Source organism: Burkholderia anthina, from assembly GCF_902498995.1.
Lineage (GTDB): Bacteria > Pseudomonadota > Gammaproteobacteria > Burkholderiales > Burkholderiaceae > Burkholderia > Burkholderia anthina.
Genome location: NZ_CABVLY010000007.1, coordinates 227,849 through 274,204 on the forward strand (window position 1 = coordinate 227,849; position 46,356 = coordinate 274,204).

The following is a 46,356-nucleotide window of genomic DNA, read 5'->3' on the forward strand; positions in this document are numbered from 1 at the left end:
AACCAGTCGCCCATCCCGCATCCGTGATAGCGGGTCAGCTGCAGCGGCAACGCTTCGACGAGCGGCGGCGGCACCTCGACCACGCACGCGTCGCCATAGCCTGTCGTGACACCGTACAGGGTGCCGCCGTTCGCGAGATAGTCACGCAACCAGGTTGCGCCGCGCTCGATCCGCGCACGCCATGCGGGCCCCGCATTCAGCGCGACCGGTGCACCGTCGCGGGCAATCGCGACGACGTCCTCGATCGTCAGATGCCGGTCGCCGATCACGATGGCAGGCCGGTCCGTATCCACCGCGGCGGTTGCCGCGACGTTCTTCATGTCATGTTCGGCCACGCGGACCTCCGTTGGGCCGCGCCCAAAAATCGAAGAAGTTGAACCATTGATAGGGAGCCTTGCGGCAATAGTGCTCGAGCCGCGCGGCATAGCGCTGCGCCCACGCGGCGACATGGCTGGCGCGCTCTCGGCGCGGCAGCTCGATGCGGTCAGCGAACGGCTCGAAATAGAGCCGGTAGCCGTGCTGCTCCTTCAGGCAGAAGAACAGGTAGACCGGGCAACCGAGCGCGTGGGCGAGGATGTACGGGCCCTGCGCGAACGAGGCCGTCGCGTCGAAAAAGCGCGCGTCGACGGTTTTACCGGAATCGTGCGGCGGCACGCGGTCGCCGACGATCACGAGCAACTCGCCCGCATCGATCCGCGACTGCATCATCATCGCCGTATCCGGGCCGAAGTCGGACACCTCGACGAGCTGCTTGCCGAATTCCCGGTTCGCGCCGGCAAGCACGCCGGTAAAGCGTTTCGCATGCTCGGTATAGACGATCGCCGTCACCTTCGCATGCGCATCGCGCAACGCGAGCGCCCGCGTCATCTCCAGGTTGCCCAGATGCGCGCCGATCACGAGCGCGCCGCGTCCGCTCGCGGCAAGCGCATCGAATGCGGACGAATCGTCGAAACTCACGTCGAGTTCGTCGAGACGGCCGGACCAGGCGACGAATTTGTCGAATCCCGCCTGCGCGAAGGCAAGCATGTGCCGATACGCGCTGCGCCAGCCCGGCTTCGGCACGGCCACCGCTTGCGCTTCGCGCAGGCGCGCGAAATACGCATGCGATGCGGTGCGCGCCGCGCGGTTCGTCAGCAAGAAATAGCCGACGACCGGATGCAGCCAGAACGACGTGAAGCCCTTGCCGAACCAGCGGCAGCTCAGCGCCAGCAACGCCATCCCGATACGGCTGCCGCGTTCCGGCATGCGCCACCATGCGCGCGTGCGGTTCGCCGGCAACGCGTCGCGTCGTTCGACGAGCCGGCGCGTCAGTAACATCGGCGCGCGCACGAGCATCCCCGCGACGAGCCGCGCATGACTCATGCTGATGCGCACGTTGTCGCGCCAGACGTCGAAATGCGATACGCCGTCGGCCGGGTAGACCACGCGCGTCGGGATCGTCCTGAACGCCAGGCCACGCCAGTGAAGCCGGACCAGGATTTCGCTGTCGAAAGCCATTCGCGTCGGCATCGACACCGCGTCGATCAGCTCGCAGACGGCATCGACCGGATAAAGACGAAACCCGCACATCGCATCGGGGATATCCAGCGACAGCGTTTCGATCCACACCCATGCGTGCGTCAGGTAGCGGCCGTAAAGACGCGCCTTCGGCACGCTATCGTCGAAACGCGGCCGCCCCAGAATCACGGCATCCGGCTCGATCTGAGCAGCCGCCACGAACTTCGGCACATCAGCGGCGTCGTGCTGGCCGTCGGCGTCGATCTGGATCGCGTGCCGATAGCCGCGTGCGTGCGCGGCGCGCAATCCGGCCATGACCGCCGCGCCCTTTCCACCATTGGCGGGCAATTGCAGCAGCGTCATGGACGCGGCGTACTGCTCGGCCAGCGCGGCCAGCACTCGACGGGTCGACTCGTCGCTGCCATCATCCACCACCAGGATCGGCAGACCGTGCACGGCGAGGCGCGCCAGCGTTCCGCCGATCGCGTCACGATGGTTGTAGATCGGAATAACGATGCAGGTACCGCTCATCTCGCCGCCGCGCCATAGACCAACACGCCCGACGTGCATTCCCGGCCGCCGCACCGGAACGCGAAGCGCGCGCATCCGCGCGCCGGATCGTGCGCGATACGCAGCGCCAGCACCGCGCCGGGCGGCACCGGTGCCTTGAATTTCAGGTGTTCGACCGAGCGGATTTCCCGCACGGCCGGTATTTCGCGACCGGCAAGCCGCGCGGCCCAGTCGATCTGCACGACGCCGGGCAGGATCGGCAGCCCTGGAAAATGCCCTTCGAAATGCGCCAGTGCGGGCGGCACGCGCAGTTCATAATGCAGCGCGTCATCGTCGCTGCGCCACGACGCGAGCAGCTCGAAACCCTCCGGCGCGACCTTGAAGGCCGCCGCCAGCACGGCCGCCGGCAATTTCCCGCGCGTATCGAACGGCATCGCGTGCAGGAATCGCCAGTAGCGCGGCAACGCGGCCGCATCGACATAGGCGCCGAGCGCATGCCGCAAAGTCGTGGCGACCGCGATCCGGCCGTCCGTGACCAGCGCGTCTCGCCCCGCCGCGCTCAATACCGCGACGACGCCGACATGGGCGCGCGTCGTGCCGTCGACCACCACCGCGGCCGCCTGTTCGACGTATGCATGTGCGAGTATCCGCGCCTCGAGTTCCGGCAGCGACACGCGCTTGCCGTCGAGTTTGACGACGCGGTCGCGTCGTCCCACGAGCGCGAAGCGCCCCTGTGCGTCGAATCGCGCGGTGTCGTCGGTGCTATGCCAGCCATCGTGACCGAGATGGCCAGAGCGAACGCACAGCACACTGTCGTCGTCACAGCGCACGTCGACGCCGGTCAGCGGCTGCCACGCGGGCGAGACGTCCTGACGCCGCCATGCGATGCCGCCGGTTTCGGTACTGCCAAAGATCTCGAGCGGCGCGGCGCCGAACGCGTTCGAATACGCCGCTGCCGCATCGGCCGGCAGCGGGCCGCCCGACGAGAAGAACGCGCACGGCGCGGGCTCCTGCATCGGAAAACCGGACAATGCCGGCCAGCGCATCAGTTGCGACGGCGTCGAGACCACGACGACGACGCCATACGCGGCGAGCCGCTGCTGCAGTTGCAGCGGCTCGAGCACCGGCGTCCGGTCAAACGCGCGCCCCGCCGCCAGCGGCCACAGGATTCTGAAGAGCAGCCCGTAGATGTGGTGATGCGGCACGCTCGACAGCGTCACGGCCGCACCGATCCGGTCGCCCCATTCGCGTTGCAGCGTACGCACTTCGGCATCGAACTGCGCAAGCGACTTCCGCACCGGCTTCGCGGTGCCGCTGCTGCCGGAGGTGTAAAGCGTCACCGCGACGGCCGCGTCGATCGGGCAACCGGCGACGGCAGGTTCGCGTTCCGGGTCGTGCTCGCACGCGGCCAGTGCCGGCGCATCGAGCACCAGATCGTACGCATGGGCGAGATCGCGGAGATAGCCTGGCGCGTTGCTCGCCGGAATCACGACTTCCCCATGCGCCGCCACCGCAAAGAAAGCGCACGCGAAATCGTACGGATCGTCCGTGCAGATCGCGACCCGTCGCGCGCCGCTCGCCTGCATCATCCGCGCGATGGCCCCCGCGCGAGCGCGCAGATCGCCGAGCGTCAGCACCTCCGCGCCATTGCGACACACCGCCGTTGCATCATCTGCCGCGGCACATAGCATCTCGTGCAGAGCGATCATGCGACACCCGTTCGTTTCCGTCTGGCCGCGACGACGACGCTGCGCCACAGCCACTCACCCGCGAGCAACGCGCCGATCAGCACGTACGCGACCAGCCCGTTGTAAAGCGCCCACGACGCCCGGCTCCAGCAGAGCGCCGTGTAGACCGAAAAACCGCCGTTCACGATGAAGAATACGCACCACACCTGGGTGACGCGGCGCGTGTACCGGACGATTTCCAGGCTCGGCTCGGGATGGGTCAATCGTGCGAATTTCTCTATCATTGTCGGGCCGCGCCGGAGCGTCACGCCGAACGCGACCAGCAAACCGGCACTCACGCATGCAGGATAAAGATGAAGAAGACGTTCGCTGTCGGTCACGGCAATCGCGGCGGACAACACGGTCAATGCGCCGGCCACGCACCAGTCAAGCGTTGTGATCCGTTTGAGCGTTTTCGCGAGCGTGCCCTTGCCGATCATACGTTGGAGCCACAGCAACGCGACCAGCAGGCAGCCGACATAACGCGGCGACATGTGTTGCCACGCAAACAGGATGACGAGCGGATAGGCTGCCACCAGCGCCGCCCTCGCCGCGACGCCTGCGCAGCGCAGCAAGCCGGTGCAGGTAGTCGCTCGCATGCCCGTCGCCGTCACGCGCGCGCGAGCAACGCGTGAACCGCGGCAATGACGTCACCGACAGTCCGCACGGACTTGAATTCTTCGGGCTTGATGCGCTTGCCCGTCATTTCCTGCAGCTTGATGGCCAGATCGACCGCGTCGATGCTGTCCAGATCGAGCTCGTCGAACAGGTGCGTATCGGGTGTCACGCGCTCCGGCTCGATCGCGAAATTCTCATGAAAAATGGCGCGAATGCGCTCCAAGATTTCTGCATCGGTCACGAATGACTCCCTTTTTCCAGCATGGCTTCTTGCGATGCCTGACGCGATTGCTGGTCGGCAATGAAAGCCACCAGCGTGTTGATCGAACGGAAATGGGCTTTCGTGCGCTCGTCGTTCGCTGCGATCGTCAGGTGAAACTTCTTGCGCAGCATGATGCCGACTTCGAGCGCATCGACCGAATCGAGGCCGATCCCGTCGGTCGAGAACAGCGGTGCATCGTCGTCGATATCGTCGACCGTCATGTCGCTGAGGTCGAGCATCTCGATCAGAAGCTGCTTAATTTGCAGTTTTAAAGTATCCATGCTGAAACAGGCTTTGAGTAATGTGCACTTCCACCTCGCGGGCGATGCTGCGAGCAGCGATCGACGGCGACGTCGCGCCCGGTGCCAGCCGGCTCGGATCCATCGGTTCGAGCACGTCGATGCGCATGCGAAACGCACGAGACGGCACGTGATACCAGCGCAGCGTCTTGGTGAAGACCGGAGGATCGCAGTCGATCAGCACCGGTTGAATCCGGCTGCGCGACTGCAGTGCCATATGCGCGAAACCGCGCGAGAACGCATGCAGACGATTGTCGCCCGGGCTGCGCGTCCCTTCCGGGAAGACGATCATCGTGTAGCCCGCCGCCAGTTGCCGTGCCCCGGCCTCGACGAGATCGACGGCATCGGCATTGCTCACGTATTCGGCCGCGCGGACGATACCCCAGAAACAGGGGTTGCCCCAGTGCGCACGCTTGACGACGCAGCAGGCCTTCGGCGTCAGCGACAGCAGCACCATCACGTCGAGCCACGTCGGATGATTAGCGACAACGATTACCGGGCCGTCTTGTGCAAGGCCCTCGACACCGCTCGACTCGAGCTTCATCACGCCGACGCGCTGCAGCAGCGCGACCAGCGCGCGGAAGAAATAATGGATGACGAGCGTCACGCCACGCTGGCGTGAGCGTCGGTGCGGCCACAGCATGCCGACGACGATCGCCAGCAACGAGAACACTGATCCGCACAGTGCGAAAAACGCGAGGCTCGTGCCGGTCGCGAACAGGCGCCAGCCGTAGTCAAGCCGCGCGATCATGCCAGCTCCATCGCCACATTGCTTGCTGGCTGCGGCATGACGCTGTCGTGCGCGCCGACAGGCAGCGCAGCACCGCCGTGCAGTGCGTGCCGGCCGCATCGTCGGGCTCTTGCGCGTCGTGCGCCGCTATCTCGCAGGTCAGATAGCCGGCCGGCTCGTCTGCACCGATCAGCATCGCAAGTCCGACGCTCTCCGGGTCGTCATCGACGGCGCCATATACCGGATCGGCCGGCTCGTGCGCATAGACGAGCAACACCGGCGACGCCGGCGACGTTTCATATTGGGAAAATGCTTCGAGCAACGCGTAGCCGAGGGTTTCGTGGCCGGCTGCGACCGCGGTCGCAGCCGATCGATCGCGCCTGGCAATTCCGAATATGCCCGTGACCGCGTTGAGGACCGAGAGACTGAAGGCCGTTGGGGAGACCGGTTCTGCGGCGCCGATGTCGGCGAGAATGCCGGTGGTGCGTGTCAACTCGCCATGGCGCGACGCGAATACCATCCGCAACGGATGCTCCGCTCCGGCACAGTCATAGGCTGCCTGAAGCGCGAGACGCGACAGCCGGCTCAAGCGGCGTCGCACCATCGGATCGAGGGCTTCGACGCCCGGCACCCCCGCGGTCGAAATCGACGTCCATCTGGCGATTGGCATGGTCCAATGCAAATCGGCCATTGTTGTTCTCGTTGAGGTGACTTTTCTTGAATGCTTTTATGTAGCGCGGCCCTGAATCAAGGCAGCTGCGCTCCGCTTTTCCGTGAAACCCGCTACCGCACGCATTGGCGCCCGGACGCCCGCAATCGACTCGCCATCTTGCGGCAATACCTCAAAAAAATGGAAGTCGCCATGCCTGCGAAGCTGGCAGCCGGATTATCAACCACTGCGATTGAATGATCGGCATCTCGGTGCGGCGAAACTGTAACAGGGCTGTTACAAAAGATCAACGCCACGGCGAGTGACGTCTTCGATATTTAACGATTTATCAATTTCTCGAAAAAGTCATGCATCGTCGGTTATCCAGACGATCACGATTCAGCGTACCTTGCGCCGGTCCGGCACTGAAATGGCTCATAATGCGCTCGATGCCGAATTCCCTGCTTCCCGTTCAATGACTTACTCGCTCGCCACCACCTACACCCGGGAACTCGAAATCCGCAAGAGCCGCTTCATCGCGCACGCGATTCCCGTCGAGGACCGCGACGCCGCGATGCACGCGCTGCAGCGCCTGCGCGACGAGCATCCGACGGCCACCCACGTGTGCTGGGCGCTGCTCGCGGGCGGCCAGTCGGGCATGTCGGACGACGGCGAACCGTCGGGCACCGCCGGCCGGCCGATCCTCGAAGTGCTGCGCCATCACGATCTGGACGGCGTGCTCGGCGCGGTCGTCCGCTACTACGGCGGCGTGAAGCTCGGCGCCGGCGGCCTGGTGCGCGCCTATACCGACGCGATCGCATCGGCGCTGCTCGATGCCGAACGCGTCGAGCGCATTCGCTACACGCGGTTCGCGATCGAAATCGGCTACCCCGACGAAGCGCGGGTGCGCCGCTGGATGGAACAGGCGGGCTACGAACTGGTGGACAGTGCTTACGGGATGACGGTGAAACTGGTGATCAAGCTGCCCGAAACGGCCGAGGCGGCCGCGAAAGCCGAGCTGTTCGACCTGACGCAAGGGCGCTCGGGCTTCCCCGATCTGTAATCGGGCGCGACCGGGAGGCGACCCGCGTCGCCGGCCGCCTCCGTACCGCGCGCCCGATCCGCGGCCGGCGCGCGCCGCGTTGCACGGCGCGCGTCTCCGGCCTCGTCCGCTCAATCGCTCAATAAAAATCCGGCACGATCATGTCGTCCGGCACCGGACGACGGATGTAGTCCTCGTGGTGCTCGCGCTGCGGCAAGTCGATGGTCGAACGCGGCACCTCGTGATACGGCACCTGGTCCAGCAGATGGCGAATGCAGTTCAGCCGCGCGCGCTTCTTGTCGACGGCCTGCACGACCCACCACGGCGCCTCGGGGATATGCGTGCGCTGCAGCATTTCCTCCTTCGCAGCCGTATAGGCCTCCCAGCGGCGGCGGCTCTCGAGGTCCATCGGGCTCAGTTTCCACTGCTTCAGCGGATCCTCGATCCGGCTCTGGAAACGCAGCTCCTGCTCGTGATCGGTGATCGAGAACCAGTACTTGACGATCTGGATCCCGCTACGCGCGAGCATTTTCTCGAACTCGGGCACCGAGCGGAAAAACTCCTCGTATTCGTCGTCGGTGCAGAAATTCATCACGCGCTCGACGCCCGCGCGGTTGTACCAGCTGCGGTCGAACAGCACGATCTCGCCGCCGGCCGGCAGATGCGTGACGTAGCGCTGGAAATACCATTGCGTGCGCTCGCGGTTGCTCGGCGCGGGCAGCGCCGCCACGCGGCACACGCGCGGGTTCAGCCGCTGCGTGATGCGCTTGATCGCCCCGCCCTTGCCTGCCGCGTCGCGCCCCTCGAAAATGACGATGAGCCGGTGCCCCGTGGCCACGACCCAGTCCTGCAGCTTCACGAGTTCGCCCTGCAACCGGAACAACTCGCGGAAATACTGTTTGCGCGCTTCGCGGCGCTCCTGAGAGAACAGCAGGTCGTCGCCGTCGTCGAAGCGGCGGTCGTCGAGCTCCATCTCGAGCTCTTCGTCATAAGCGTCGACGAGGTCCTCCTCGAAACGGCGCTGTCGCGTTTCGAGCGATGCCATATCGGTGAGGTTGTCGGTCTCGGTGCGGGTAGTGTTGTCGCCCATGGGGCCTCCTTCCTTCAGTTGACGCAGCCAAACTCCGCCATTATCCCAGCGTCGCGCGTCAAATTGATGAAACGGCCCGCGGGGCCCCGTCGGGAGTGCAACCGCCGCCGGTTGCACGGCTGGCACGGCTGGGCGGGCGGACTGGGCCACTCGGGCGCGACGCCCGCACGGTCGCGACATCGTCCCGGCCCGCCACCGCTGTCGACGATCGCCCTTCGGCCGGCGACATACCGCCGGCGGCGAACCGAACCCGGGCCTTGAAGCGGGTCGGCGGCCTTCAGAAGCCGCGCCGCCCGTCCCGCGGGTTCAGGTCGTCAGCCGGGAATGCGGCGGCCGGAACCGGCAGCCTCTTGCCGCGATGCGTGCCGACCTCCCGACCGGCCGGCTCGAATACGCCGCGTCGACAGCCGCGCATCCGCACGCTGACTACGACACGACGCCCGACATGCCGGATCAGCAGCGCGACACCTCGTGCATGCGTAAAAATCCGTTCGTCGCGTCATGGCGATACGTGCAAACTGCGGTTGAAAACACAGTCCATCCAGCCCGCCGAGAAACCCCTGAGCGAGACAGAAAATTTTCACCGAAAACAACCCTTGAACCGGCTGCAATCGCAACGTCACACGCCACTCGCCAACACCTCGCAATCTAGTTGCGCACACAACCTTTTCCCTAAATGCCGTTTTGCGCACAGTACGCCTCACCGCTTCGAAGCCCCCCACACGTCACCGCATCACATCCTGCAAACTCATCCCGACCCTGCGGCATCGCACCGTGCAATTCGCATACCCGGCGGCCCACCACCCGCTCTCACGGCCTTCACGCCGTGCAGGGGTATACGTGGTGTTGCATCCAGAAAAAACTTTGCATAGAGTGCATCCCATCGATTCCGGCGGACAAAGACGTCCCACGATCGTGCGCAGCCCGGGTCCGCTAGCCCGCGCCGCGCCGGCCGCCCCGCAAGCGGCCACCCTATCCGCATTCCCGTTATCCGACAGCGTTGTCGGGTGAACGGACCGGCAAAGAAGCCCTTGCCTCGCTCGTCGAGGCAAGGGCTTTTTTTTGTCCTTCGAAAACGTACTTCCTCAACCGAATCAGGAGCACACCATGCGTCATGGCGATATTTCCAGCAGCAACGACGCCGTCGGCGTCGCCGTCGTCCAGTACAAGATGCCGCGCCTGCACACGCGCGCCGAGGTCATCGCAAACGCACGCGAGATCGCCGAGCGCGTGGTCGGCATCAAGCGCGGCCTGCCCGGCATGGACCTCATCGTGTTCCCCGAGTATTCGACGCACGGGATCATGTACGACGCGAAGGAGATGTACGACACGGCGTCGACCGTGCCCGGCGAGGAAACCGACATCTTCGCGGCCGCGTGCCGCAAGGCGAACGTGTGGGGCGTGTTCTCGCTGACCGGCGAGCGTCACGAGGAGCATCCGGACAAGGCCCCGTACAACACGCTCGTGCTGATCAACAACCAGGGCGAGATCGTGCAGAAGTACCGCAAGATCATGCCGTGGGTGCCGGTCGAAGGCTGGTATCCGGGCAACTGCACGTACGTCGCCGACGGCCCGAAGGGGCTCAAGATCAGCCTGATCATCTGCGACGACGGCAACTACCCGGAAATCTGGCGCGACTGCGCAATGCGTGGCGCCGAGCTGGTCGTGCGCTGCCAGGGCTACATGTACCCGGCGAAGGATCAGCAGGTGCTGGTGTCGAAAGCGATGGCGTTCATGAACAACTGCTACGTCGCGGTCGCGAACGCGTCGGGCTTCGACGGCGTGTATTCGTATTTCGGCCACTCGGCGATCGTCGGCTTCGACGGCCGCACGCTCGGCGAATGCGGCGAAGAGGAAAACGGCGTGCAGTACGCGGAGCTGTCGGTGAGCCTGATCCGCGACGCGCGCCGCAACATGCAGTCGCAGAACCACCTGTACAAGCTGCTGCATCGCGGCTACACCGGCAAGATCGGTTCCGGCGAATCGCCGAACGGCGTCGCGCAATGCCCGTTCGAGTTTTACGCGAACTGGGTGAACGACCCGGACGGCACGCGCCAGGCCGTCGAACGCCTCACGCGCGCGACGCCCGGCACGCCGGAATGCCCGATCGAGGGCATCCCGGCCGAAGCGCCCGCGCACCGCTGAGCACGCAGCCCCTGCCCGGCCGTTCGCGTCATGCGCGCGAACGGCTCCGCCTCATTCTGGAGCCCTCATCATGCTCGGTGTCGCTCTCTTTTTCATCGGCGCGGTGCTGGTCGTCAACGGCGTCGCGCTCACCGGCCGCATCGAACCGCGCGATGCGGCCGGCCTGAACCTGCTCGTCGGGCTGCTCGCGCTGCTGATCAACCTCGCCGGCCTCGTGCAGGCATCCGCGCCGCCGCAGTATTTCTCGAGCGCGGGCGGCCTGCTGTTCGCGTTCACGTACCTGTATCTCGCCGCCGTCCAGTGGCGCGGGCTGCAAGGCGCGGGCCTCGGCTGGTATTGCCTGTTCGTCGCGATCAGCGCGCTCGTCTATGCAGGCACGTCGCACGACCTGCGTTTCGGTGCGATGTGGCTGCTGTGGTCGAGCCTGTGGTTCCTGTTCTTCGTCGCGCTGGGGCTGAAGCGCCGCGTGCGTTTCCTGCCCGGCTACACGATCGCGATCGGCGTCGGCACGTGCTGGCTGCCCGGGATGCTGATGATGACGGGGAGGTGGTGATGAGCGCACGCGATACACCGCTCGCCGCCGATCCGCTCGCCGGTCACCGCATCGCCGATGCACCGTTCTACCAGCCGGCCGGCGTCGAAGCCGACTGGTTCGAGACGGCCTGCCGCCATCATCTGCCGGTGCTGCTGAAAGGGCCGACCGGCTGCGGCAAGACGCGCTTCGTCGAATACATGGCGTGGCGCATGGGCCTGCCGCTGATCCAGGTCGCGTGCAACGACGACACGTCGGCGGCCGACCTGACCGGCCGGCACCTGCTCGACGCCGACGGCACCTACTGGGCCGACGGGCCGCTCACGCTCGCGGCGCGCCACGGCGCGATCTGCTATCTCGACGAGATCGTCGAGGCGCGCCCGGACGCGACCGTCGTGATCCATCCGCTGACCGACTCGCGGCGCGTGCTGCCGCTCGACCGGCTCGGCGAGGTCGTGCACGCGCATCCGGATTTCCATCTGGTGATCTCGTACAACCCCGGCTATCACGGCGACCACCGGCGGCTGAAGCCGTCGACGCGGCAGCGCTTCGTCGCGATCGACTTCGGCTATCCGGATGCCGAACACGAAGCCGACGTCGTCGTGCGCGAAAGCGGCGCCGACCGGGACACCGCGCGCCGGCTCGTCGATCTCGCGCAGCGCACGCGCGCGCTCGCCGGCGACGGGCTCGACGAAGGCGCGTCGACGCGGTTGCTCGTGCATGCGGCCCGGTTGATCGTCGCGGGGCTCGCGCCGCTCGACGCGTGCCGGATCGCGATCAGCGACGCGGCAACCGACGATGCCGACACGCGCGCCGCGTTGCAGACGATGGCCGCCGCGCACTTCGCGACATGAGCGCCGACATGAACGCGCTGCAGCTCGCCCGCTTCCTGCACGGCATGACCGCGCGCGAAACCGGCGTGCAGCTCGACGATGCCGCGCCGCGCGCGACGCTCGGCCACGCGACGCTGCGCGTGCCGCGCACGTTGCCGCCCGATGCGCGTGTCGCCGCGGCGGCACACGCCCTCGCGCACTGGCGGCACTCTCCGTCCGGCGAACCGGCCGGCACGCTCACGCCGATCGGCATCGCGATCGCCGGCCTGATCGAGGATGCACGCGTCGAAACGCTGCTCGCCCGCGAATGGCCGGGGCTCGCGACCTTCTGGGCGCCGGCGTTCGCGCCGATCGACCGCGAAGGGCTCACGTTCGGCCGCCTGTGCGCGCGACTCGCGAAGGCGTTGTTCGATCGTTCGTATCGCGACGGCAATCCGTGGGTCGACACCGGCGTGCAACTGTTCGACGCGCTGCGCGACCGGCTCGACGACTACCGCGCATGTCGCACGATCGCGTCGCGGCTCGCGAACGATCTCGGCCAGATGCGCGTGCGCTTCGAACCGGACGACGGCACATGGCTGCGCTATCGCGACGACAACGCGTGGCTGTGGACGCAGCCGGCCGCCGCGTCCGAGCGTGCGGGCAGCGAAGGCGTCGACACGTCGGCCGCCACCGGCGGCCACGCCGACGCGCCGGACGACACACCGGCACCGCCCGCCGATGCACCGCGCTATCCCGAGTGGAATTGCCACACGCGGCGCGAACGGCGCGACTGGGCGACGATCGTCGAACGCGCGCCGCCCACGTCCGCGCCATCGCCGTCGCTCGCCGCGCGGGTGGACGCGGACCGGCGCACCGCCCGGCACATGCGCCCGGCACGCGCGGCGGAATTGCTGCGACGCGTCGGGCGCCAGCTCGACGGCGACGCGCTCGACGTCGATGCGGCGATCGCCGCCCGCATCGCGCGACACGCGGGGCATGCGCCCGATCCGCGCATATTCCGTCGCCGCGTCCCGCACGACGCGTGCGGGCCCGTCCTGATCCTGCTCGACCTGTCCGCGTCGACCGCCGCGCACGTGGCCGCGCTCGAGAAGCGCGCGGCCTTCGTGCTCGGCGACCTGTTCGATCGGCAGCGGCGGCGCTGGGCCGTGCACGGCTACACGTCGGACGGCCGGCACCGCGTGTACTACGCGCGCTTCAAGGATTTCGACGACGCGTTCGACGCGCCCCGCCGCACGGCGCTGCTCGCGGCCGACGCCGGGATGAGCACGCGCACCGGCGCCGCGCTGCGCCACGCGCTTGCGCTGCTGCGTCGCGAGACCGGGTCCGTGCGCGCCGCCGTGCTGATGATCGGCGACGGCGAGGCCGCCGACATCGACGTGTTCGATCCGCGCTATCTCGTCGAGGATGCACGCCATGCGGCGCGCCACGGCCGGCAGCATGGCGTCGCGATCGCGGGTTTGTCGTTCGGCGCGCCGCCCGGCTTGTCTACAATACTTGGCGTCGGCCCGAGCTGCGTTCACGCGGCGAACGGCGACGCCCTGCCGGCCGTCGTCGCACAGGCGGCCGGGCGGCTGACCGCCTGACGGCCCTACCCGGAAGAGACAGGAAAGACCGAATGAACAGTGTGAAGGTTGGCGTTTTGTTCTCGCAGAGCGGATTCACGTCGCGCCTCGGCCAGAGCCAGTTGCGCGGCACGCTGCAGGCGATCGCCGAGATCAACGAAGCCGGCGGCGCGAACGGCTGCGAGATCGTGCCGGTCGTGCGCGACGCGTGCTCGGACCCGGCCGTCTACGCGCGTCTTGCCGAAGACCTGATCGCCACCGAGCGCGTGAACGTGCTGTTCGGCGCGTACATGTCGAGCAGCCGCAAGGCGCTGATTCCGATCGTCGAGAAGTGGAACAAGCTGCTGTTCTACCCGACGCTGTACGAAGGCTTCGAATTCTCGCCGAACGTGATCTACACGGGCGCCGCGCCGAACCAGAACAGCGTGCAGCTCGCCGCGTTCATGACCGCGCAGTTCGGCGCGCGCGTGTACCTCGTCGGGTCCGACTACATCTACCCGTACGAGTCGAACCGCATCATGATCGACCTCGTCACGCAGCATCCGGAAGGCCAGATCCTCGGCGAGGTCTACATGCCGCTCGTCACGTCCGAGCAGAATTTCGCGGCGGTGGTGGCCGACATCCGCGCGAAGGCGCCCGACTTCGTGTTCAGCACGCTGGTCGGCGACAGCACGGCCGCGTTCTACCGCGCGTATGCGCAAGCCGGGCTCGACGCACGCAAGATGCCGATCGCGAGCCTGACGACGTCCGAGATCGAGCTCGGCCAGATGGGCGCGGCCGCGGCCGGCCACTACACGTCGTCGCCCTATTTCCAGACCGTCGACTCGGACGTGAACCGGCGCTGCATCGCGCAATTGAAGGCGCGCTTCGGCGACGACGCGAACGCGTCCGCGCCATGGGAAGCCGCGTATTTCCAGGTGCACCTGTTCGCGAACGCGCTCGCGCGCGCCGGCACCGACCAGCGCGACCGGCTCGTCGAGCATCTCGCCGAATCGGAATTCGACGCGCCGCAGGGCCGCGTGAAGATCGACCGGCTCACGCAGCACACGTGCCTGTATCCGCGCATCGGCTGCGCGACGGCGGACGGCAATTTCACGATCGTGCGCGAAGCGACGCGCCGCGTGCATCCCGATCCGTATCTCGTCACGCATTCGCTCGGCGATCGCGTGCATACGCCCGACGAACTGAAGGCATAGCCGACGATGCGCGCCCGCACCCCGATCCGCTCGACGCCGCGCCTGCTCGCCGAACTCCGTTCGCTTCGCGTGATGGTGTACTACCCGGACGACGACAACGGCCTGCTGATCGTCGAGCAACTGTCGCGCATCGGCTGCCCGAGCGAGCAGCGCTGGCCGCCGCCCGCCGAGTTGCCGGAGAGCGTCGATCTCGTGATTCTCGCGGTGCGGCCCGATCTGCTGCATCTGTCGATCCCGTGGCTCGAGGACGATGCGCGGCCGCCGGTGATCGCCGTCACGACCTATGAAAGCCCGACCATCCTCGAACTGATGCTGCGCATCGACGCGCAAAGCGCGGTGACGACGCCCGTGCGCTCGTTCGGGCTGTTGAGCGCGATGGCGCTCGCGTGTCACCAGAGCCGCCGGCACGACGAATACCGGCGCCGCATCGCGCAGCTCGAACAGCGCGTGATATCCGCGCGCACGCTGCAGGAAGCGAAGACGTTGCTGATGCAGCACAACGGCATCGGCGAGGAAGAGGCGTATCAGCAGATCCGCTCGCAGGCGATGGAGCGGCGCATCTCGATCAACCAGCTCGCCGAACAAATCGTGCAGGCGCACGCGCTGCTGAAGCGGTGACGCATGCGCGAACGCCGTGCGTCACCGTACGTCAGTCGGGCGGCGGCAGCACGACCGTATCCTCGGGGCCGGGCACGCGCCCGTCCTGCGCACGCAGCTCCCGTTTCCTGACGGGCAACCAGCCGGTCTTGCGGTCGACGAAACGCACGTGCGTCTCGTCCGGGTTCCGGATGCACTGCGTCGACGAAGACCCCGCGCGACGGCAAGGCCGTCCTGTGCCTGCATGGCGAACCCGCGCGGGGTGATCTGTTTCGTCATCTGATCGGCGCATCGCGCCCGATCACACGGGATTCGGCAAAAGCGCAACACGGCAGGAATGCAACTACTGGTTGCAGAACCCGATCGACAACCGCGACCGTTTCGTCGTCGCGCTCGACCTCGATCGCGTGACGCATCGCGATGCACGGCTTCACCGGCCCGGGCGAGCGGCACGGTACATTCCACGGCCGGGCGAACACCCGGCCGCGAAACCACATGCGAACCGCATGCGCGGCCGCTTTCGCGAACGCGCATGCGTCACGCCGACGTCAGTGAATGACCCGCGTGACGCCACGCCCGCGCGGATCGGCCATCGCTTCAGGCGTCTTGCCGTCGATCTTGATCACCTGGATGTCGCCGCTGAAGTCCTGCCCCTTCAGCGTGTAGCCGCGCGCTTCGAGCTGCTTCGCGAGCTCGCCCTCGATCGGATGGTACGGCTCCCAGAAGATCGTGTTCGGCGGCAGCAGCTGATGGTGGAAACGCATCGCGCCGACGGCTTCCTTCAACGGCATCTTGAAGTCGTAGATGTTGTTGATCACCTGGAAGATCGACGTGAAGATCCGCGAGCCGCCCGGCGTGCCGATCACGAGCGACACCTTGCCGTTCTTCGTCATGATCGTCGGCGACATCGACGACAGCGGACGCTTCTTCGGTTCGATCGCGTTCGCATCGCTGCCGACCACGCCGAACATGTTCGCGACGCCCGGCTTCGCGGAGAAGTCGTCCATCTCGTCGTTCAGCACGATGCCCGTGCCGTCAGCGATCACGCCCGAGCCGAAATAGCCGTTGATCGTGTACGTGTTCGACACCGCGTTGCCCCACTTGTCGACGACCGAGAAGTGCGTCGTTTCGGCCTTCTCCGGCATCGTCGTGCCGAGGCCCGGCTGCACGCTCTTGGTGTCCGACGGCTCCTTCGGGTTGACCTCGGCCGCGCGCTTCGCGATGTACGCGTCGTCGGTCAGCTGTGCGATCGGCACCTTGTAGAAGTCGGGGTCGCCCAGGTATTGCGCACGGTCGGCGAACACGCGCTTCTCGATTTCGGCGACCAGGTGGATGTACTGCGGCGAGTTGAGCGGCACGCCCTCGAAGTCCTTCTTCAGGTCGGCCTTCATCTTCAGCAACTGCACGAGGCCGATGCCGCCGGAGCTCGGAGGCGGCGCGGTGATCACGTCGTAGCCGTTCCACTTCGCCTGCACCGGCTCACGCCACACCGCGCGATACTGCGCGAGATCCTCGGTCGTGATCAGCCCGTTGCCGTCGCCCGTCTTCATCGACGCGGCGATCAGCTCGGCCGTCTTGCCCTTGTAGAAACCTTCGGCGCCGTCGTTGGAGATCCGCGTGAGCACGTCGGCGAGATCGGGCTGCTTGAAGTTCACGCCGGCCTTCAGGCCGGAGAAATACTTGTCGAAGTTGGTCTTGCCGCCGAACTCCTTCGATGCGTCGACGCCGCGCTGCGCCAGTTGTTCGTCGACGACGAAGCCGTCGCGCGCATAGTGGATCGCTGGCGCGAGCACCTGCTTCCACTTCAGCTTGCCGAAGCGCTTCTGCGCTTCCCACATGCCCGCGACCGTGCCGGGCACGCCGACCGCGCGCGGACCGTACAGGCTCATGCCCTTGATGACGTTGCCGTCCTTGTCGAGGTACATGTCCTTCGTCGCGGCGAGCGGCGCGCGTTCGCGGTAGTCGACGAAGTACGGCTTGCCGTCCTTGTAGATCGTCATGAAGCCGCCGCCGCCGATGTTGCCGGCTTCCGGATACGTGACGGCGAGCGTGAACGCGATGGCGACGGCCGCGTCGATCGCGTTGCCGCCTTCCTTGAAGATCCGCTCCGCGGCATCCGCGCTGTACTTGTCGGCCACCGCGACCGCCGAGCTCGTCAGGACCGCCGGCTGCGGGCCCTTCGCATAGACGGGCGCGTTCGGCAGGAAACCGACGCCGGCCACCGTCGCGAGCACGACGGCGGATGTTTTGATGCGATTCAGCGTAGTCATTGCATGTCCCCCATATGGATCTCCTTCAGGCAGGAAAGGCACCTGATCCGCTTATGGCCGCTGGCGCGCCGGCGGCCACGTGCGGTTTCGTAGTATAGGGGGACAAAAAGGGTCGAACACGCGGTGCGCGACGAAAGCGCGCAAATTGTGCGCGGCCCCACATGCCGACGGTAAAAACCGCCACACGGGCCGGTCGAAATTTCATGCGTCGCGCGCGATCGCGCAATGCACAAAAACCGAAAGTTGCGTCGCGCGCGCACGGCGCGCGTCGCACGTAAAAAAACCTGCGATCGAGCGCCCGCAGTACACGCGTATCTGCGAAGATAGCGCCCCGATTTCGCGCCGCATCATTCGTTGCGTGCACGCGCCGCTTCACGTTTTCTCGTCTCGCTTCGTATGGCTTCACACAATGCACATCATGCGACCGGCGTCGCAGCCGGCGTCGCCGCCGCCGTCCTCGTCGCACAAACCGGCGCGACGGGCCTCTGGCACACCGGCATGCTCGCCGCATTCGCGGCAGGCGTCGCGGGCGGCACCGCGCCCGACTGGCTCGAACTCGCATGGTGGTCACGCAAGCGACGCTTGTGGATCACGCACCGCACCGTCACGCACTGGGGCATCGGCTGGATCGCGCTGCTCGCGCTCGGATGGCACGGGCTCACCCATCATCCGTATCCGCTGTGGGCCGCACCGCTGTTCGGCTTCGCATGCGGCGGCGTGATGCACCTGCTCGCCGACTGGCCGAATCCGCTCGGCGTGCCGTGGATCTGGCGGCGTCATTCGCTCAACCTGTGGAACAGCGGCCATTGCGACCTGATCGTGGTGGCTACCGCATGGGGCGGCACGCTGTGGCTCGCGCAATCGCTGTGCACGCGCGCACCGCTGCTCGAATCCTGGCTCGGCTGGCTGCATCGCGTGTAGTCGTGCGAAGGGCGCGCGATATCGCGTGATGTTGCGCAGCGAACCGCTCGCTTCCGTCGCGACGCGCGTTGCCGACCGCTTCTTCGACGGCTTCTTCCCCCCCCCTCCGTCTGAACCGGCACCCGCGATTCGCGGGCGCCGTGCCCGCGCACGCCTATTGAAACGCCGGCGTCGCGCCTCATCTTCATCCGTATCGACGAGACGACGCACGCACTCACGCCGCGCCCGAGGCCCGGCACGCACGCGCGTCGTCTGGCACACTGACGATTCGCGCGCGGTCGCCCGCGCGCTCGCCCCCCCGCTCGCACCCCATTTCAACGCTCCGATGGACGTCACCGCCACCCGCCCCGCCGCCAGCGCACTCGACGTGTTCCACCCGGCCGTCGCCGCGTGGTTCCGCCGCACGTTCGCCGCACCGACCGGTGCGCAAGCGCTCGCGTGGCCGCACGTCAAGGCCGGCCGCTCGACGCTCGTCGCCGCGCCGACCGGCTCCGGCAAGACGCTCACCGCCTTCCTGTGCGCGCTCGACGATCTCGTGCGCGATGCGCTCGCGCACGACGGCGCGCTGCCCGACACGACGCTCATCGTGTACGTGTCGCCGCTGAAGGCGTTGTCGAACGACATCCACGTGAACCTCGACGCGCCGCTCGCCGGCATCGCCGAATCGCTCGCGCAACTCGGCCTGCCGGTGCCGGCGATCCGCACCGCCGTGCGCACCGGCGACACCACGCAGGCCGAACGTGCGGCGCTGCGCAAGCGCGCGCCGCACATTCTCGTGACGACGCCCGAGTCGCTGTACGTGCTGCTGTCGTCGACATCGGGGCGGCAAATGCTGTCAGGCGTGCGCTCGGTCATCGTCGACGAAATCCACGCGCTCGCATCGTCCAAGCGCGGCAGCCATCTCGCGCTGTCGCTCGAACGTCTCGACGCGCTGACCGGCAGTCCGCTGCCGCGCATCGGGCTGTCGGCCACGCAAAAGCCGATCGACGCGGTCGCACGCTTCCTCGTCGGCGGCCCGGCCGGCGCGCCGCGCGACTGCACGATCGTCGACACCGGTCACACACGCGAACGCGACCTCGCGCTCGAACTGCCGAACGTGCCGCTCGAACCGGTGATGGCAACCGACGTGTGGGAACAGGTGTACGACCGGATCGCCGCGCTCGCGGCCGCGCATCGCACGACGCTCGTGTTCGTCAACACGCGGCGCACCGCGGAGCGCATGGCGCGCCATCTCGCCGACCGCCTCGGCAAGGACGCGATCGCCGCGCACCACGGCAGTCTCGCGAAGGAACACCGCTTCGAAGCGGAACAGCGGTTGAAGCGCGGCGAACTGAAGCTGCTCGTCGCGACCGCGTCGCTCGAACTCGGCATCGACATCGGCGACGTCGATCTCGTCTGCCAGGTCGGTTCGCCGCGCGGCATCGCGCCGTTCCTGCAGCGCGTCGGCCGCTCCGGCCACCATGTCGGCGGCGTGCCGAAGGGACGCCTCTTCCCGCTGTCGCGCGACGAGCTCGTCGAATGCGCGGCGCTGCTCGACTGCGTGCAACGTGGCGAACTCGATGCGTTGCGGATTCCGGAAGCGCCGCTCGACGTGCTCGCGCAGCAGATCGTCGCCGAAGTCGCGTGCGCGGAATGGCAGGAAGACGCGCTGTACGCGAGCTTCACGCGTGCGGCGCCGTATGCGCATCTGCCGCGCGAACGCTTCGACGACGTGATGAAGATGCTCGCCGAAGGCTTCACGAGCCGCCGCGGCGTGCGCGGCGCGTATCTGCATCGCGACGTGGTCGGCGGCACGGTGCGCGGGCGCCGCAACGCGATGATGACCGCGACGACGTCCGGCGGCACGATCCCCGACATGGCCGACTACGCGGTGCTGCTCGAACCGCAAGGCCTTCAGGTCGGCACCGTCAACGAGGATTTCGCGATCGAGAGCCTGGCCGGCGACGTGTTCCAGCTCGGCAACCAGTCATACCGGATCATCCGCGTCGAGACGGGCCGCGTGCGTGTCGAGGACGCGCAGGGCCAGTCGCCGAGCATCCCGTTCTGGCTCGGCGAGGCGCCCGGGCGCAGCGACGAGCTGTCGGCGGCCGTCGGCCGGTTGCGCGCACGGCTCGACGGGCTGTTCGCCGAAGGCGACCGGCTGGCGCATGCCGGTGCGCGCAAGCATGCGGGCGGCGACGAAAATGGCAACGGCCACGCCCCCGGAAAACCGGGAACCCGCCGCAACGAAAAAAAACGCGCGGATGCCGGCACGAGCACCGCCGCCTCGCAACGCGATGCCAGCGTCCCCGCCACCGCAACCGGCGTCGCCGAAAGCCGTCTCGCGCCGGCGCTGCGCTGGCTCGCCGATGATCTGCACCTGTCGCCGGACGCGGCACGCCAGATCGCCGACTACCTCGCGCGCACGCGCGCGGCGCTCGGCGCGCTGCCGACGCAGGACACGCTCGTGATGGAGCGCTTCTTCGACGAATCGGGCGGCATGCAGCTGGTGATCCACTCGCCGTTCGGCAGCCGCATCAACCGCGCATGGGGGCTCGCGCTACGCAAGCGCTTCTGCCGCAGTTTCAACTTCGAGCTGCAGGCGGCCGCGACCGACGACGCGATCATTCTGTCGCTGTCGCTCGCGCACAGCTTCGCGCTCGACGAAGTGTGGCGCTACCTGCGCTCGGCCAGCGCCGAGCACGTGCTGATCCAGGCGCTGCTCGACGCGCCGCTGTTCGGCGTGCGCTGGCGCTGGAACGCGACGACCGCGCTCGCGCTGCCGCGCTTCACCGGCGGCCGGCGCACCGCGCCGCAACTGCAGCGGATGAAGAGCGAGGATCTGCTCGCGACCGTGTTCCCGGATCAGGTTGCGTGCCTCGAGAACGTCGTCGGCGAACGCGAGATACCGCACCACCCGCTCGTCGACCAGACGCTCGACGATTGCCTGCACGACGCGATGGATACCGACGGCTGGCTCGCGCTGCTGCGCCGGATCGAAAACGGCGCGATCGAGCTGGTCGCGCGCGACCTGCCCGCGCCGTCGCCGCTCGCCGCCGAAATCCTGAACGCGAAACCGTACGCGTTCCTCGACGACGCGCCGCTCGAAGAGCGCCGCACGCAGGCCGTGCAGTCGCGCCGCTGGAGCGACCCGGAATCGGCCGACGATCTCGGCGCGCTCGACGCCGACGCGATCGACGCGGTGCGCGACGAAGCGTGGCCGCTCGTGCGCGACGCCGACGAAATGCACGACGCGCTGCTCACGCTCGCCTGCGTCGCCGATCACGAAGCGCGCGCACACGAAGGCTGGCCCGAGCGCCTCGCGGAACTGGCCGAACGCCGCCGCGCGACGCAACTCGTCACGCCGGACGGCGCGGCGCTGTGGGTGCCGGTCGAACGGCTGGTTTGCCTGCGCGCGCTGCATCCCGAAGCACGCCCGGCGCCCGCGCTGAAAGTGCCGGCCGCCTGCGCGCAGCCGTGGGAAGCCGATGCCGCGCTCGTCGACGTGATCCGCGCGCGGCTGACCGGCTTCGGCCCGCTCGCGCTCGATGCGATCGCGCAGCCGCTCGGCCTGCCGCCTTCCGCGATCGCAACCGCGCTCGCGGCGCTCGAACGCGAAGGCTACGTGATGCGCGGCCGCTTCACGCCGGGCACAACCGGCGACGAATGGTGCGAACGCCACCTGCTCGCGCGCATTCATCGCTATACGGTGAAGCGGCTGCGTCGCGAGATCGAACCGGTCGAGCGCGCCGATTTCATGCGCTTCCTGCTGCACTGGCAGCACCTGACGCCCGACACGCGCGGCTCGGGCCGCGACGCACTCGCGGCCGTCGTCGAACAGCTCGAAGGCTACGAAGCCGCGGCCGGCGCATGGGAAGATGCGCTGCTGCCCGCGCGGCTGACCGACTACACGGCCGGCGGCCTCGACGAGCTGTGCCGCTCGGGCAAGCTCGTGTGGACCCGCATCGGCGCGCCGGCGCGCGCGGCCGGCACGCCCGTGAAGACGACGCCGGTCGTGCTGCTGCCGCGCCGCCACCTCGGCGCATGGCAGGCGCTGCGCGACCCCGCCGCGCAACCTGCGCTGTCCGCACGCGCGACGCAGGTGCGCGACGCGCTCGCCGCGCACGGCGCGATGTTCTTCGATGCGCTGCTCGACGAGTTGCACATGCTGCCCGTCGAACTCGAACAGGCGCTCGGCGAACTCGTGTCGGCCGGCCTCGTGAACGCGGACAGCTTCGCCGGCCTGCGTGCGCTGCTGCGGCCGGCCGTCAAGCGCAGCGCAACCTATGCGCCGCGCACGCGGCGCGGCGGCGCACTGATCGGCGGCATGGACGACGCGGGCCGCTGGGCGCTCGTGCAACGCGTGACGCCGCCGGACGATGCGCCGGCGCCGCAACGCGGGATGGCCGCGACCGACCCCGATGCGCTCGAACACATCGTATGGACGCTGCTGCGCCGCTATGGGGTCGTGTTCTGGCGGCTGCTCGAACGCGAAGCCGACTGGCTGCCGAGCTGGCGCGAACTCGTGCGCGTGCTGCAGCGTCTCGAAGCACGCGGCGAGATTCGCGGCGGACGCTTCGTGGCCGGGCTCGCGGGCGAGCAGTTCGCGCTGCCCGAAGCGATCCCGATCCTGCGCGAACTGCGCCGGCAACCGGGCGACGGCCAGTACGTGTGCGTGACCGGCGCCGATCCGCTGAACCTCGCCGGCACGCTGCTGCCCGGCGACAAGGTGCCGGCGCTCGCGGGCAATCGCGTGCTGTTCCGCGACGGCATGCCCGTCGCATCGCTCGTGTCGGGCACGTTCCACTACACGCCCGACCTGACGCCCGCCGCGCGCGAAGAGGCGCGCCTGCGGCTCGCGCGACGCTACTGACAACGGCTGACAGGCGATACGTCGCGGACTACTGAACGCCGCGCTGCAACGTCGCGCGCGTTCGGATAGCATCGAACGATTCGACGTACGGGCCTCCACGCCCGACACACGCCTTCCGGAGCGTTCCCTTCATGCCCTCGCATGCCGATTCGCCCGCCGTTCATCACGCGGGCTCGTTGACCATTTTCCAGGGCGCTGCGTTGTATATCGGCGCGGTGCTCGGCACCGGCGTCATTGCACTGCCCGCGCTCGCCGCCGAAGTCGCGGGCCCGGCTTCGTTGCTCGCGTGGGCCGCGCTCGTCGTGCTGTCGGGGCCGCTCGCGGCCACCTTCGCCGCACTCGGCGCGCGCTACCCCGACGCCGGCGGCGTATCGACCTATGCACGACGCGCATTCGGGCCGAAGGCCGCGGCAATCGTCGGCTGGTGCTTCTATTTCGCGGTGCCGGCCGGCGCGCCCGCCGCCGCGATGTTCGGCGGCGCCTACGTCGCGGCCGTCACGGGCGGCGGCCACACGACGGTCATCGTTACCGCCGCCGCGCTGATCGCAACAGTCTCCGCCGCCAATGCGTTCGGCGTCACCGTATCGGGCCGCATGCAGCTCGTGTTGTCGGCGCTGCTCGTCACGCTGCTGCTCGCCGCCGTGCTCGCGTCCGCGCCGCATGCGCGCGCGGCGAACCTGCATCCGTTCGCGCCGCACGGCTGGCTCGCGGTCGGCCAGGCCGCCGCGTTGCTCGTGTGGAGCTTCGCGGGCTGGGAAGCGATCACGCACCTCGCCGCGGAATTTCGCCGGCCCGCGCACGACATGCCGCGCTCGGCCGGCATCGCGGTCGTGGTCGTCGGCCTGCTGTATCTGTCGGTCGCCGCCGCGAGTGTCGCGGTGCTCGGGCCATCGGCCGGCGCATCGGGTGCGCCGCTCGCGGAACTGATCGCGGGCGGCATCGGCGGACACGCGCAGGTGCTGGCGGCCGCGGCCGCGCTGCTGCTCACGCTCGGCACGATGAACGCGTATTTCGCGGGCGCGGCCAAGCTCGGCGCGGCGCTCGGCCGCGACGGCGCGCTGCCCGCATGGCTTGCGCAAGGCAGCCAGGTCGGCGGCGTGCCGCGTCGCAGCCTCGGCGTGATTGCGTTGCTCGCGACCATCGCACTGGCCGCGACGACGATCTCGGACGTCGGGCCGAAACCGCTCGTGCTGGTCACGTCCGGTTGCTTCGTGATGGTGTACGGGCTCGGTGCGGCCGCCGCGCTGAAGTTGTTGCCGCGCGGCAGCATCGCGTATCGCTGCGCGTGGGTTTCGCTGGTCGCCGTGGCCGGGCTGTTCCTCACGACGGGATGGTATTTGCTGTGCCCGCTGCTGCTCGCGGGCGGTGCGCTGCTTTATCTGCGGATGGCCGGCCGGCGCAATTGACGGCGCCGCACACCGGTGCGCCGGCGATCGTGCATGCGATCGCTGCGACGCGCCGCTCGAGCGCTCACGCGTTCATCGCCCGCCGGCTGCGCAGCGGTTCGTCGTGCGCGTGACGTGCGTCACGCCGGCACCAGCTCGAAGCTGAGCCGCTTGCCGAGTGCGGCGGCCGCGCTCGCGAGCGTCGCGAGCGTAAGACTCGTATCGGTTTCGTCGAGCAGCCGGTTGAGCGCGGCGCGGCTGGTTTTCATCCGCGCGGCCATCGCCGTTTTCGTGATGTGCTGCGCCTTCATTTCCTGCGCGATCTGCCACGCGATCACGCGCTTGATCGCGGTGGCGGTGGCGGCTTCGAGATGGCCGTCCTCGTCGAGGAAGGTATCGAAATCGCTGCCGATATGCGGATTGTTCGTGGTCGTCATAAGGTACTCCAATGCATCGCGTTGCCGGCTGACGGCGGCGCCGGCACAAGCCGTGAATTCAGATGGCGCGCGTCAGCGCTTTCAGCCGTGCGACGGTCACGTCGAGATCGTCGGACGGTGTCGCCTGCGACTGCTTGAAGAACGCGTGCGGCAGGACCATCGTGTCGCCGACGACCGTGAACAGCACGCGCGCGCTTCGTCGCGGCAACATCACGCGGATCTCCCACAGATCCTTCGACATCTTCCGGACCAGCGGCATGCCGAGCGGCCAGCCCAATTGAACGGTCTTGATCTCTTCGCCGATCAACCTTCGCTCGATGTGCCCGAGCCGCTTGAGCCACTCACGCACCGGCTCGTTGCCGCACGCCGTGCGAAAGAAGCGCACGCCGAGCGTGACCTGAATCTGCTGTCTCGTCATCGTCTTGCCAGGAAGCGTACCAAAAACGATACGATATGCCAAGCACGATGCAGCCCGCTACTGACCGAATGGCCAGCGAAAAGCCGTGAGGGGAATGCCGCCGGCCGACGCGTGACGGGCCGGCCTTGCGCCGGGCGTCACCGCGCATCACCCGCGGCGAGCCGGCTTGCGCGCACCGCGCGGCGTGCTGGGCGCGCGCGCATCGCCGAACCGCGCCTGCGCGATCTCACGCACGGCGTCGATCAGCGTCCGCGCGACCGGCGACGGCTGCGCATCGGTGCGCAGCACGAGGCCGACCGGTTCGTCGGTACCCGCGGCCGGCAACGCCAGACGCGCGAGCGCACCGGCCGTCAGGTCGTATTCCGCCGCATAGAGCGGCACGAACCAGACCGCATCGTTCTCGAGCGCGAGCGCCCGTGCGACCGACACCGACAGCACCTCGATGAACGAATCCAGCGGCGGCGCGCCGCATGCGCCGAGCAGTTGTTCGGCCGACTGCCGGATCAACGTACCGAACGGCGGCAGCACGACCGGATAGCGCGCGAGTTCGGCGGCCGGCGCGGCGCTGGCCAGCAGCGGATGCCCGCCGCGCACCACCGCGACGAGCGGCTCGTTGTACAGCTGCTCGAACGCGAGCCCGATCATCCGCTCGGGTTCCGACAGGCGCCCGATCGCGCATTCGAGCGCGCCCGCCTTCAGGCGCTCCAGCAGCTCGGTATTCGCGGCCGTCGCGATCCGCACGACGACGCGCGGCCAGCGTGCGGCCAACGCCTTCATCAGCGCGGGCGCGAGCGACGCGGCAACCGTCGGCAGCATGCCGATTTCCAGCGTCGCCGCGGCGGCCCCGCCCTCGCGCGACAGCAAGCCGACGCCCTGCCGCAGCGCCAGCACGCACGCGTTCGCATGCGGCATGAACAGTTGCGCTTCGCGGGTCGGCTGCGCGCCGTGCCGCCCGCGCTCGAACAGCTTCACGCCGAGGATCGACTCGAGCTCGGCGATCGTCTTCGACACGGCCGGCTGCGTGATCGACAGGCTTTCGGCCGCCTTCTGCACGCCGCCCAGCTGCGCGACCGCGAGAAAGCACTGCAGGTGCCGGAATTTGACGCGGCCGTCGGCGATACGGTTATTCATAACGGGCGGTTATGCGGAGGTCGATGAAATGCCATTTTGCATAACTTTCCGGATAGTCCCAAGCATTCGGCGATACGTCACGCGGAACGCCGCAACGCGTGAAAGCCGGTCGGCTCCCAGACCCGCTTCGCGATCAGCAAGGCCGTCCCGTGCTTTTGTCCGAGCGGCGCGGACGACGACTCCGTGTGCAGCGCCGCCGCCTTGCTACTCAGCCGCCGCAGTTCCTGCTCGAGTTCCGCGGCAGCCGCTTCGGTCAGCATCCCCTGCGAGAACGTCATCGTCTCGCCCGGGCCGTCGAAGCGGCTGCCGAGGAAATCGTCGAGCACGTGCGCATGGAAGTACCGGCGGATCGGGCCGCCCGGCAGCCAGTCGAAATCGCGCGCGACGCGCACGCGAATCCGGTCGCCCGGCAGCAGCGCGATCACGTTCATCCGGTCGAGCATCAGCAGGTATTTCACGCACTCGGCCTGCGTCACGCAATAGGCCGACACGATGTCCTGCACGGTCCAGTAATTGATCGCGCAGACGGCGACGAGCAGCAGTTTCTCGTCCGACACGATCAGCGCCTCCTGCTGTTCGGTCAGCACCCGCAGCCGCGGCGCCGAGGCAGACGCCTCCTGTACGAGCTCGGCGAGCGTATAGCCGAGCAGTTGCGCGATCTCCGCGATGCGCTCCAGCGTGAAGCGGCCGCTCGCGAACAGCCGCTTCACGCTCGTCTCGGATACGTCCAGCGCACGCGCGACGTCGCGATAGGTCATGCCCTGCGCCTTCAACTGGCGCTTCAGCGTTTCGATGAGTTGGGCGGTCTCGGTCATGTTGGTATCGAAAAATGATGCTCAAGGTCGGATATTAGGCTACTGAAGCATCCAGGCAAGCACTTTTGGATACTTGTCTGCATAATCCGCTCCGTCCTGTCACGCATCGACGGAGCTGCAATGACCACCCGAACCGAAACCGCCGACTTCGACCCGCATCACACCGCCTCGCGCGATGCCCGCGACACCGGTCGCATGCTGCCGCTCGCCACGGTACGCACGCTGGCCGCCGGCGCACACGTCGGCGATCTCGTGTTCATCCGCGTGGCCGGCGCGTCCCGCGATGCGGCAGGCTGCGCAGGCGCGTGGGCCAACCGGTTCGGGATCGTCGTCGATACGTCGGGCGACGAGCCGCTGATCGCCGAGCCCGCGTTTGCGCGGACGAAGCTCACGCCGCTGTCGCGCTTCGTCGCCCGCGCCGACGGCGCACGCATCGCGCTGGCACGCCGAATCGCGGCATCGACCGTCGAAGCACAGCGCGACGTGCATGCGACGGCCGAGCAGCGGATCGACGCGCTGCTTCGCAACCGCTTCACCCTGCTGTCGCAACGCGGGTTCTGCGCGAACTACGTGACCGACGTGCTCGGCGCCGAACAGGCCGCGACGCCGGCCGCGCTGCTGCGCAGCGGCACGCTGGCGCTCGAATTCGACGGGATCGTGTTCGATCCCGGCTGCCGGTAACGGCGCAACGCGGGCACGCTCGGGGAGACCGGATAACAACAACAACGACATATCAAAAAAACAGCGACGGGCTGGCTGGAGGGCCGTGCACGGGGTCGTCACCGACGACGCGAAGCCCGATCGCTTTTTCCGCCGGACAGGCTTCCTGTCCGGCGGATTTTCATTGGCGCGGCCGAATATAACGAACGGTTATGTGATTCGCGAAAAAAGGTCATTTTGCATAACTTTCCGGATTGGCTAAAGTCCTGCCATCCACTTCGCGAAATACCTATCAGGAGACGCCCGATGGATTCCCCCACGATCCTCACCCCGCGCGACTGGCCGTCGCATCCCGCGTATGTCCACCCCGAGTACCGTTCGTCGGTGAAGCGCGGCCCGACGCGCCCGATGATCCCGCTGAAGGAAAAGCTGCGCGACCAGTACGCACCCGTCTACGGTGCGGAAGATCTCGGCGCGCTCGACCACGACCTGACGAAGAACGCCGTGAAGAACGGCGAGCCGCTCGGCGAGCGCATCGTCGTCACGGGCCGCGTGCTCGACGAAGGCGGCAAGCCGGTGCGCAACACGCTCGTCGAGGTGTGGCAGGCCAATGCAGCCGGCCGCTACGTGCACAAGGTCGACCAGCACGACGCGCCGCTCGACCCGAACTTCCTCGGCGCAGGCCGCTGCCTGACCGACGACGAAGGCCGCTACCGCTTCCTGACGGTCAAGCCCGGCGCGTATCCGTGGGGCAACCATCCGAACGCGTGGCGACCGAATCACATCCACTTCTCGTTGTTCGGCGACTACTTCGGCTCGCGCCTCGTCACGCAGATGTACTTCCCCGGCGACCCGCTGCTCGCGTACGACCCGATCTTCCAGGGCACGCCCGAGGCCGCGCGCGATCGCCTGATCTCGCGCTTCTCGATGGACATCACCGAAGAAGGCTATGCGCTCGGCTACGAATTCGACATCGTGCTGCGCGGCCGTGACGCCACCCCGATGGAGCGCTGAACCATGACGACGTTGAAGCAAACCCCTTCGCAGACGGTCGGCCCGTACTTCGCCTACGGCCTGTGCCCGCAGCAATACGATTACGACCTGAAGAGCCTGTTCACGCCGACGATCGCCGCATCGCACACTGAAGGCGAGCACGTGCTGCTGATCGGCCAGGTGTTCGACGGCGACGGCAACATCGTCGGCGACGCCGTGCTCGAATTCACGCAGGTGGACAGCGCGGGCCGCTACCCGGCATCGCGCGACGACATCGCGAAGTCCGGCTTCACGGGCTTCGCGCGCGTCGGCACGGGCACCGATCCGCAGCAGCGCTTCGTCGTCGAGACGGTGAAGCCGGGCCGCATCGCCGCGGACGAAGCGCCGCACATCAACGTGACCGTGATGATGCGCGGGATCCTGACGCACGCGTTCACCCGCGTGTATTTCGACGACGAAGCCGCGGCGAACGCGGCCGATCCGGTGCTGAACGAAGTGCCGGCCGAGCGCCGCGCGACGCTCGTCGCCAAGCGCGATGCGCAGCCGGGCCGCCCCGTCGTGTACCGCTTCGACATCCGCATGCAGGGCCCCGAGGAAACCGTGTTCTTCGACGTGTAACGCATGAACCGGCACGGGCCGGCGCAAGCCGGCCCGGCAGCGAGCCGCCGCACGGCGCGATACCGGCAGGCATCGCGCCGTGCGGCGGTTTTTCGTTGTACGGCGCCGTCATTCGATGCTGCATCGCGACATGCCCGCTCGCGACCGCCCAAGCCTTTCGTCGATACCTTCCGACCCCGATCCCGAACAGGCGATTCAAACGCATGCTGCGACAGCACATCAATTGTGCGGCGCCCGCGATATCGTTTGCGCGTTACACGGCGTATGCTTGGCTATCTGCAACACACCAACGGGATTGAATCGAAACAAGCAACAATTCCCCGAGCAATGCGCGACACGCCAGCAGGGCTGTTCGCGCATTTTTTCTGACCGAGTGCCTTTAAGCGCGTCTGACCGAATCCGGCAGGCGCGTTTTTTTCGCGCGCGGAAAACCGGCGCGGCCGGCACCGCCACCGCTCCGCCTACCGGCGAATCTCCAGATACCGGCTCGGCGTCTCGCCCAGGATGCGCCGAAACGCGGACGTAAACGCGCTCGCGCTCGCATAGCCGAGATCGAATGCGACGCGCGTCACCGGCTGCCCGTCGCTCAGGCGGGTAATCGCCGCAAGCATGCACACCTGTTGACGCCACGCGGCGAAACTCACGCCGGTCTGCGCACGAAACAGCCGCGTGAAGGTGCGCCGGCTGACGCCCGCATCGGCCGCCACCTTGTCGAGATCGGCCGCGATCGACGGCGACGCGAGCAGATGGCGGCAGACCTTCGCGAGCCGCGCGTCGGCCGGCAGCGGCGCATGCAGCGACAGGCACTGCATCGTCGCGATTTCCGCGACCAGCAGCGCCATCAGCTTGCCGGCCCGGCCGTCGACGTCGTACATCGCCGGCAGGTCGATCGCATCGTCGATCAGTTGCCGCAGCAGCGGCGACACGCCGTACACGCCGCACTGTTCCGGCAGCCCCACCGCCTGCGCGGCATCGCCGGACACGAACGTGTTCAGCATCGTGACCGGCCCCGTCATCGTCATCTCGTGCCGCACGCCGGCCGGCACCCAGCACGCGCGCTGCGGCGGCACCAGCCAGCGGCCGTGCGGCGTCGACACGCTGATCGTGCCGCGCGACGCGAACGCGAACTGCTCATCGGTGAACTTGCTCCTCTTCACGGCATGACCTCCTGGTCTCGATGATAACGTCATGCCGGAATTTTCCACTTCCAAGTGGGACAGTTTTGTCGGCTAGGGTCATCGCTTCCCGCTACGCCGCTGCTTATAAGCAGCTCCGGTTCCGGAGTTGACCAATGCGCTCGAGCAGATTCACGCGCTGCAACGGATGCTCAGCGAGAGGGTCACGTGAATCTCCAATCTGCTTTCGCCGGTATGTAAGGCAGCGCTACAATTTCGGATTCCAATTTGGTCCCTTCATCATGAAGCCGCCGGCAGTTCCCTCGCTTGCCAACATCGCGTCACGCCTTCGCCTGAAGCAGCTGAAGCTGCTGATCGCGCTCGAGAACCACGGCTCGCTGCACAAGGCGGCAGAAAAGATGGCAATCTCGCAGCCCGGCGCCACCAAGGTACTGCGCGAGATCGAGGACATCCTCGGTATGCCGTTGTTCGAGCGACAACCGAAAGGCCTCGTCGCAAACGACCTAGGCCGCTGCGTCACACGCTACGCGCGCCTCATCTACAGCGATCTCGAACACCTGCATACCGAAGTCCTCGCGCTCACGCAAGGCCACGGCGGCCATCTTACGGTCGGCGTGATCATGGGCGCAGTGCCGTTGCTCACGCGTGCGCTGACCGACCTGCGGCAGCGCCAGCCGCACTTGTCGGTCGAGATCGTCGAGGGTACCAGCGCGAGCCTGCTCGCGCTGATCGACGACGGCCGGCTCGATCTCGCGATCTGCCGCAACGGCAACAGCCGGCGCCCGGAAGCATACGACTACGTGCCGCTGAAATCCGAGCCGCTCGCGGTCGTGACGGCGCGCACGCATGCCCTGGCCAAGCACGACACGCTGACGCTGCGCGATCTCGCCGACGCCGAATGGGTCGCGTATCCGGTCAACACGCCGATGCGGCTCGCTCTCGAACGCGCGCTGGCCGATTCGGGCATCGAGGTGCCGCGCTATCCGATCGAAACCGCATCGACGTTCGCGACACTTACGCTGCTGCAGGCGAGCCCCGAACTGGTGGCAGTCATCCCGCACGAAGTTGCCGAATTCGGCGAACGGTTCGGCCTCATTGCACGCCTGCCGGTCGCGATCCCGGCGCTCGACGAGCCTTACGGCGTCGTTGCGCGAACCTTCGCGCACCTGTCGCCAGGTGCGCGCCTGCTCGTCGAAACGCTACAGGATTACGTGCTTACCTGATCGGCGAGAACGCTGCCGGGCGCAACAGCTTCGATTCCATCTTCTCGAGCATCGGGAACGCCTTCGGTACAAATTTCTCGAGCCAGTCCGGATCTTCGTACAGCGCCGTGCGGCGCTTGATGCGATCGTCCAGGCTTTCGTACGCCCAGATATGGACGACCTGGTTCAATTCGCCGATTTCCGTATACCACCAGCCGACCAGCGTCGCATAGCGAGAGATAACCGGCAGGCCTTCCTTCTCGAAGTGCCGCAGGTATTCGTTCATCTTGCCGATCTGGACCGTGTAGGTCCGCATTTCGTAATACATGACTGCTCCTGGTTGAATCGAATCGGATAATCGGGTCTTGCGCGCGATCAAAGTTCGCCGGCGTACGCCGCGCGGATGATGCCTTCAACGTCGCGCGCAGTGGTCAGGCGCGGGTTGACGAGCACGTTGCCACTGCGCATCGAGTCGACCACCATCTGCGGCAGGTGTGCGAGGTCGACGCCGAGTTCGTGGATGTTCGACGGAATCTCGAGCGCGCGATTGAGTTCGACGATCTGCTCGACCAGCGCACGCGCGGCCGTTTCCGCCTCGACGCCGGTCACGTCGCCGCCGAGTGCCTGGGCGATATCGCGATACAGCGCCGGGCATGCCGGACGGTTGAAGTCGATCACGTACGGTAGCAGCGCGGCATTCGCGATGCCGTGCGCGATGTTGAACACGCCGCCCATCGTGTGCGAGATCGCGTGCACGTTGCCAAGCTTCGACTGCGAAAACGCGACGCCGGCCAGGAACGAGCCGAGCAACATGTCCTCGCGTGCCGCAAGATCGGAGCCGACGTAGAACGCGTTGCGCAGACTGCGCCCGATCAGGCGGATCGCGCCGAGCGCGAGCGACTGGCTCACCGGGTTCGCCTGTTTCGACACGTACGACTCGATCGCATGCGTGAGCGCATCCATGCCGGTGGCGGCCGTGATCTCGGCCGGCAGCTTCAGCGTGAGTTCCGCATCGAGGATAGCGAGCTTCGGGAACAGCTTGTGGCTGACGATCACCGTCTTGAACAGCGTTTCCTTGTTCGTGAACACCGTCGACGCCGTGCATTCGCTGCCTGTGCCCGACGTGGTCGGGATCGCGAAGATCGGCAGCGGTTCATCCGGAATCCTGTTGTAGCCCTCGTAATCGAGGATCGTGCCGCCGTTGGTGGCCATCGCGGCCACGCCCTTCGCAGTATCGATGCTGCTGCCGCCGCCCACGCCGATAACGGCCGTGCAGCGGTGCTCTTTCAGGAACGTCAGCGCGCTGTCGAGCACGGCCGTGCTCGGGTTCGCTTCGACTCCCGAGAAGATTTCGTATGCGACGTCTGCGTCTCCCAGCGACGTGAAAAACCCTTCGAGCACGCCGCTCTTGATCAGGCCTTCGTCGGTCACGACCAGCAGCTTTCCGCTGAACAGCGGCTTCAGCAGTTCGCCGGCCTGGCGCGCGAGGCCGTTGCCGAATTTCAGCGTGGTGGGAAAGAAATATTGGAATGGACTCATGGTGCTTTCTCCGTGTGAAGTCTCCGCACCGAACACTACAAGCGGCCGTGCGCCACCGGTAATGAAAAAACCGGATCGCCCGATAACGCCCGCTTATTCCCTGCGCGCGCCGCGCCATTTGGTTATCACGCGATCACGAAGCGTCATTAGGCAAGACGCGGCCATCCCCCTACAGTCACGTCACGGGACGATGCCATCGCTCCCGCAACCATAACGACGGAGACACGCATGCCCCCCTCGAATTCCCCCGCCGTCCCGACGGCATCGCCGGCCTCGCTCGACGTGGCGGCACGGCCGACCAGCGTCCGCTGGCGCATCTTTCTGCTCATGCTGCTGCTAGTCGCGATCAACTACATCGACCGCGCGTCGCTGTCAGTCGCGATGCCGCTGATCGCGCCGGAATTCAACATGTCGCCGGCACTCGAAGGCCTGATGCTGAGCGCGTTCTTCTGGTCGTATGCGCTGATGCAGATTCCGGTCGGCGTGATGCTCGACCGCTATCACACGCGCGGCATCATCGCGACCGCAACGCTCGCGTGGGGCGCATTCCAGGCGCTCGGCGCCGCGTCGCACAGCTGGATTCTGCTGATGCTCACGCGCATGGGCCTTGGCCTCGCCGAATCGCCGGTGTTCCCGGCGGGCGCGAAGTTGATCGGCTCGTGGCTGACGCCGCATGAACGCGGCCGCGGCGCAGTGCTCGTCGACGGCGGCGCGCCGCTCGGCAGCGCGATCGGCGCCATCCTGATCTCCGGGCTGATCGCGTGGTTCGGATCGTGGCGCATCGCGTTCGTGATCGCAGGTGTCGGCACGATGCTGGTGGGCGTGCTGGTGTGGCGCTACATCCGCAATCATCCGTCCGAGCACCCAGGCGTGAATGCGGCCGAGCTCGAACACATCACGCACGAGAACGTGCCGGCGAAAACTCCGGGCGAACGCTTGCCGCTACGCGAACTCGTGAAGGACCGCTCGGTGCTCGCGATGTTCGCCGGCTACAGTTGCATCCTCGCGGTGTTCTATGGGCTGCTGACCTGGATGCCCAGCTACCTGCACAAGACCTACGGCTTCAACATCGCGACGACGGGCGGCGCGACCTTCGTCATCTTCATGTCGGGCTTCGTCGGCGAACTGATCGGCGGCACCATTGGCGATCGCTGGAAAGCGTCGGGGGCATCGCCGAACCTCGTGATGCGCACGATGTTCAGCGGCTCGTCGCTGATCGCAGCCGCGTGCATCCTCGCGGCCGCCTATATCGCAAACGCGAATGCGGTCGTGATGCTGCTGAGCATTGCGATGTTCTTCATCCGCTTCTGCGGAATGTACTGGAGCCTGCCGGCGATCGTCGGCGGCCCCGAGCGCGCCGGCGTGCTCGGCGGCACGATGAACTTCTGCGGCAGCATGGTCGGCGTCGTGGTACCGATCCTGATCGGCCTGATCGTCCAGTGGTCGGGCTCGTATTTCCTCGCGCTGCTGTTCTTCGTCGTGATGGCCGTGCTGATCGCGGTATTCTCCAGCATGATCGACTACCGACCGCGTACGCAAGGCTGATCTTCACGCGATCGACTGCCGCTTCACCGAAACGACGAGGCCCGCTTGCGCGGGCCTCGTCACATCGTCAGCGTTTTTCCGCTGCTCAGCGATCGATCGGCAGCGGCACATCAGCCGCGACGAGCTGCTGTTCACGCATCTCGCGCCAGAAATCGGCCGGAATATCGAACGCCAGTGCCGCTGAATCTTCCGCGATCCGCTCCGGACGGCTCGCGCCCGGAATCACCGCGGCCGTCGCCGGATGCGCGAGCACGAACTGCAACGCGGCGGCCTTGACCTGCACGTCGTAGCGCACCGCGATCTCGCGGATGCGCTCGACCTTCGCGACGATCTCGAGCGGTGCCTTCTGGTATTCGAAGTGCGCGCCGCCGACGAGCACGCCCGAGCTGTACGGGCCGCCGACGACGATCCCGACGTTACGGGCCGCAGCGGCCGGCATCACGCGCTGCAGCGCGCGTTCGTGCTCGATCAGCGTGTAGCGGCCGGCCAGCAGCATCCCGTCCGGTTGCGGTTCGGCGAGGTCGAGCACCAGTTCGATCGGCTCGACGCGATTCACGCCGAGACCCCACGCCCCAATCACGCCTTCTTCGCGCAGCTTGCCCAGCACGCGGAACGCACCCTTGCGCGCCACCTCGAACTGCGCGAGCCATTCGTCGCCGTAGATGTCCTGCGCGATGTCGTGCACCCACACGATATCGAGGCGATCGGTGCGCAGGCGCTTCAGGCTGTCCTCGATCGAACGCAGCGTCGCGTCGGCCGAGTAGTCGCTCACCAGCCGGTTCGCGCGGCCATGCGCGAAGATCCCGCTCTTTTCACCGTAGTCGCGCGTCTTCGCATCTTCCATTTCCTCGAGCACGATGCGGCCGACCTTCGTGCTGATGAAGTAGTCGTCGCGGCGCTGGTTGGCCAGCGCTTCACCGAGGCGCGATTCAGCCAGGCCCGCGCCATACGACGGCGCGGTATCGAAGTAGCGGATGCCGCTTGCCCATGCGGCTTCGACGGTCGCGATCGCTTCCGCGTCGGGAATATCGCGGAACATGTTGCCGAGCGGCGCCGCGCCGAAACCGAGGCGGTTGCCAGCCGGCAGCGTGTCCTTGAGACTCATGTGTTTCTCCAGGTTTGATAGGAAAGTGAGCCCAGTCTAGGTTGCACAAATAAGTCCGTCCAAGACATAATTCAAAAAACTTGAGTCTCATAAGGTCTTACATGCTCGACATCCGCCAGCTTCAGTATTTCATCGCGGTTGCGGAAGAAGAACACGTCGGCCGCGCGGCCGAACGCCTGCACATTTCGCAATCGCCGCTCAGCCGCCAGATCGCGCAGCTCGAGGAAAAGCTCGGCCTGACGCTGTTCGAACGCAGCCAGCAGCGCATTCGTCTGACGCGTGATGGGCGCACGTTCCTCAGCGAAACGCACGCGTTCCTTCGCCATGCGAACCGGCTCGAATCACTCGCGCGCCGGCTCGGCCGCGGCGACGAAGGCGGCTTGTGCATCGGCTATCTCGAAACGGCCACGCACTCGGGCGTACTGCCGCGTGCGCTGAAAACGCTGCGCGCCGAGCGTTCGTCCGTGCACATCGCGCTGTACAACTATCAATCGGCCGCGCAGTTGGAAGGCTTGCGCGAGCGCAGCCTCGACATCGCGCTCGTGACCGAGCCGCCCGCGCCGGACGACCCCGAACTCGATTCGATGATGGTGCTGAACGATCCGATGCTGCTCGCGATGCCCGACGGGCACACGCTCGCGAAAAAGAAGGCGCTCGTCGCCGGCGATCTCGCTGCGCAGGCGTGGATCGGCGTCACGCAGCAGAAAAGCGCGCCGCGTCACGGCGCATTCGTCGCGGCGTGCGCGAAGGCAGGCTTCTCGCCAAACATTTCGGTGGAAGCGTCCGAGCCGCTCACGGCGCTCGGCCTCGTTGCCGCCGGGCTCGGCGTGACGATGATCCAGCAGAGCCTGCGGCATCAGGTGCCGGAAGGCGTCGTGCTGCGCGAACTGCCGTGGTTCAGCTACCGCACGCCACTGTGGGCCGCATGGCACAAGGTCAATCTGCGGCCGCTGGTCGGTATCTTCCGCGAGATCCTGACCGGTGAAGAGGTCGTCGCGACGGTCGGCAAGTAAGCCGATGAAAACACGGGGCACCGTCGCAGCACGGCGCCCCGCTCGCTTGCCGCTCGGCCCTTACTTCGCGAGCGTCAGCTTCCCGTCAAGCAGGCGGTTGAGCGCCCACGGATTGCTCGTACGCAATGCGTCGGGCAGCAGCGCATCCGGCATGTCCTGATAGCTGACCGGCCGCAGGAAGCGGCGGATCGCGAGACTGCCGACCGATGTCGAGCGCCCGTCCGCGGTGGACGGATACGGGCCGCCGTGCACCATCGCATGCGCGACCTCAACGCCGGTACCGAAGCCGTTGACCAGCACACGGCCGGCACGCCGCTCCAGCGCCGGCAGGAACGTCCGCACGTCCGCGTAATCGGCTTCGTCGATATGGATCGCCGTCGTCAGTTGCCCTTCCAGGGATTCGATCAGCAAGCGCATCGTCTTCAGGTCGGGACAACGGACGATCAGCGACGCCGCACCGAAAATCTCCTCGTGCAGCGCCCTCGTTTCACGGAACGCATCGGCGCTCGTCGAGAACAGCGCACCCTGCCCCTGGTTCGCACCGGTCGGCGCATTCGCACGTGCGATGGTCCGCACCTGCGGATGCTCCGCGAACGCGGTCACCGCGCGCTCGAATGCCTGATGAATGCCCGGCGTGAGCATCGTCGCAGCGGGTGCCTGCGCCAGCCGCTCCGCCGCCGTTGTGATGAAGCGATCGAGCGCGGGCCCTTCCACCGCGAAGATCAGCCCCGGGTTCGTGCAGAACTGGCCGGCGCCGAGCGTCAGCGACTGCACGAACGCGTGCGCGATCGCATCGCCGCGTTGTTCGAGCGCATGCGGGAATAGCAGCACCGGATTGATGCTGCTCATCTCCGCATAGACGGGGATCGGCTCGGGCCGTGCGTTCGCGATCGCGATCAGATCGGTGCCCGCGTTACGCGACCCGGTGAAGCCGACCGCCTTGATGCGGCGATCGCGCACGAGCCCCTGGCCGATTTCGCGACCGCTGCCGAACAGCAGCGAGAACGTGCCCTCCGGCATCCCGCAATCCTTCACCGCCTGCTGCACGGCCATCCCGACGAGCTCCGACGTGCCGGGGTGCGCCGAATGTGCCTTCACGATCACCGGGCAGCCGGCCGCGAGCGCCGATGCCGTATCGCCGCCCGCGACCGAGAACGCCAGCGGGAAGTTGCTCGCGCCGAACACCGCGACGGGGCCAAGGCCGATGTGGCGCAAACGCAGGTCGGGACGCGGCGCCGGCTGGCGTGCCGGCTGCGCGGGATCGATGCGCACCTCGAGATAGTCACCCGCACGCACCACGCCGGCAAACATGCGCAACTGGCCGACGGTGCGGCCGCGCTCGCCTTCGACACGTGCACGCGGCAGCCCCGATTCGGCGACGCAGCGCTCGACGAGCACATCGCCGAGCGCGAGGATGTTGGCCGCGATCGCTTCGAGAAACCGGGCGCGCGCATCCGGCGACGTTTCGCGATACACATCGAAGGCAGCCCAGGCCAATGCGCACGCTTCGTCGAGATCGACGACGGTCGCGCCGCCGAAAGCCGGTTCCATGCGTTCGCCGCTCGCCGCGTCGATCGCGTACGTAACGCCGTGAGTGCCGCGCCGTGCGTGCTGACCGATCAGCAAGTTGCCTGCGATATTCATTTCCGTTTCCTGTGTGGGTCGATCGACTGCGCACGCCATATTCCGGCATGCGTATGAATGCATTGGCGTCGACGGACATGCTGCGCCGACGCGAGTGACCACGATGGTTTCAAAACTGCCCGGCCCGCGTCAATACTTCGCGCATGACGGATTTTTATAACGCTATGAGTCGCTCTCAATACCGGATGCGCGGCGTGCTCGTCATACTGGCTCTGCGTCGCGCTATACCGGGCGCGCCCGTCCGACGTCGAATGCCCGCAGGACAAACCGTTCCGGGTTCGCGTCGAACATAACGATGGAGACGAACATGTGTGTGCAGAAACCAACCGACGGCCCGGACGTCAAGCGCCTGCTCGACGGCCTGCCGACCAACTGGGGCAAGTGGGGGCCCGACGATGAAATCGGCGCGCTGAACTATCTGCAGGCCGAGCAAGTGATGCGCGGCATCGCCGCCGTGCGCCAGGGCCGGACCTTCACGCTGCAGGTGGATATCGGCCATGCAAAAGGCGAACCGCTGTTTCCGGGGCGGCGTCCGTCGATGCGGATGAACGTGCTCGACAAGGGCCACTTTCTTGCGGGCAAGGCACACTTCGACGGCAACGTCGAATACGCGGACGACGTGATCTTCATGCACGTGCAAGGCTCGACGCAGTGCGACGCGCTCGGGCACGTGTGGTACGACGATACGCTGTGGAACGGCTACGACGCTCTGAGCACGGTCGGCGGCCTCGATCGCGCGAGCATCCTGCCGATCGCCGAGCGCGGCATCGTCGGCCGCGCAGTGCTGATCGACATCGCGCGCCATCGCAACAAGCGCGTGCTCGACAAGGGCGAGACGTTCGATCACCACGACCTGCTCGAAGCGGCGCGCGCGCAAAACGTAACGATCGAGCCACGCGACATCCTGCTGATCCGCACCGGCTGGATCGGGTCGTTCTACGAGCGCGACGAGGCCGAGTTCTATCGCGACTACATCGAGCCGGGGCTCACGTTCAGCCGCGAGCTCGTCGAGTGGTTTCGCGAAATGGAAATCCCGAACCTCGTCACCGACACGATGGGCAACGAGGTCACCGTCGATCCGGCATCGGGCGTGATGATCCCTCTGCACAACGCGCTGATGCGCAACCTCGGCGTCGTGTTTACCGAAGTCGTGCTGCTCGACGCGCTCGCGGAAGACTGCGCGCGCGACGGCCAGTGGCAATTCCTGTACACGGCCGCGCCGCTGAAGATCGTCGGCGGCACCGGTGCGCCGGTCAATCCACTCGTGATCAAGTAACGCGCATGACGAAATGCCCGGGACGCGTCGTGCTCCCCGGGCATTCGACTGCCATCGTGCCGGGAATCAGAACGTGCCCGGATACGCGCCGCCGTCGAGCAGCACGTTCTGCCCCGTCAGATAGCCCGCGTGCGCACTGCACAGGAATGCGCATACCGCACCGAACTCGCCGGCCGTACCGAAACGGCCGGCCGGCACGTTCCAGCGCTTCGCTTCACGCGTCGCTTCGTAGTCCATGCCGTCCTCCGCCTGCGCCGACGCTTCAGTCGCCTTCTTCAGGCGGTCGGTGTCGAACAGCCCCGGCAGCAGGTTGTTGATCGTCACGTTGCTTGCCGCGATGCGCTTCTGTCGTGCGATGCCCGCAACGAAGCCGGTCAGGCCCATGCGTGCGCCGTTCGACAGGCCGAGCACGTCGATCGGCGCTTTCACCGCGCTCGACGTGATGTTGACGACGCGCCCGAAGTCGCGCGCGGTCATCCCGTCGACGGTCGCCTTGATCAGCTCGATCGCCGTCAGCATGTTCGCGTTGAGCGCGACAATCCAGTCGTCGCGCGTCCACTCGCGGAAGTCGCCCGGCGGCGGACCGCCCGCGTTGTTCACGAGGATGTCGATGTACGGCGCGGCCGCGAGCGCCGCCGCGCGGCCCGCGCTCGTCGTGATGTCGCCGGCCACCGCCACCACCGTGACGGCCGAGTTGAGCGTGCGCAGTTCACGGGCCGTCGCCTCCAGCGCGTCGCTGCCGCGCGCGGTGATCACGACGTTCACGCCCTCGGCGACGAGCGCCTGCGCGCACCCCTTGCCCAGCCCCTTGCTGGCCGCGCACACCAGCGCCCAGCGGCCTTCGATGTTCAGATCCATTCCGTTTCGCTCCAGGTATCCAGTGCGTATCGTTCCGGTATGACCGCAATCGACACGTCAATAAGTTCAAGTTATAGTGCGTGCACCCGTTCCGCCGCATGCTAGCGACACATCGGTACGCACACCCGGAAAAATACTTAAAACAAGGCTCGACGCACCAGCATAAGGAGGCCTATCCGTCCCGGCAATTGACAGGATGCGATACCGGCATAACTTTTCGTCACACCCATGACCCCGCCGCTTCACTCGATCATTTCCCGTCTCCACCTGAAGCAGTTGCGCCTGCTGATCGCGCTTGCCGATCAGGGCTCGCTGCTGAAAGCCGCGCAGCAGGTCGCGCTCACGCAGCCGGGCGCGAGCAAGGCGCTACAGGAGATCGAGACGACCTTCGGCACGCCACTATTCAACCGCACCAATCGCGGGCTCGAACCGACCGAGGTCGGCGATTGCGTGATCCGCTATGCCCGACTGATTCATACCGATCTCGCACACCTGCGCGAGGAAATCGTCGGCATCCTGCGCGGGCACGGCGGACGCGTGAGCGTCGGCGTGATCATGGGCGCGGTGCCGCGGCTGACCGACGCGATCTCGACGCTCGTCGCGCGCCATCCGGAGATGTCCGTCGAGATCGTCGAGGACACCAGCGAAGCGCTGCTGAGCGAGATCGACGCGGGCCGGCTCGATCTCGCGATCTGCCGCACGACGATCAGCCGCACACCGCAGCTGTACGACAGCGTGAAGCTGCAGGACGAGACGCTCGCGGTGGTCGCAAACGTGCGCCATCCGCTCAAGGGTGCGAAGAAGCTCGCGCTGCGCGACCTCGCCAAGTACCGTTGGGTCGTGTATCGCGCGAACATGCCGATGCGGGTGCTACTCGAACGCGAATTCCTCGAGGCCGACATCCGCTTTCCACCGCATCTGCTCGAAACGACGTCGGCGTTCGCGACGCTTGCGCTGCTGCAAGGCAATCCGTCGTTCGTCGCACTCGTGTCGATCGATGTCGCCGAGTTCTTCGCGCGGCACGACATAACGTGCATCCTGCCCCTCAGGATCGGTTCGCGCAGCGAGCCTTACGAGCTCGTCACGCGCAAGGGCGCACCAATCTCGCCCGGCGCGCGGCTGCTGATCGACGAACTGCATGTCGACGGCGGTGACGCACCGGACGCGACGGTATAAGCCAGGCACGCAGGCCAACGCCTTCGCTGCGGGCTTCAACTCGCGACAAAGGCGCTGACGGAGCCCGAAGTCGCCGGGCTCCTGCTCGCACGATTCGCTGCGCTGCCGTCAGACCGCTGCAAACCGCTTCGCCAGTTCCGCGAGGCCATCTTCGTAGATCCCGCGGAACAGCTTGGCGATATCGTCGTCGGTCACGCCATGCGGTGTGAACGTACCCGACCACTCGACCGTCGACACGTTCGCGCCATTCTCCCGCACGCGCAGCGTGGAGCGATAGTTCACGACCGGGAACGGTGCTTCGAGAATCGCGTACGTATAGCTGCGCGCCGCTTCGTCGAACGCGACCAGCCGCTCGACGATCGCCTCGCCGGCCGGGTTCGCGAGACTCCGCACGCGCCCGCCTTCGCTCAGCTCGCTGGCCAGAATGTACGACAGCCAGTCGGGCAGCGACCCGAAGCCCCCGATCAGTTGCCAGACGGTCTCGGCCGAAGCCGGGAGTTCGATGGTTGCATTTGCCTGTGCCATGTCATCACCTCTCAAGATTAACGATCGGTCGGCAGCGGCGCATTGGCCGCAATCAGACCTTGTTCACGCATTTCACGCCAGAAGTCGGCCGGAATCACCACGTTCAGCGCAGCCTGGTCTTCCGCGATCCGCTCCGGACGGCTCGCGCCCGGGATCACCGCGACGGTGGCCGGATGCGACATCGAGAACTGCAGCACGGCGGCCTTGATCGGCACGTCGTAGCGCGTGGCGATCGCCTTGATCCGTTCGACCTTCGCGAGGATTTCCGGCGAAGCCTTCTGGTATTCGAAGTGCGACCCGCCCGCGAGCACGCCCGAGCTGTACGGGCCGCCGACGACGATCCCGACGTTCCGCGCGGCGGCCACCGGCATCACGCGTTGCAGCGCGCGCTCGTGATCGAGCAGCGTGTAGCGGCCGGCCAGCAGCATGCCGTCCGGTTGCGGTTCGGCGAGGTCCAGCACCAGTTCGACCGGCTCGACGCGGTTCACCCCGAGGCCCCAAGCCTTGATCACGCCTTCTTCGCGCAGCTTGCTCAGCACGCGGAATGCGCCCTTGCGCGCCACTTCGAATTGCGCGAGCCATTCGTCGCCGTAGAAGTCCTGCGCGATGTCGTGCACCCAGACGAAGTCGAGGCGATCGGTGCGCAGGCGCTTCAGGCTGTCCTCGATCGAACGCAGCGTCGCGTCGCCCGTGTAGTCGTTGACGATGCGGTTCGGCCGGCCGTGTTCGAACAGACCGCCCTTTTCGCCGAGATCGCGCGCCGACACGTCTTCGATTTCGTCGAGGATCACGCGGCCGACCTTCGTGCTCAGGACATATTCGTCACGCGGGTGGTTCGTCAGCGCGTCGCCGAGGCGGATTTCAGCGAGACCGGCGCCGTAGAACGGGGCCGAATCGAAATAACGAATGCCGTGTAGCCATGCCGTTTCGACGGTGGCCGCGGCTTCCGCGTCGGGGATGTTGCGGAACATGTTGCCGAGCGGGGCAGTACCGAAACCAAGGATCTTGTTACCGGGCAGCTTGTCTTTGAGATTCATGATTTTCTCCAGGGAGTGAGGGAAAGTGAACTCAGTCTAGGGAGGCAGATTAAGTCTGTCTAAGACTGAATTAGACACACTTGAGTCCCACAAGGTCTAATCGGCCTGTTTGATGCCTGTTTCGATTACGCCTCCGGCACCCTGTTCGGTGCGGGACGGCCGTCCAGCAAAGCCGCCGACCGAATTAACCCTTTATTCGTGATTCCAGATCAAAAATCATTTGGGCCGGCGACCGTTTTTCCCGGGCGCCGCGATACCTATATTGACTGCACTCGCAACGACATCACCGTGGTTGCGGTTTACTCAACCTGACAGGTACCCAAGATGAAAACGCTGATTTCCTCCACGCTTGCCGCACTGATCCTTTCCGCACCGGCGCTGTCGTTCGCGCAACAGGCCGACCATCAACTGACCCGTGCCGAAGTGAAGGCCGAAATGGCCCGCCTCGCAGCCGTCGGCTACACTCCGGCGATGGACCACAACCAGTATCCGGTCGCAATCCTAGCCGCCGAAAAGCGCGTGCGCGACAACGCCGTCGCACAGGCCGCACCGGCCGCCGGCCAAACCGGTTACGGTAGCGAAGCCCGCACCACCGGTGAATCCGGCCGTGCGTCGATGATCAACGGCCGCGACTCGATCTATCGCGGTCATTGATTCGCGTCGACGCGCAAGAGAGCATGCCTCTCGACACACGCAACCGCTCGCCCCTTCCCTCCGTATTGCCGGCCCGGATCGCCTGAACAGGCATTCGGGCCGCGCGTCGTCGCCCTGCCTCCCGCTCATCGCACTGTGTCGCAAACGCCGCTCGCCGACCTGAAGCCGCACCTGCAACTGATCGGCGTGATCGGTACCGCGATCGACGGCTTCTCGGGCGCAACACTCGCGCGTTCGCTCGCCTGGATGGCTGGCGCCGGTGCGAGCGCGCCGCTGTTCGACGGTGGGCGGCGGCGCAGCATGATCGCGTTACGCCGTGCGCAGGCTGATCAGGCAGTTGCCGCCTATTGCACGACGGTGCTCATAGCGGTCAGCGACGTCGAGACGTCGGTCGCGGCCACTGCCCGCAACCACGGACAGACGGAACGCCTCGAGCACGCAGTAACGAATGCGCGCGGCGCCTATACGCAGATCAACCGGTCGTGGCGCAGTGGCGAATCTGCGTTCATCGATATGCTGGAAGCGCAGCGCTCGCTGCTCGCGGCCGAGGATGCGCTCGCGCAGGCACGGACCGACGAAGTGCTCAGCCGAGTCAAGCTGATGAGTGCGCTGGGACAATAAGTGCATGCTGCAGGTTCGATCGATGCCGTGCATCGATCGATATGTGCAAAGGGCGACGGGTTCGATATCGATCGAACCCGTCGCCCTTTATTTGCCGCGTGACCGATCACGCGTGGACCCTGTCTAGTCGATGTCGCCAACGTCCTTCAACTGCGCGCTGACATAGTCGAGAAAGCTGACGATTCGTGACGACAGCGTCGCATTGCGATAGAAGACTGCATGGATCGGTTGGCGGAATTCGGTGGTGTTGTCGGCAAGCAATTCGACGAGGCTGCCGTCGCGGCGATGGGTGCCTGTCATGTAGTCTGCAAGACACACGATACCGGCGCCATTGAGCGCGAGCGTCAACAGCGTCTCGCCGCTCGATGCCTGCAACGCCGGATGGACCCGATACGCATCGCCGTCCGCGGTGCGCAAAGGCCAGTGGTTCAGGATCTCCGGCTGCACGAACCCGAGCGCCGCATGGTTCACGAGATCAGCCACGCTCTCAGGCACGCCAGCCTTCTCCAGATAGCCCGGGCTTGCGAGAATGCGTAACCGACTACCGCCGAGCCTGCGCGCATGCAGCGTCGAATCGCGCAATTCGCCGATCCGGATCGCGACATCGGTGCGCTGTTCGAGCAGGTCGATGATCTCGTCGCTCGTATGAAGTTCAATCTCGATCGCCGGATACGCTTCGCGAAATCCCGGCATCATCGGCGCGATCACGTGCTGCATGAATGGCATTGCGGCATTGATCCGCAGACGGCCCGCCGGCGCTTCGCGCTGCCGCGCGATCTGGTCTTCGGCAAACTCGACCGACGCAATGATGTCTCGAGCGTAGTCGAGGAAGACGTTGCCCTCCTCCGTCAATTCCAGCCGGCGCGTCGTGCGTCTGATCAGCGTCGTATCCAGTTTGTCTTCCAGACGCCGCAGGATGCGGCTCATCACGGAAGTCGGCTGATGCAGCCGATCCGCTGCACCTGTCAGCGAACCGATGTCCGCAATCGTCACGAACGCGAGCATTTCGTCTAGTGTGGTCTTCATGGAAAGAGAGTCGAGCACCTATCGTAAGCCGCTACGATAGTGTGGCTTCGCTCCGCTGATAACCATAAGTCGGAGCGAATCATATTTGATTTCCAGTCAACAAACTGAAACCTGGAAGTCTGCCGCGACGGCAAAGGCCTGGAGTTCGTCGAGCGTAATTTTCATTGTTGATCTGAAATCAAAACAATTTGATTTATAGGCTGGTTT

Annotated in this window: 43 protein-coding genes (1 of these 43 running past the window's edge); 20 read left to right on the top strand and 23 right to left on the bottom strand. The window is 66.5% G+C overall.

All coding sequences use genetic code 11. The features are described 5' to 3' along the window. The 8 genes in view from BME24068_RS12125 to BME24068_RS12160 are tightly spaced (at most 11 nt apart) and all read right to left on the bottom strand, a layout consistent with a single transcriptional unit that may run on beyond the window. On the bottom strand, positions 1 to 335 hold the 5' portion of the coding sequence (locus BME24068_RS12125; protein WP_174926227.1) for an HAL/PAL/TAL family ammonia-lyase. Its footprint begins 1,276 nt before the window's first position; 335 of the gene's 1,611 nt are visible here — the first part of the coding sequence; it begins with the start codon at positions 333 to 335; its stop codon lies off the left edge, out of view. Continuing rightward, positions 322 to 2,028, bottom strand: a complete 1,707-nt coding sequence (locus BME24068_RS12130) for a glycosyltransferase family 2 protein (RefSeq protein ID WP_174926190.1) — start codon at positions 2,026 to 2,028, stop codon at positions 322 to 324. The genes BME24068_RS12125 and BME24068_RS12130 overlap by 14 nt, the downstream gene beginning before the upstream one ends. Further along, positions 2,025 to 3,716, bottom strand: a complete 1,692-nt coding sequence (locus tag BME24068_RS12135) for an ApeI family dehydratase (RefSeq protein ID WP_174926191.1) — start codon at positions 3,714 to 3,716, stop codon at positions 2,025 to 2,027. Before BME24068_RS12135 ends, BME24068_RS12130 begins: the two co-directional genes overlap by 4 nt. Continuing rightward, positions 3,713 to 4,333 (bottom strand): COG4648 family protein, encoded by a 621-nt coding sequence (locus BME24068_RS12140; protein WP_174926228.1) that lies wholly within the window; start codon positions 4,331 to 4,333, stop codon positions 3,713 to 3,715. The genes BME24068_RS12135 and BME24068_RS12140 overlap by 4 nt, the downstream gene beginning before the upstream one ends. 11 nt (positions 4,334 to 4,344) lie before the next feature. Further along, entirely contained in the window at positions 4,345 to 4,593 is a 249-nt protein-coding gene (locus tag BME24068_RS12145) for an acyl carrier protein (RefSeq protein WP_096498997.1), read from the bottom strand. Continuing rightward, entirely contained in the window at positions 4,590 to 4,895 is a 306-nt protein-coding gene (locus BME24068_RS12150) for a phosphopantetheine-binding protein (RefSeq protein WP_096499000.1), read from the bottom strand. The genes BME24068_RS12145 and BME24068_RS12150 overlap by 4 nt, the downstream gene beginning before the upstream one ends. Continuing rightward, on the bottom strand, positions 4,870 to 5,664 hold the full coding sequence (locus tag BME24068_RS12155) for a lysophospholipid acyltransferase family protein (protein ID WP_174926229.1): 795 nt from the start codon (positions 5,662 to 5,664) through the stop codon (positions 4,870 to 4,872). The genes BME24068_RS12150 and BME24068_RS12155 overlap by 26 nt, the downstream gene beginning before the upstream one ends. Then, positions 5,648 to 6,334 (bottom strand): beta-ketoacyl synthase chain length factor, encoded by a 687-nt coding sequence (locus BME24068_RS12160; protein ID WP_174926192.1) that lies wholly within the window; start codon positions 6,332 to 6,334, stop codon positions 5,648 to 5,650. The genes BME24068_RS12155 and BME24068_RS12160 overlap by 17 nt, the downstream gene beginning before the upstream one ends. Before the next feature lie 433 nt (positions 6,335 to 6,767). Between BME24068_RS12160 and BME24068_RS12165 the strand changes: the two genes are divergently transcribed. Beyond that, a complete protein-coding gene (locus BME24068_RS12165) occupies positions 6,768 to 7,355 on the top strand; it encodes an IMPACT family protein (protein ID WP_096499006.1) in 588 nt (195 codons plus the stop codon). Between the two features lie 118 nt (positions 7,356 to 7,473). On the opposite strand, the gene ppk2 is transcribed toward BME24068_RS12165, so the two are convergent. Then, positions 7,474 to 8,424: a polyphosphate kinase 2 gene (ppk2, locus tag BME24068_RS12170; protein WP_096499008.1), complete on the bottom strand. Its 951-nt coding sequence runs from the start codon at positions 8,422 to 8,424 to the stop codon at positions 7,474 to 7,476. A 1,107-nt stretch (positions 8,425 to 9,531) separates the two neighbouring features. Here ppk2 and BME24068_RS12175 point away from each other — a divergent pair. From BME24068_RS12175 to BME24068_RS12200, 6 genes are all read left to right on the top strand, one after another. Further along, positions 9,532 to 10,569: an aliphatic amidase gene (locus BME24068_RS12175; protein ID WP_096499010.1), complete on the top strand. Its 1,038-nt coding sequence runs from the start codon at positions 9,532 to 9,534 to the stop codon at positions 10,567 to 10,569. Between the two features lie 70 nt (positions 10,570 to 10,639). Continuing rightward, the gene (locus tag BME24068_RS12180; protein WP_096499012.1) at positions 10,640 to 11,122 is read left to right on the top strand and encodes an AmiS/UreI family transporter; all 483 of its coding nucleotides are present in this window, start codon (positions 10,640 to 10,642) and stop codon (positions 11,120 to 11,122) included. Further along, positions 11,122 to 11,955: a CbbQ/NirQ/NorQ/GpvN family protein gene (locus BME24068_RS12185; protein ID WP_174926193.1), complete on the top strand. Its 834-nt coding sequence runs from the start codon at positions 11,122 to 11,124 to the stop codon at positions 11,953 to 11,955. Before BME24068_RS12180 ends, BME24068_RS12185 begins: the two co-directional genes overlap by 1 nt. Positions 11,956 to 11,963: 8 nt before the next feature. Continuing rightward, a complete protein-coding gene (locus tag BME24068_RS12190) occupies positions 11,964 to 13,520 on the top strand; it encodes a nitric oxide reductase activation protein (RefSeq protein ID WP_174926194.1) in 1,557 nt (518 codons plus the stop codon). A 32-nt stretch (positions 13,521 to 13,552) separates the two neighbouring features. After that, entirely contained in the window at positions 13,553 to 14,695 is a 1,143-nt protein-coding gene (locus BME24068_RS12195; RefSeq protein ID WP_174926195.1) for a transporter substrate-binding domain-containing protein, read from the top strand. 6 nt (positions 14,696 to 14,701) lie between these two features. Next, a complete protein-coding gene (locus BME24068_RS12200; RefSeq protein WP_096499018.1) occupies positions 14,702 to 15,313 on the top strand; it encodes an ANTAR domain-containing response regulator in 612 nt (203 codons plus the stop codon). Between the two features lie 527 nt (positions 15,314 to 15,840). On the opposite strand, the gene ggt is transcribed toward BME24068_RS12200, so the two are convergent. Further along, a complete protein-coding gene (gene ggt / locus BME24068_RS12210) occupies positions 15,841 to 17,562 on the bottom strand; it encodes a gamma-glutamyltransferase (RefSeq protein ID WP_174926196.1) in 1,722 nt (573 codons plus the stop codon). 396 nt (positions 17,563 to 17,958) lie between these two features. On the opposite strand from ggt, the gene BME24068_RS12215 reads away from it, so the two are divergent. From BME24068_RS12215 to BME24068_RS12225, 3 genes are all read left to right on the top strand, one after another. Beyond that, positions 17,959 to 18,483, top strand: a complete 525-nt coding sequence (locus BME24068_RS12215; RefSeq protein ID WP_174926197.1) for a metal-dependent hydrolase — start codon at positions 17,959 to 17,961, stop codon at positions 18,481 to 18,483. 325 nt (positions 18,484 to 18,808) lie between these two features. Then, complete coding sequence (locus BME24068_RS12220) at positions 18,809 to 23,335, top strand: DEAD/DEAH box helicase (RefSeq protein WP_174926198.1); 4,527 nt, start codon at positions 18,809 to 18,811, stop codon at positions 23,333 to 23,335. Between the two features lie 131 nt (positions 23,336 to 23,466). Then, complete coding sequence (locus BME24068_RS12225) at positions 23,467 to 24,741, top strand: APC family permease (RefSeq protein ID WP_096499026.1); 1,275 nt, start codon at positions 23,467 to 23,469, stop codon at positions 24,739 to 24,741. Positions 24,742 to 24,860: 119 nt separating this feature from the next. On the opposite strand, the gene BME24068_RS12230 is transcribed toward BME24068_RS12225, so the two are convergent. The 4 genes from BME24068_RS12230 to BME24068_RS12245 form a co-directional block, all read right to left on the bottom strand. After that, a complete protein-coding gene (locus BME24068_RS12230) occupies positions 24,861 to 25,157 on the bottom strand; it encodes an XRE family transcriptional regulator (RefSeq protein ID WP_174926199.1) in 297 nt (98 codons plus the stop codon). 58 nt (positions 25,158 to 25,215) lie between these two features. Continuing rightward, complete coding sequence (locus BME24068_RS12235) at positions 25,216 to 25,575, bottom strand: type II toxin-antitoxin system RelE/ParE family toxin (RefSeq protein WP_174926200.1); 360 nt, start codon at positions 25,573 to 25,575, stop codon at positions 25,216 to 25,218. A 147-nt stretch (positions 25,576 to 25,722) separates the two neighbouring features. After that, positions 25,723 to 26,706: a pca operon transcription factor PcaQ gene (gene pcaQ, locus BME24068_RS12240; protein ID WP_174926201.1), complete on the bottom strand. Its 984-nt coding sequence runs from the start codon at positions 26,704 to 26,706 to the stop codon at positions 25,723 to 25,725. Between the two features lie 77 nt (positions 26,707 to 26,783). Continuing rightward, a complete protein-coding gene (locus BME24068_RS12245) occupies positions 26,784 to 27,521 on the bottom strand; it encodes a helix-turn-helix domain-containing protein (protein WP_174926202.1) in 738 nt (245 codons plus the stop codon). 120 nt (positions 27,522 to 27,641) lie between these two features. On the opposite strand from BME24068_RS12245, the gene BME24068_RS12250 reads away from it, so the two are divergent. The 3 genes from BME24068_RS12250 to pcaG all read left to right on the top strand — a co-directional run bounded on the left by BME24068_RS12250 (position 27,642) and on the right by pcaG (position 29,792). Further along, positions 27,642 to 28,202, top strand: a complete 561-nt coding sequence (locus BME24068_RS12250; RefSeq protein WP_174926203.1) for a YiiX/YebB-like N1pC/P60 family cysteine hydrolase — start codon at positions 27,642 to 27,644, stop codon at positions 28,200 to 28,202. 285 nt (positions 28,203 to 28,487) lie between these two features. Continuing rightward, positions 28,488 to 29,195 carry a protocatechuate 3,4-dioxygenase subunit beta gene (pcaH, locus tag BME24068_RS12255; RefSeq protein WP_096499040.1) on the top strand — a complete coding sequence of 236 codons (708 nt, stop codon included), beginning with the start codon at positions 28,488 to 28,490 and terminating at the stop codon, positions 29,193 to 29,195. A gap of 3 nt (positions 29,196 to 29,198) precedes the next feature. Beyond that, positions 29,199 to 29,792, top strand: coding sequence for a protocatechuate 3,4-dioxygenase subunit alpha (gene pcaG / locus BME24068_RS12260; RefSeq protein ID WP_174926204.1), 594 nt, complete (start codon positions 29,199 to 29,201; stop codon positions 29,790 to 29,792). Positions 29,793 to 30,253: 461 nt separating this feature from the next. Here pcaG and BME24068_RS12265 read toward each other — a convergent pair whose 3' ends face one another. Then, a complete protein-coding gene (locus BME24068_RS12265; protein WP_420887577.1) occupies positions 30,254 to 30,982 on the bottom strand; it encodes an AraC family transcriptional regulator in 729 nt (242 codons plus the stop codon). A 227-nt stretch (positions 30,983 to 31,209) separates the two neighbouring features. Here BME24068_RS12265 and BME24068_RS12270 point away from each other — a divergent pair, with 227 nt between their 5' ends. Then, positions 31,210 to 32,151, top strand: coding sequence for a LysR family transcriptional regulator (locus tag BME24068_RS12270; RefSeq protein WP_174926205.1), 942 nt, complete (start codon positions 31,210 to 31,212; stop codon positions 32,149 to 32,151). On the opposite strand, the gene BME24068_RS12275 is transcribed toward BME24068_RS12270, so the two are convergent. Together BME24068_RS12275 and BME24068_RS12280 are read right to left on the bottom strand one after the other, a co-directional pair. Then, entirely contained in the window at positions 32,144 to 32,458 is a 315-nt protein-coding gene (locus BME24068_RS12275; protein WP_006497967.1) for an NIPSNAP family protein, read from the bottom strand. The two genes, BME24068_RS12270 and BME24068_RS12275, sit on opposite strands and share 8 nt — an antisense overlap. Positions 32,459 to 32,505: 47 nt before the next feature. Further along, positions 32,506 to 33,669 carry an iron-containing alcohol dehydrogenase gene (locus BME24068_RS12280; RefSeq protein ID WP_174926206.1) on the bottom strand — a complete coding sequence of 388 codons (1,164 nt, stop codon included), beginning with the start codon at positions 33,667 to 33,669 and terminating at the stop codon, positions 32,506 to 32,508. A gap of 228 nt (positions 33,670 to 33,897) precedes the next feature. Between BME24068_RS12280 and BME24068_RS12285 the strand changes: the two genes are divergently transcribed. Beyond that, the gene (locus tag BME24068_RS12285; protein WP_174926207.1) at positions 33,898 to 35,214 is read left to right on the top strand and encodes an MFS transporter; all 1,317 of its coding nucleotides are present in this window, start codon (positions 33,898 to 33,900) and stop codon (positions 35,212 to 35,214) included. Positions 35,215 to 35,299: 85 nt separating this feature from the next. Here BME24068_RS12285 and BME24068_RS12290 read toward each other — a convergent pair whose 3' ends face one another. Beyond that, positions 35,300 to 36,319 carry an aldo/keto reductase gene (locus BME24068_RS12290; protein ID WP_174926208.1) on the bottom strand — a complete coding sequence of 340 codons (1,020 nt, stop codon included), beginning with the start codon at positions 36,317 to 36,319 and terminating at the stop codon, positions 35,300 to 35,302. A gap of 101 nt (positions 36,320 to 36,420) precedes the next feature. Between BME24068_RS12290 and BME24068_RS12295 the strand changes: the two genes are divergently transcribed. Next, a complete protein-coding gene (locus BME24068_RS12295; protein ID WP_174926209.1) occupies positions 36,421 to 37,332 on the top strand; it encodes a LysR family transcriptional regulator in 912 nt (303 codons plus the stop codon). A gap of 60 nt (positions 37,333 to 37,392) precedes the next feature. Here BME24068_RS12295 and BME24068_RS12300 read toward each other — a convergent pair whose 3' ends face one another. After that, positions 37,393 to 38,976, bottom strand: coding sequence for an aldehyde dehydrogenase (NADP(+)) (locus BME24068_RS12300; protein WP_174926210.1), 1,584 nt, complete (start codon positions 38,974 to 38,976; stop codon positions 37,393 to 37,395). Between the two features lie 307 nt (positions 38,977 to 39,283). On the opposite strand from BME24068_RS12300, the gene BME24068_RS12305 reads away from it, so the two are divergent. Then, positions 39,284 to 40,252 carry a cyclase family protein gene (locus BME24068_RS12305; RefSeq protein ID WP_174926211.1) on the top strand — a complete coding sequence of 323 codons (969 nt, stop codon included), beginning with the start codon at positions 39,284 to 39,286 and terminating at the stop codon, positions 40,250 to 40,252. A 66-nt stretch (positions 40,253 to 40,318) separates the two neighbouring features. Here BME24068_RS12305 and BME24068_RS12310 read toward each other — a convergent pair whose 3' ends face one another. After that, on the bottom strand, positions 40,319 to 41,110 hold the full coding sequence (locus tag BME24068_RS12310; RefSeq protein WP_174926212.1) for an SDR family oxidoreductase: 792 nt from the start codon (positions 41,108 to 41,110) through the stop codon (positions 40,319 to 40,321). Between the two features lie 228 nt (positions 41,111 to 41,338). Here BME24068_RS12310 and BME24068_RS12315 point away from each other — a divergent pair, with 228 nt between their 5' ends. Continuing rightward, a complete protein-coding gene (locus tag BME24068_RS12315) occupies positions 41,339 to 42,286 on the top strand; it encodes a LysR family transcriptional regulator (protein WP_174926213.1) in 948 nt (315 codons plus the stop codon). Between the two features lie 108 nt (positions 42,287 to 42,394). Here the strand turns inward: BME24068_RS12315 and BME24068_RS12320 are convergent, their stop codons facing one another. Both BME24068_RS12320 and BME24068_RS12325 read right to left on the bottom strand, forming a co-directional pair. Beyond that, positions 42,395 to 42,811 (bottom strand): SRPBCC family protein, encoded by a 417-nt coding sequence (locus BME24068_RS12320; protein ID WP_174926214.1) that lies wholly within the window; start codon positions 42,809 to 42,811, stop codon positions 42,395 to 42,397. Positions 42,812 to 42,828: 17 nt separating this feature from the next. Beyond that, the gene (locus BME24068_RS12325; RefSeq protein WP_174926215.1) at positions 42,829 to 43,848 is read right to left on the bottom strand and encodes an aldo/keto reductase; all 1,020 of its coding nucleotides are present in this window, start codon (positions 43,846 to 43,848) and stop codon (positions 42,829 to 42,831) included. Positions 43,849 to 44,172: 324 nt separating this feature from the next. Between BME24068_RS12325 and BME24068_RS12330 the strand changes: the two genes are divergently transcribed. After that, positions 44,173 to 44,502 carry a DUF4148 domain-containing protein gene (locus BME24068_RS12330; protein WP_174926216.1) on the top strand — a complete coding sequence of 110 codons (330 nt, stop codon included), beginning with the start codon at positions 44,173 to 44,175 and terminating at the stop codon, positions 44,500 to 44,502. A 186-nt stretch (positions 44,503 to 44,688) separates the two neighbouring features. Beyond that, positions 44,689 to 45,123: a TolC family protein gene (locus BME24068_RS12335; protein ID WP_244110691.1), complete on the top strand. Its 435-nt coding sequence runs from the start codon at positions 44,689 to 44,691 to the stop codon at positions 45,121 to 45,123. Between the two features lie 123 nt (positions 45,124 to 45,246). Here BME24068_RS12335 and BME24068_RS12340 read toward each other — a convergent pair whose 3' ends face one another. Next, a complete protein-coding gene (locus BME24068_RS12340; protein WP_174926217.1) occupies positions 45,247 to 46,149 on the bottom strand; it encodes a LysR substrate-binding domain-containing protein in 903 nt (300 codons plus the stop codon). Between the last annotated feature and the right edge of the window lie 207 nt (positions 46,150 to 46,356).

Coding starts and splice junctions, on each gene's coding strand:
- BME24068_RS12155 (WP_174926229.1), bottom strand. CDS start 5,664: ATGATCGCGCGGCTTGACTACGGCTGGCGCCTGTTCGCGACCGGCACG.
- BME24068_RS12275 (WP_006497967.1), bottom strand. CDS start 32,458: ATGTATTACGAAATGCGGACCTACACGGTCCAGATCGGCAAGATGAAC.
- BME24068_RS12215 (WP_174926197.1), top strand. CDS start 17,959: ATGGCTTCACACAATGCACATCATGCGACCGGCGTCGCAGCCGGCGTC.
- BME24068_RS12250 (WP_174926203.1), top strand. CDS start 27,642: ATGACCACCCGAACCGAAACCGCCGACTTCGACCCGCATCACACCGCC.
- BME24068_RS12295 (WP_174926209.1), top strand. CDS start 36,421: ATGCTCGACATCCGCCAGCTTCAGTATTTCATCGCGGTTGCGGAAGAA.
- pcaH (WP_096499040.1), top strand. CDS start 28,488: ATGGATTCCCCCACGATCCTCACCCCGCGCGACTGGCCGTCGCATCCC.
- BME24068_RS12190 (WP_174926194.1), top strand. CDS start 11,964: ATGAACGCGCTGCAGCTCGCCCGCTTCCTGCACGGCATGACCGCGCGC.
- BME24068_RS12320 (WP_174926214.1), bottom strand. CDS start 42,811: ATGGCACAGGCAAATGCAACCATCGAACTCCCGGCTTCGGCCGAGACC.
- BME24068_RS12175 (WP_096499010.1), top strand. CDS start 9,532: ATGCGTCATGGCGATATTTCCAGCAGCAACGACGCCGTCGGCGTCGCC.
- pcaQ (WP_174926201.1), bottom strand. CDS start 26,706: ATGAATAACCGTATCGCCGACGGCCGCGTCAAATTCCGGCACCTGCAG.
- BME24068_RS12165 (WP_096499006.1), top strand. CDS start 6,768: ATGACTTACTCGCTCGCCACCACCTACACCCGGGAACTCGAAATCCGC.
- ggt (WP_174926196.1), bottom strand. CDS start 17,562: ATGACTACGCTGAATCGCATCAAAACATCCGCCGTCGTGCTCGCGACG.
- pcaG (WP_174926204.1), top strand. CDS start 29,199: ATGACGACGTTGAAGCAAACCCCTTCGCAGACGGTCGGCCCGTACTTC.
- BME24068_RS12285 (WP_174926207.1), top strand. CDS start 33,898: ATGCCCCCCTCGAATTCCCCCGCCGTCCCGACGGCATCGCCGGCCTCG.
- BME24068_RS12185 (WP_174926193.1), top strand. CDS start 11,122: ATGAGCGCACGCGATACACCGCTCGCCGCCGATCCGCTCGCCGGTCAC.
- BME24068_RS12160 (WP_174926192.1), bottom strand. CDS start 6,334: ATGGCCGATTTGCATTGGACCATGCCAATCGCCAGATGGACGTCGATT.
- BME24068_RS12310 (WP_174926212.1), bottom strand. CDS start 41,110: ATGGATCTGAACATCGAAGGCCGCTGGGCGCTGGTGTGCGCGGCCAGC.
- BME24068_RS12265 (WP_420887577.1), bottom strand. CDS start 30,982: ATGACGTTATCATCGAGACCAGGAGGTCATGCCGTGAAGAGGAGCAAG.
- BME24068_RS12330 (WP_174926216.1), top strand. CDS start 44,173: ATGAAAACGCTGATTTCCTCCACGCTTGCCGCACTGATCCTTTCCGCA.
- BME24068_RS12130 (WP_174926190.1), bottom strand. CDS start 2,028: ATGAGCGGTACCTGCATCGTTATTCCGATCTACAACCATCGTGACGCG.
- BME24068_RS12245 (WP_174926202.1), bottom strand. CDS start 27,521: ATGACCGAGACCGCCCAACTCATCGAAACGCTGAAGCGCCAGTTGAAG.
- BME24068_RS12325 (WP_174926215.1), bottom strand. CDS start 43,848: ATGAATCTCAAAGACAAGCTGCCCGGTAACAAGATCCTTGGTTTCGGT.
- BME24068_RS12280 (WP_174926206.1), bottom strand. CDS start 33,669: ATGAGTCCATTCCAATATTTCTTTCCCACCACGCTGAAATTCGGCAAC.
- BME24068_RS12290 (WP_174926208.1), bottom strand. CDS start 36,319: ATGAGTCTCAAGGACACGCTGCCGGCTGGCAACCGCCTCGGTTTCGGC.
- BME24068_RS12140 (WP_174926228.1), bottom strand. CDS start 4,333: ATGCGAGCGACTACCTGCACCGGCTTGCTGCGCTGCGCAGGCGTCGCG.
- BME24068_RS12225 (WP_096499026.1), top strand. CDS start 23,467: ATGCCCTCGCATGCCGATTCGCCCGCCGTTCATCACGCGGGCTCGTTG.
- ppk2 (WP_096499008.1), bottom strand. CDS start 8,424: ATGGGCGACAACACTACCCGCACCGAGACCGACAACCTCACCGATATG.
- BME24068_RS12200 (WP_096499018.1), top strand. CDS start 14,702: ATGCGCGCCCGCACCCCGATCCGCTCGACGCCGCGCCTGCTCGCCGAA.
- BME24068_RS12235 (WP_174926200.1), bottom strand. CDS start 25,575: ATGACGAGACAGCAGATTCAGGTCACGCTCGGCGTGCGCTTCTTTCGC.
- BME24068_RS12180 (WP_096499012.1), top strand. CDS start 10,640: ATGCTCGGTGTCGCTCTCTTTTTCATCGGCGCGGTGCTGGTCGTCAAC.
- BME24068_RS12305 (WP_174926211.1), top strand. CDS start 39,284: ATGTGTGTGCAGAAACCAACCGACGGCCCGGACGTCAAGCGCCTGCTC.
- BME24068_RS12220 (WP_174926198.1), top strand. CDS start 18,809: ATGGACGTCACCGCCACCCGCCCCGCCGCCAGCGCACTCGACGTGTTC.
- BME24068_RS12150 (WP_096499000.1), bottom strand. CDS start 4,895: ATGGATACTTTAAAACTGCAAATTAAGCAGCTTCTGATCGAGATGCTC.
- BME24068_RS12195 (WP_174926195.1), top strand. CDS start 13,553: ATGAACAGTGTGAAGGTTGGCGTTTTGTTCTCGCAGAGCGGATTCACG.
- BME24068_RS12315 (WP_174926213.1), top strand. CDS start 41,339: ATGACCCCGCCGCTTCACTCGATCATTTCCCGTCTCCACCTGAAGCAG.
- BME24068_RS12270 (WP_174926205.1), top strand. CDS start 31,210: ATGAAGCCGCCGGCAGTTCCCTCGCTTGCCAACATCGCGTCACGCCTT.
- BME24068_RS12230 (WP_174926199.1), bottom strand. CDS start 25,157: ATGACGACCACGAACAATCCGCATATCGGCAGCGATTTCGATACCTTC.
- BME24068_RS12340 (WP_174926217.1), bottom strand. CDS start 46,149: ATGAAGACCACACTAGACGAAATGCTCGCGTTCGTGACGATTGCGGAC.
- BME24068_RS12135 (WP_174926191.1), bottom strand. CDS start 3,716: ATGATCGCTCTGCACGAGATGCTATGTGCCGCGGCAGATGATGCAACG.
- BME24068_RS12300 (WP_174926210.1), bottom strand. CDS start 38,976: ATGAATATCGCAGGCAACTTGCTGATCGGTCAGCACGCACGGCGCGGC.